The 46633-nt window shown below is 75.5% G+C and carries 34 protein-coding genes (1 of these 34 cut by a window edge); 15 read left to right on the top strand and 19 right to left on the bottom strand.

All coding sequences use genetic code 11. The features are described 5' to 3' along the window. Positions 1-22: 22 nt before the first annotated feature. From LPU61_RS22570 to LPU61_RS22555, 4 genes are all read right to left on the bottom strand, one after another. Complete coding sequence (locus LPU61_RS22570; protein ID WP_229406027.1) at positions 23-1369, bottom strand: MFS transporter; 1347 nt, start codon at positions 1367-1369, stop codon at positions 23-25. Between the two features lie 24 nt (positions 1370-1393). Continuing rightward, positions 1394-3454: a prolyl oligopeptidase family serine peptidase gene (locus LPU61_RS22565; RefSeq protein WP_229406026.1), complete on the bottom strand. Its 2061-nt coding sequence runs from the start codon at positions 3452-3454 to the stop codon at positions 1394-1396. Then, a complete protein-coding gene (locus tag LPU61_RS22560) occupies positions 3451-4359 on the bottom strand; it encodes a VOC family protein (RefSeq protein ID WP_229406025.1) in 909 nt (302 codons plus the stop codon). Before LPU61_RS22560 ends, LPU61_RS22565 begins: the two co-directional genes overlap by 4 nt. Positions 4360-4458: 99 nt before the next feature. After that, the gene (locus tag LPU61_RS22555; RefSeq protein ID WP_229406024.1) at positions 4459-10335 is read right to left on the bottom strand and encodes a non-ribosomal peptide synthetase; all 5877 of its coding nucleotides are present in this window, start codon (positions 10333-10335) and stop codon (positions 4459-4461) included. Between the two features lie 316 nt (positions 10336-10651). Here LPU61_RS22555 and LPU61_RS22550 point away from each other — a divergent pair, with 316 nt between their 5' ends. Next, positions 10652-11497 carry an alpha/beta fold hydrolase gene (locus tag LPU61_RS22550; RefSeq protein ID WP_229406023.1) on the top strand — a complete coding sequence of 282 codons (846 nt, stop codon included), beginning with the start codon at positions 10652-10654 and terminating at the stop codon, positions 11495-11497. A 56-nt stretch (positions 11498-11553) separates the two neighbouring features. Here LPU61_RS22550 and LPU61_RS22545 read toward each other — a convergent pair whose 3' ends face one another. The 6 genes from LPU61_RS22545 to LPU61_RS22520 form a co-directional block, all read right to left on the bottom strand. Further along, positions 11554-12135 carry a peptidase inhibitor family I36 protein gene (locus tag LPU61_RS22545; protein ID WP_229406021.1) on the bottom strand — a complete coding sequence of 194 codons (582 nt, stop codon included), beginning with the start codon at positions 12133-12135 and terminating at the stop codon, positions 11554-11556. Between the two features lie 162 nt (positions 12136-12297). Next, positions 12298-13086 (bottom strand): thioesterase II family protein, encoded by a 789-nt coding sequence (locus LPU61_RS22540; RefSeq protein ID WP_229406072.1) that lies wholly within the window; start codon positions 13084-13086, stop codon positions 12298-12300. A 5-nt stretch (positions 13087-13091) separates the two neighbouring features. After that, the gene (locus LPU61_RS22535; protein ID WP_043968539.1) at positions 13092-13775 is read right to left on the bottom strand and encodes a flavodoxin family protein; all 684 of its coding nucleotides are present in this window, start codon (positions 13773-13775) and stop codon (positions 13092-13094) included. An 82-nt stretch (positions 13776-13857) separates the two neighbouring features. Continuing rightward, positions 13858-15237 carry a serine hydroxymethyltransferase gene (glyA, locus tag LPU61_RS22530; protein WP_229406020.1) on the bottom strand — a complete coding sequence of 460 codons (1380 nt, stop codon included), beginning with the start codon at positions 15235-15237 and terminating at the stop codon, positions 13858-13860. A gap of 2 nt (positions 15238-15239) precedes the next feature. After that, positions 15240-19205 carry a non-ribosomal peptide synthetase gene (locus tag LPU61_RS22525; protein WP_229406018.1) on the bottom strand — a complete coding sequence of 1322 codons (3966 nt, stop codon included), beginning with the start codon at positions 19203-19205 and terminating at the stop codon, positions 15240-15242. Between the two features lie 105 nt (positions 19206-19310). After that, positions 19311-20552, bottom strand: coding sequence for an MFS transporter (locus LPU61_RS22520; protein ID WP_229406017.1), 1242 nt, complete (start codon positions 20550-20552; stop codon positions 19311-19313). 175 nt (positions 20553-20727) lie between these two features. Here LPU61_RS22520 and LPU61_RS22515 point away from each other — a divergent pair, with 175 nt between their 5' ends. The 12 genes from LPU61_RS22515 to LPU61_RS22460 all read left to right on the top strand — a co-directional run bounded on the left by LPU61_RS22515 (position 20728) and on the right by LPU61_RS22460 (position 36566). After that, the gene (locus tag LPU61_RS22515) at positions 20728-22389 is read left to right on the top strand and encodes a trypsin-like peptidase domain-containing protein (protein ID WP_082106720.1); all 1662 of its coding nucleotides are present in this window, start codon (positions 20728-20730) and stop codon (positions 22387-22389) included. Continuing rightward, positions 22389-24605, top strand: coding sequence for a serine/threonine-protein kinase (locus LPU61_RS22510; RefSeq protein ID WP_043968536.1), 2217 nt, complete (start codon positions 22389-22391; stop codon positions 24603-24605). The genes LPU61_RS22515 and LPU61_RS22510 overlap by 1 nt, the downstream gene beginning before the upstream one ends. Positions 24606-24616: 11 nt before the next feature. Continuing rightward, positions 24617-26050 (top strand): VWA domain-containing protein, encoded by a 1434-nt coding sequence (locus LPU61_RS22505; protein WP_229406016.1) that lies wholly within the window; start codon positions 24617-24619, stop codon positions 26048-26050. Then, the gene (locus LPU61_RS22500; protein WP_052503974.1) at positions 26047-27162 is read left to right on the top strand and encodes a hypothetical protein; all 1116 of its coding nucleotides are present in this window, start codon (positions 26047-26049) and stop codon (positions 27160-27162) included. Before LPU61_RS22505 ends, LPU61_RS22500 begins: the two co-directional genes overlap by 4 nt. Continuing rightward, a complete protein-coding gene (locus tag LPU61_RS22495) occupies positions 27159-28529 on the top strand; it encodes an ABC transporter substrate-binding protein (RefSeq protein WP_229406015.1) in 1371 nt (456 codons plus the stop codon). Before LPU61_RS22500 ends, LPU61_RS22495 begins: the two co-directional genes overlap by 4 nt. 20 nt (positions 28530-28549) lie before the next feature. Then, positions 28550-28873 carry a CU044_2847 family protein gene (locus tag LPU61_RS22490; protein ID WP_043968531.1) on the top strand — a complete coding sequence of 108 codons (324 nt, stop codon included), beginning with the start codon at positions 28550-28552 and terminating at the stop codon, positions 28871-28873. A 281-nt stretch (positions 28874-29154) separates the two neighbouring features. Further along, a complete protein-coding gene (locus tag LPU61_RS22485) occupies positions 29155-30186 on the top strand; it encodes a LacI family DNA-binding transcriptional regulator (RefSeq protein ID WP_229406014.1) in 1032 nt (343 codons plus the stop codon). Between the two features lie 106 nt (positions 30187-30292). After that, complete coding sequence (locus LPU61_RS22480; protein ID WP_229406013.1) at positions 30293-31576, top strand: extracellular solute-binding protein; 1284 nt, start codon at positions 30293-30295, stop codon at positions 31574-31576. After that, the gene (locus LPU61_RS22475) at positions 31576-32538 is read left to right on the top strand and encodes a carbohydrate ABC transporter permease (RefSeq protein ID WP_229406012.1); all 963 of its coding nucleotides are present in this window, start codon (positions 31576-31578) and stop codon (positions 32536-32538) included. The genes LPU61_RS22480 and LPU61_RS22475 overlap by 1 nt, the downstream gene beginning before the upstream one ends. Before the next feature lies 1 nt (position 32539). Beyond that, positions 32540-33400, top strand: a complete 861-nt coding sequence (locus LPU61_RS22470; protein ID WP_043968527.1) for a carbohydrate ABC transporter permease — start codon at positions 32540-32542, stop codon at positions 33398-33400. Between the two features lie 2 nt (positions 33401-33402). Next, positions 33403-34473 carry a glycosidase gene (locus LPU61_RS22465; protein ID WP_043968525.1) on the top strand — a complete coding sequence of 357 codons (1071 nt, stop codon included), beginning with the start codon at positions 33403-33405 and terminating at the stop codon, positions 34471-34473. 35 nt (positions 34474-34508) lie between these two features. Continuing rightward, entirely contained in the window at positions 34509-36566 is a 2058-nt protein-coding gene (locus tag LPU61_RS22460; RefSeq protein ID WP_229406011.1) for a hypothetical protein, read from the top strand. A gap of 71 nt (positions 36567-36637) precedes the next feature. Here the strand turns inward: LPU61_RS22460 and LPU61_RS22455 are convergent, their stop codons facing one another. The 5 genes from LPU61_RS22455 to LPU61_RS22435 form a co-directional block, all read right to left on the bottom strand. Beyond that, the gene (locus LPU61_RS22455; RefSeq protein ID WP_043968523.1) at positions 36638-37540 is read right to left on the bottom strand and encodes an ABC transporter substrate-binding protein; all 903 of its coding nucleotides are present in this window, start codon (positions 37538-37540) and stop codon (positions 36638-36640) included. 33 nt (positions 37541-37573) lie between these two features. Then, positions 37574-39061 carry an MFS transporter gene (locus LPU61_RS22450; RefSeq protein WP_229406010.1) on the bottom strand — a complete coding sequence of 496 codons (1488 nt, stop codon included), beginning with the start codon at positions 39059-39061 and terminating at the stop codon, positions 37574-37576. Between the two features lie 7 nt (positions 39062-39068). Further along, complete coding sequence (locus LPU61_RS22445) at positions 39069-40091, bottom strand: ABC transporter substrate-binding protein (RefSeq protein WP_043968521.1); 1023 nt, start codon at positions 40089-40091, stop codon at positions 39069-39071. Positions 40092-40195: 104 nt separating this feature from the next. Continuing rightward, entirely contained in the window at positions 40196-40918 is a 723-nt protein-coding gene (locus LPU61_RS22440; RefSeq protein WP_043968520.1) for an ABC transporter ATP-binding protein, read from the bottom strand. After that, positions 40915-41769: an ABC transporter permease gene (locus LPU61_RS22435; RefSeq protein ID WP_199486162.1), complete on the bottom strand. Its 855-nt coding sequence runs from the start codon at positions 41767-41769 to the stop codon at positions 40915-40917. The genes LPU61_RS22440 and LPU61_RS22435 overlap by 4 nt, the downstream gene beginning before the upstream one ends. Positions 41770-42114: 345 nt before the next feature. On the opposite strand from LPU61_RS22435, the gene LPU61_RS22430 reads away from it, so the two are divergent. Further along, the gene (locus LPU61_RS22430; RefSeq protein ID WP_229406009.1) at positions 42115-42837 is read left to right on the top strand and encodes a hypothetical protein; all 723 of its coding nucleotides are present in this window, start codon (positions 42115-42117) and stop codon (positions 42835-42837) included. 111 nt (positions 42838-42948) lie between these two features. Here LPU61_RS22430 and LPU61_RS22425 read toward each other — a convergent pair whose 3' ends face one another. From LPU61_RS22425 to LPU61_RS22410, 4 genes are all read right to left on the bottom strand, one after another. Beyond that, the gene (locus tag LPU61_RS22425) at positions 42949-43656 is read right to left on the bottom strand and encodes a histidine phosphatase family protein (RefSeq protein ID WP_229406008.1); all 708 of its coding nucleotides are present in this window, start codon (positions 43654-43656) and stop codon (positions 42949-42951) included. A 184-nt stretch (positions 43657-43840) separates the two neighbouring features. Continuing rightward, complete coding sequence (locus LPU61_RS22420; protein ID WP_229406007.1) at positions 43841-44308, bottom strand: Dps family protein; 468 nt, start codon at positions 44306-44308, stop codon at positions 43841-43843. Positions 44309-44383: 75 nt separating this feature from the next. Beyond that, positions 44384-45217 carry an alpha/beta fold hydrolase gene (locus LPU61_RS22415; protein WP_229406071.1) on the bottom strand — a complete coding sequence of 278 codons (834 nt, stop codon included), beginning with the start codon at positions 45215-45217 and terminating at the stop codon, positions 44384-44386. Positions 45218-45348: 131 nt separating this feature from the next. Beyond that, complete coding sequence (locus tag LPU61_RS22410) at positions 45349-45948, bottom strand: DUF5134 domain-containing protein (RefSeq protein ID WP_052503972.1); 600 nt, start codon at positions 45946-45948, stop codon at positions 45349-45351. Between the two features lie 142 nt (positions 45949-46090). On the opposite strand from LPU61_RS22410, the gene LPU61_RS22405 reads away from it, so the two are divergent. Next, positions 46091-46633 carry the beginning of a glycoside hydrolase family 3 N-terminal domain-containing protein gene (locus LPU61_RS22405; protein ID WP_229406005.1) on the top strand. 1782 nt of this gene lie beyond the right edge of the window, so 543 of the gene's 2325 nt are visible here — the first part of the coding sequence; the start codon lies at positions 46091-46093; its stop codon lies off the right edge, out of view.

The following is a 46633-nucleotide window of genomic DNA, read 5'->3' as shown; positions in this document are numbered from 1 at the left end:
ACGCGCCGCGTCCCACGCGGGCTCAGGTGCGGGCCGAGCCGACCAGGACGCGGTCCTGCGGCGCCGGCGGCGCCGGGGTCTGCGGCAGTTCGTCGTCCGGTCGGGCCCGCCGGACCGCCCGGACGCCGGCCGCCCCGGCGAGCAGCGCGGTCACGGTGAGCAGGCCCAGGTACCAGTCGAGCCGACCGGCCCCGGCCAGCCAGGTCGCCAGGGCCGGGGTGAGCCCGCCGGCCAGCGAGCTGGCCACGGCGTGCGGCAGGCCGATGCCGCTGGCCCGCAGGTGGGTGGGGAACATCGACGCCATGATCTTCGGCAGGACCGCGGTCAGGCAGGACATGAAGAACAGCCCCGTGCACAGGCAGAGCACCAACCGCCCGGTGCCGCCGGACGCGGCGTTCAGGGCGAGCGGGCCGGCCACCGCGAAGCCGAGGACGCTGACGCCGAGCATCGGCAGCACGCCCACCCGGTCGGCGAGCAGGCCCAACGGGATCAGCACCACGATGGACAGGGCGATGGCGGCGGTGACCGCCGCGTAGACGGCGTCGGCGGGCATCCCGGCCTGGCTCTGGGCCAGCGCCGGGGCGACGGTGGTCCAGGTGGTCGTCTGCACGGTCACCCCGACCACGAACAGCGCGGCGACCACGACGGCACCCTTGTGGTCGCGCCAGAGCCGGCGCAGGCCGGGCGGCGGGCCGCTGCGCCGGGCCCGGACGAACGCCTCGCTCTCCCCGAGCTGGCGGCGCAGCACCAGCAGCACCGCCGACAGGGCCGCCCCGGCCAGGAACGGCACCCGCCACGCCCAGTCGGCCATGGCCTGCGACCCGACGGTCGCGCTGAGCGCCAGGCCGAGCGCCGACGCCGCGAGGCCGCCGGCGGCGGAGCTGACCGCGAAGATGCTGCCGAACAGGCAGCGCCGGCTGCGCGGGGCCAGCTCCATCAGGTACGACACGGCGGCCGGCCACTCGCCGCCGGCCGACAGCCCCTGGGCGGCCCGCGCGAGGAACAGCAGCACGGGGGCGGCCACCCCGATGGCGGCGTACGTGGGCAGCAGGCCGATGACCAGGCTGCCGCCGCCCATCAGCGTGATCGACAGCAGCAGGGCGAGGCGGCGGCCCCGCCGGTCGGCCAGCGCGCCCATCAGGATGCCGCCGAGCGGGCGGAACAGCATGCCCGTCGCGTACGCGACGAAGACCGCGAGCAGGGCGGTGAGCGGGTCGGCGGAGGGGAAGAAGTGCTGGGCGATCAGCGGCGCGTACAGGCCGAAGATCAGCCAGTCGAAGTACTCGATGAAGTTCCCGGCGACGGTGGTGGCGACGGTGCGCGCCCGCCGTCGGGGCGTGGTGGCGGTCGGTACCGCGTGAGTGGTCATGGTCGTACCTCCGGATGGGTCGGCTCAGCGGGGTCGCAGGGCCGAGGCGTACAGGGCCAGCTCGGCGTCGAGGGCGCGGGTGATCGAGCCGACCTGCCGGAACACGTGCCCCTCCCCGGGGAACCGCAGGTAGGTGTGGGGCGCCCCGGCGTCGGCCAGCGCGGCGACGAACCGTTCGGCCGGCGCGAGCGGGCAGACGGTGTCCTCCTCTCCCTGAAGCAGCAGCAGCGGCCCGGCGAGGCGGGCGGCACGGTGGACGGGCGCGCGGTCGGCGTAGGTGGGCCGGGCGGCCGGCAGCGGCCCGATCAGGCCGTGCAGGTAGTGCGACTCCAGGTCGTGGGTCTCCCCCTCGGCCCACGCCAGCGGGTCCAGCACGGGGAAGTACGCGGCCCCGCAGCGGAACGTGTCGACGCTGGTCAGCGCCGCGCAGGTGGTCCAGCCGCCGGCCGAGCCGCCACGCAGGGCGACCCGGTCGCCGTCGACCGCCCCCTCGGCGGCCAGGGCCCGCGCGACGGCCGCGCAGTCGGCCACGTCGACGACGCCCCAGCCGCCGCGCAGCCGGTCCCGCCAGGCCCGCCCGAAGCCGGTGGAGCCGCCGTAGTCGACCAGCGCGACCGCGTACCCGCGGCTGGTGAACAGGAGCGTCTCGGGGTCGAAGGCGTCGGTGACCCGCCCGGTGGGGCCGCCGTGGGCGACGACGAGCAGCGGCGGCCGGTGTCCCGGGTCGGCGGCGACGGCGGGGTTGCGGGGCGGGTAGACGACGGCGTGCACCTCGCCGCCGGGCACCGGGAACCGGCGGTGCTCCCCGACGGGCAGCCAGCCGGGGCCGGGGGTGTGGTAGCGGTCACCGGTCACCGCGTCGGCCCGCCCGGTCGCCGTGTCGACGCGGACCAGGGCGGGCTGCCGGTCGGGCGAGGCGGCCATCGCGGCCACCGTCGTGCCGGCGGCGCTGACGGGCCCCCACACCGTGTACGGCAGGTCCAGCTCGTCGAGGACGCCCCGGGCCGGGTCGAGCACCGCGAGCCGGGTGCCGTGCCGGGGCCCGTCTGCGCGCGGTCGCGGGGCGGCCGGGTCGGGTCGCCGGGCCCCGTCCCCGTACCAGCCGGTGACGGCCAGGGCGATCCGGCCGTCGGCCAGCGGCGCGGCCCAGGTCTGCCCGGGCCGCCACAGCGCGCCGCCGGCCTCGCGGTCGCCGCGCCACAGCGGCCGGCGGTCGCCGTCCAACCCGATGGCGTACGGGTTCCACCAGCCGTCGGGGTCGGTGAGCGCCAGCAGGGTGCCGGCATCGAGCCACTCGGCCTGGCACACCGCCTCGGCGTCCCCGCCGGCCAGCACCCGGTGCCCGCCGAGCCGCCCGTCGACGATCGGGGCGACCTGCAACCGGGCCGCGTCCCACGGCATGTCGGGGTGGTCCCAGCCGAGCCACGCGGCGTGCCGGCCGTCCGGGGCGACCCGCAGGCCGGCGAGGAACCGGTGGCCGCCGCCGCCCAGCACCCGGGGCTCGGCGTCGCCGTGGCCGGTCAGCGGCACCGCGACGAGGTCGCGGAGCACGTCGGTGGTGCGGGGGCCGGTGCGCCGCTCCCGCACGCACCACACCTCGTCGCCGACGACGGTGCCCTCGGCGTACCGGTGGCGGCCGTCGGAGCACGGGGTGAGCGGGCGCGGCGGCGCCGCGTCGGGGCCGACGGCCACCAGGTACAGCCGCTGGTCGGTGTCGCGGGAGACGACGGCCGCGTCGGCGGAGACGACGGTGAACGGTCGGCCGCCGTACTCCTGGAACCGGCTGCGGGCGCTGAACCCGGCGGGGACGGCGTCGACGACGCCGCTCGCGGCGGTCCACCGGCACAGCACGGCCCGGCCGCCCTCGGCGGGGCGCAGGTCGGTGAACCAGACGGTGTCGCCGTGGGCGACCACCCACTGCTCGATCAGCCAGCGGGGCTCCCCGCCGGCCGCCGCCGCGTCCTGCGGGCGGAACGGCGAGGGCCACGCGCCGGGCGGCGGCGTGCCGGCACCGGCGGGGGCCGAGGTGGTGACAGGCGTGCCGGTGGCGGCGGAGCACGCCTCGGCCGCCGTCGGGGCGGTCACCGGGTCGCCCCGGCGGTCACGACGGGTCGCCGCGACGGGGCGGGGCGGGCGGCGACCAGCCGGATCGGGGCGCACCCCGCCGGGTCGACCACGGGCTCCCCGTCGATGCCGGGCCGCACGGCGACGCCGCGACCGGCCACGGCAGCGGCCACGGCGGCGGGTGAGTTGACGGCGAGGGCGACGGCGCACAGGCCGGGGCCGAGCCGGTCGAGGTGGGCGGCGACCGGGTCGCCGACGCCGGCGGGTCCGGCAGAACCGACGGGGGCGAGCAGCCGCAGCACCCGCCCGTCGGGCAGCGTCCACGTCGCGGACCGGTCGCCGAGGGCGGGCGGGCCGCCGAGCAGGACGGCGTACTCGGCCGCGGCGGCGGGCAGGTCGGTGACGGCGATGTCCACCCCGGCCACGCCGTGCACGCCGCCGCGACGCAGCTCGGCCGGGTCGGGGTCCGCCCCGGGCCACGGGTCGAGGTACTCGATGAGCGACGGCAGCCGGCCGGTGCGGAACTCCTCCCCGTGCGCGCCGACCCGCCAGCGTCGACGCCGGCCGTCGGGGCGCACCGACACGCCGTCCAGGGGCGGGCTGACCGGCACGCCCCGGTCGGCCAGGGCGGCGCAGGTCGCCGGCAGGTCCTCGGCGGCCAGGACGGCGGACACCCAGCCGCCACCGGCGTCGCTCACCCCGGTCATCCGCCGGCTCGCCGGCCGGCCCGCCGCCTCGGCGCGGTCCACGACGGTGATCAGTTCGAGGTAGCTGTCGGCAAACCGGAGGACCGCGTTGGTCGTACCCCAGCCGGGGTGGCGGCTGCCGGGGCGCGACGGGCGGTCGAAGCAGGCGGTGAACGCGGCCCGGGCCGCGTCGAGGTCGGGTACGGCGAGCATGACGTGGTCGACGCCGGTGATGGGCATGGGTGGCTCCAGGCTGGTCGGCCGGCCGTGGGCCGGCAGGGGTGGGTACGACGGACCCGGGGCGGACGCGCCGCCGGCGCGGCGCGCCCGCCCGGGCGGTCACTCCAGGAACTCGGCCAGGTCGTCGGCCTCGCCCAGCTCGGCGAGCAGCCGCGCGGCGGCGGCCACCCCCTCGCCCTGCTCCGGGTCGTCGAGCAGGGTGGCGGCCACCTCGGCCACCGTCGGACCGGTGAACACGGCCCGCAGCGGCAACTCGCCGCCGGTCAGCTCCCGGATCCGGGACACCAGCTGGGTGGCGATGACGGAGTTGCCGCCGAGGGCGAAGAAGTGGTCGTGCCGGCCGACCCGGTCGACGCCGAGCAGCTCGGCCCACACCTCGGCGAGCAGCTGCTCGACCGGCCCCTCGGGGGCGGTGAAGTCCTGCTCGTCGTCGCGGCCGACGGTCGCCTCGGTCAGCGCCCGCCGGTCCACCTTGCCGTTGCCGGTCAGCGGCAGCCGCTCCAGCACGGTCAGGGCGCCCGGCACCAGGTACCGGGGCAGCTTCGCGCCGACGTGGGCCAGCACGTCCGCCGGCTCCGGCGGCGCGTCCGGCCGCGCCGGGGTCACGTACGCGACCAGCCGCAGCGTCTGCGGGGTGGCCCCGGCGGCCACGGCGACCGCCCGGTCCACCGCCGGATGCTCGGCCAGCGCCGCCTCGACCTCGCCCAGCTCGATCCGGTGGCCCTGGATCTTCACCTGGAAGTCGGTGCGGCCGAGGATCTCGATGCTGCCGTCGGGCAGGTAGCGGCCGAGGTCCCCGGAGGCGTACCTGCGTTCCCCGGTGGCCGGGTCCCGGACGAACTGGGCGTCGGTGCGCTCCGGGTCGCGCCAGTAGCCGCGCGCCAGGCCGACCTCGCTGGCGATGTGGATCTCCCCGGGCACCCACACGGGACGGTGGTCGCCGCGGGCGTCCAGCACGTGGTAGCGCTGGTTACTCATCGGCCGCCCGTACGGGATGCTCGGCCAGGCCGGGTCGACCTCGCCGATCGGGTTGATCACCGACCAGACGCAGGTCTCCGTCGGCCCGCCGGAGCCGATCACCCGGATGCCCGGTGCGACGGCGCGCACCCGGTCGGGCAGGGTCAGCGGGATCCAGTCGCCGGCCAGCACGGTCAGCGCCAGCGGGGCCAGGGTCTCCCCGGTGCCCTCGACATGGCTGACCAGGATCTCCAGCAGGGCCGGCACCGAGTTCCAGAAGGTGACCTCGTGCCGGCGGACCAGCTCGGCCCACTGCTGCGGGTCGGGGTTCGGCGTCGGCGTGGGCACGACCACCGTGCCGCCGGCCGCGACGATGCCGAACACGTCGTAGACGGACAGGTCGAAGTGCAGGCCGGACACGGCCAGGCACCGGTCGTCCTGGCCGACGCCGAAGCGGCGGTTGACGTCGCAGATGGTGTTCGCCGCGCCCCGGTGGTCGACCATCACCCCCTTCGGCTTCCCCGTGGAGCCGGAGGTGTAGATGACGTACGCCAGGTCGGTGACCGCCTGGACGGGGGCGAGCGGGGTTGGGTCGACGTCGTCGAAGTCGGCGTCGACGCGCAGCCGGCGCACCCCGTCGGGCCATTCGACGCCCGGGTCGACGGCCGCCTGGGTGAGGACGGTGGACACCTCGCCGTCGCGCAGCAGGTGGTGCAGCCGCTCGGTGGGCACCTGCGCGTCGATCGGCAGGTACGCCGCCCCGGCGGCGAGCACGCCGTGCGCGGCGACGATCTGCTCCCAGCCTTTCTCCATGACCACGGCGACCAGCTCGTTCGGCCGGGCCCCGCCGTCGCGCAGCAGCCGGCCGACCTGGTTGACCCGCCGGTCCAGCTCCCGGTACGTGAGCACGGTGTCGCCGCAGATCACCGCCGGGGCGTCGGGGCGGGCGGCGGCGTGCGCGGCGACCGGTGCGTGCAGCAGCGTGTCCGGCACCGGCGCGTCGGTGCGGTTGACCTCCCGGCGCACGGCGAGCTGGTGCTCGGGCACCAGCGCGAAGCGCTCGCTGCGCCAGCTGCGCGGCTCGGCGACGAGCCGGTCCAGCAGCCCGCAGTACGCGCCGAACATGTCCGCGAGCATCCCGGCGGGGAACACCTCGTCGATGGTGTCCCAGCTGAAGTGCAGCGCCCCGGCCACCTCGGAGACCTGGAAGTCCAGCGTCACCTGCGGGGTCTGGGTGCTGGTGTGGCTGGCCTCGCCGAGGGCGGTGGTGAAGTGCCGGGGCGGCTGCCCCAGCAGGCTGGTCACCACGACCGGGAACGCGGCCCGCACCTGACCGCGCTGGCGTCGGGCCAGCTCCCGCATCACCCGTACGCCGCCGAAGTGGCGGTGTTCCAGGTCCTCGAAGAGCTGCTGCTGCAGGGAGCGGGCCCGGTCGGCGAACGTGCCGTCGACCTTCTCGACGGCCAGCAGGCTGGTGGTGGTGAAGTCGCCGATCAGCTTGTCCACGTCGGGGTGCAGCGGCAGCCGGTTGAACAGCGGGAAGTTGATCGTGAACTGGTCGTTGTCGCTCCACGCCCGCAGCACCTCGGCGAACGCGGCGACGACGACGCCCGACGGGGTGGCCCCGACGGCGTGCGCCCGCTCCTTCAGCGTCGCCCAGGCGGCCGGGTCGAGCCGGTGCTCCCGGCGGGTGAACCGCACGTCGGTCACCTCGGCCGCCCCGGCGGCGCGGGGCAGCTCCGGCGCGGCCGGCAGGCCCCGCTCGATCCGGTCCAGCCAGTACCGCTTCGACCGCTGGTACGCCTCCGACCGCTCCAGCGCCACCTCGGCGGCGAGCACGTAGTCACGGAAGGACAGCCCCGGCTCGGGCAGCTCGGCCGCCGGGTCCTCGTAGCACGTGACCAGGTCGGGCACGAGGATCTGGAAGTAGCTCCAGGCGTCGATGATGAGCAGGTCCAGGCCGAGGTGGATCAGTCCCCGCCCGTCGGGCAGCAGGGTGAGCCGCACGTCCCACAGCGGGAACGTGTCCGCCGGGGCCACGTGGTGGGACAGGTGATCGCGCAGCTCGGCCACCGCCCGGTCGGCGTCGGCCGGGTCACGGTCGCGCAGGTCCAGCACCGGGATCTCGTACGCCGGGGGGTCGGCCAGCACCCGCTGGGTGCCGTCGGGGCGGATCACCGCGCGCAGCATGTCGTGCCGTTGCAGCACCCGCGCCCACGCCGCCCGGAACCGGTCGACGTCCAGGTCCCCGCTGCACCACTCCCAGTAGCCGTGGCAGCCGACGCTGCCCAGCTCGACGGCGTCGCTGCGGCCGATCCAGTACGCCTGCTGCGTGTCGGTGAGCGGGAACGGCTCGTACCGGTCGTCGGGGTGGTGGGCCATCGGCGGCAGGTCGCCGAACGGTTCGTCGTCGCCGTCGTAGCCCTCGTCGCCGTCGTAGCCTTCGTCGTCGGTCGGCTGGTCGACCCGGGCGGCCTCGATCAGCGCCGCCGCGCGGGCCACCGAGGCGACCCGGTCGGGCGCGAGGTCGACGCCGTACCGGCTGGCGGCCAGGGCGGACACCGCCTGGCGGAGCCGCTGCGGCGTGGCCGCGCCGGTCAGGTCGTCCTCGACGCCGATCCGCTCCACGCCGAGCACCTCCGCGCACAGGTCGGCGAGGTCGCGTTCCAGCTCGCTGCGCGGCGCCACGTACGGGGCGTCGCTGACCGGGGCGGGCGGGGCGGGCAGGGCGGCCCGGTCCAGCTTGCCGTTGGGCAGGCAGGGCAGGCCGGCGAGCCGCACGATCGCGCCCGGCAGCAGGTGCGACGGGAGCCGGTTGGCCAGCCCCTCGCGCAACTCCCGGGTGGAGAACGCGGCCTCGTCGGCGGGCACGACGTACGCGACGAGCCGGGGTCGCCCGTCCCGGCCGGGGCGGGCCAGCACGGCCGCCTCCCGGACCGTCCCGTCGGCGGTCAGCGCGGCCTCCACCTCGGTGAGGGTCACCCGGCGGCCGGCGACGCGGACCACGGCGTCGGCCCGGCCGAGGATCTCCACGGTGCCGTCGGGCCGGTAGCGGGCCAGGTCGCCGGTGCGGTACAACACCGGCTCCGGCTCCTCCGGCAGCGGGTTGCGCACGAACGCCTCGGCGTCGCACTCGGGGCGGGCCAGGTAGCCGGCGGCCAGGCCGGCGCCGGCCACGTGCAGCTCGCCGGCCACGCCGGCGGGCACGGGCTCGCGGTGCCGGTCCAGCACGTACAGCCGCATGTTGGCGATGGGGCGGCCGGCGCTGGGCAGCCGGACGGCCCGCTCGTCCTCGGCGACGCCGCGGGAGGTGCACCGCACTCCGGAGCCCCGGTCGTAGCAGCTCGTGGCCGCGCCGACCTCGGTGGCCCCGTAGCAGGCGACCACCTCGAACGGCAGGGCCGGGCTCGGCCAGTGGCGCAGCGGTTCGCCGACCGCGACGAGGAACCGCAGCGCGGACCGGTCCGGCCAGAACAACCCGGCGAGGCGCTCGGCCAGCCGGTTGAGCACCAGGGCGTGGGTGACGCCCCGGGCCACCAGCCAGTCCCGCAGCCGGGTGGGGCTGGCCGTGGTGCGCGCGTCGGCGATGGTGATCTCCGCGCCGCAGGCGAGGAACGGCATCCACTCCAGCAGTCCGATGCCGAAGCCGGGCGCGGAGACCCAGCTGGCCCGGTCCTCGGGGCCCACCCCGTACGCCCGGCACGTCCAGTTGGCCAGGTTGACCAGGGTGCGGTGGCGCTGCCGGACGGCCTTCGGCGCGCCCGTGGAGCCGGAGGTGTAGGCGATCTGGCACACCGCGTCGGGCCCCGGGGCGGCCACCTCCGGGGCGGTCGCCTCCCGGGCGTCGATGTCGGCGGCGTCGCGGTCCAGGCACACGGCCCGCCGGGCCACCTGGCCGGGCAGGTCGTCGAGGAGGCCGTCGAGGGTGACCACGACGTCGGGGCGGGTCTCGGCGAGCATCAGCTCGGTGCGGCTGCCCGGCTGCCCGGGGTCGAGCAGCACCACCGCTGCGGCGGCGCGGTGCACGGCCAGGGTGGCGACCACGGCGGCGGTGCCGCGCTCCAGGTAGAGCCCGACCCGGCCCCCGTCGGGCAGGCCGCCGGCGCGCAGGTGCCGGGCGAGCCGGTTCGCCGCCGCGTCGAGCTGGGCGAAGCTGAGGCGTACGCCCCGGTCGCGCACGGCCGGCGCGTCCGGTCGGCGGGCCGCCAGGTCGGCGACCCGGTCGGCCCAGGGCCGCTCGTCGGTGAAGTCGACGCGGGTGTCGTTCCAGTCGACGAGCATCCGCCGGCGTTCGGCGGCGGGCAGCAGGGTGGCCCGGGACACCGGGCGGTCGGGGGCGGCCACCAGGGAGCCGAGCAGGGTCGCCAGGTGGTCGGCGAGCCGGCCGGCGGTGGCGGCGGTGAACAGCGTCGCGTCGTAGTGCAGGCTCGGCGCGCCGTCCGGGCCGAGCGCCAGGGTCAGGTCCGCGCCCGGCCAGACCGGGACCGGACCGCCCGCGGCGGCGGGGTGGAAGCCGACCGGGAACGGGGCCGCGGCGCCGGGCACGTCGTCGGGCCGGACCAGCCGGCCCACCTCGGCCAGCGGCAGGGGCGGCAGCCGGTTGGCGTTGGCCTCGGCGGACTCGACCTGCCGGATGAGGGCCCGGTAGCTCGCGCCGACCGGGACGCGCACCCGACGGGCCGTCGCCTCCGCGTCGCCAGCGGGCATCCCCACGACCAGGTCGGTCTCGGCGCCGTAGCGGACCAGCAGCGCGACGAGCGCCGCGAGCCAGCCGACCGGCGGTGTGACGTCGAGGTCGGCCAGCGCGGCGAGGGTACGCGGGGCGACCGGCACCGGCACCCGGGCGGGGGTGTACTCCCGCTCGGGTGGGCGTAGCCGGTCCAGCGGCAGCTCCACGGCGGCGGTGGCGCCGGCCAGGTGCTGTCGCCAAAGCTCGCGGGCCGACCCGGCCGCCGTCCCGGGCCGCTCGGTCCCCGGACGACCGGGGGACGTGTCGCCGATGGGCAGCGAAGTCGTCACCGTAACTCCTCTCTCGCCTCGCCGGCCGGGCCGGAAGGCGTGGGTGCACGCACCGGTGCGGATGATCCGGCCACGGTAGGAAGGGGCAGTTAGGCCCCGGTTACGCCCGCGCGGTGTGCGCCCGCCTCCCGCCCCGGGGCCGGTTGACCTGGCCGGCTGCCGGGCCCCGGGCCGGCCGCGTAACCGGTGGCGCACCCGGCGGGGGCACCCTGACGCACCGCGCGGGCAGGTGTCCCGCGCAGCGAACCGCGACCGCCCCGCGCGGCTGAGCGCGACCGCGCGGCGGCCCGGCGGGACCGAGGCGAAGGAGAAACCGATGGCTGACGGGACGAGACACGTGCGCCTGCCCGGCGCGGGCGTACGGCTGCACGCCGCGCGCTGGCCGGGGCCGGAGCACCGGCCACCCCTGGTGGTGCTGCACGGCATCTGGGAGTCGTGGCGCACGTTCGCCGACTGCGCCCGCCGCTGGTCCGCCGACCGCACCGTCTACTGCCTCGACCTGCGGGGACACGGCGACAGCGACCGCCCGTCGACCGGGTACCGGTTCGTCGACTACGCGGCGGACGTACGGGTGGCGCTGGCCGCGATCGGGCCGGAGGTGGACCTGCTGGGGCACTCCCTCGGCGCGGCGGTGGCGCTGCACGTCGCCGCCGGGACGACCGGCGGGGGCGACGCGGGCCGGCCGGCCCGGATCCGGCGGCTGGTGGCCGTGGAGCCGCCGGTGCTGCTCCCCGGCGACTGGCCGCCCGTGCGCGCCGACATGGCCCGGTCCTGGCGGCTGGCCCGCCGGCCGCTGGACGAGATCGTCGCCGCGCTGCCGGCCACCGCGACCCGTACCCCGGGCTGGCGACGGATGATCGCCGAGTCCCTCGCCGGCACCGCCGACGGGGTGTTCCGGGCGATGGTGGACGCCGAGCAGGGCGAGGTCGACTGGGTCGGCCTGCTGCGGCGGATCGCCACCCCCACCCTCGCCGTGGCCGGCGACCCGGACGTCGCGGGCACGCTGCTGGCCGGCGACCGGATGGCGGCGTTCGGCGCGGGCCTGCCGTCGGCGCGGGTGGCGGTGCTGCCCGGCGCCGGACACCACGTCGAGATCGACCGTCCGGCCTGCTTCCACGCCCTCGTCGAGGAGTTCCTGTCCGTTCGCACGCAAACCACGTGAATCAGCCGTCCCCTCGGGGAGGCTGCAGAACCCCTCGGGGGAGGCTCTCAGCGAGGTCAGCAGTATCGGTACACGAACGCTGCCTTGTCGTTCGCCGCGTCCCCGACATAGGCGATCGCCCCGGGGTTGTAGTTGGTGAAAAGGTAGAAGTGGGAGATGTCCTGGTAGTTGATCGGGGTGGTGGTGCTGTTGTCAGCCGAGGACACGCGGTTGTTCCAGCCGTAGTCTCCGAGATACTGCTGGCCGCAGTCCGAGAGCCTGCCTCGCGGGTAGCCGAAATTGATGTTCTCGTAGAAGCAGAACCACCCGGACGGACAGTCGGCGACGCCGAGGGCGACCTGCCCAGGCAAGGCGTAGGTCACCACGAACCTGCCGTTGTCATAGGAGACCTCGTTGCGGGCCACCCGCTTGCCCCCCGGGGCGATCGTCATCTGGAGCGCGATCTGTTCACGCAACTCCGCATCCGAGCGGGCCTGCCGGCTCAGCAGGGACGGCCTGTCCGTTGAGTCGGTCGACGCCGATGGTGCTGCCGGGGCAGGAGAAGGGGCCGCCGATGCCGGCGTCGCGGCGATGGCCGATGCGGCGGTGAGCGCCGCCCCCATGGCCACGACGATACGCACGACCTGTCCGAGGTGCATCCGCCCACTTCCTTCCTCACGTTCGCGGCAGAGTCATTCCCCCTGGAGATCCCCGCACGAGGGCAGGCTGTGTCGCATTTCGCCGCACACCCCATAACACGTAGCAGGAAATGGAAGCCTATCTATATGTCACGAGGTGTTGAGGCAACTGTCGGCCAGCTGTCAGCCGGCAGCCGGTGCGCAGGCGTTAACAGGGGGCCTTCCTTGCAGGCCGATGTCCTCGGCGAGCGCGGCCAGGACCCCGGGGGCGGACCAGGGGAAGAAGTGGCCGCCGGGGAAGCGCCGGTGCCGCGTCGGCCCCCGGGTGTGCCGGGCCCACTCGGCGACCGCGTCCGGCGGCACCCCCTCGTCGGCGTCGCCGGCCCAGCTCGTGATCGCGCAGTCCAGCGGCGGGCCGGGCCGGTGCCGGTACGTCTCGGCGGCGGTGATGTCCGCGCGCAGCGTCGGCAGGCACAGCTCGCGCAGCTCCGGGTGCTCCAGGGCCGCCGAGGGCGCCCCGCCGAGCGACCGCACGGCGGCGACGAAGGCGTCGTCGTCGAGGGTGTGCATGCGCCGCCGGGGCGGATGGTGGGCGGCGGCGCGGCCGGAGAGCACCAGCGCCGCCGGTTCCCGGTCGCCGTGCGCGCGCAGGGCGCGGGCCAGCTCGTACGCCAGCAGCGCCCCGAGGCTGTGCCCGAAGAACGCCACCGGGGCGGGCGGCCCGGCGAGCTGCGGGGCGAGCGCCGCGCGCAGCTCGTCGACGAGGCCGGTCAGGTCGGTGCGGGCGGCCTCGTCGAGGCGGTGTTCCCGCCCCGGCAGGCAGACCGTCCACACCTCGACCGAGTCGGGCAGCCGGGCCGCCCACGGCTGGTACGCGGCCAGCCCGCCCCCGGCGTACGGGAAGCAGTAGAGCCGGACCCGCGCGGTGGGCCGGCGCCGGGCGCAGGACGCCCAGCCCCGGGGCGGCGCCATGGTCCTCACGCCTGCCCCGCGGTGGCGTAGCGGCGGGCGAACCAGCGGTCGTCGCGCTCGTTGGCGTGGTCGGTGGCGAGCGCGTCGCGGCCGGTCAGCTCGCGGTGCTCGGCGAGCAGCCGGGCCATCGCCACCATCCGGTGCAGCATCCGGTCGAGCATCTCCACGCCCTCGGTGTCGGCGAGCGCCTCGCCCCGGTGGTTGCCGTAGAGGATGGCCGGGAAGCCGCTCCCCACCATGACCATCCGGTTGAGCAGCACGTTGGCGACGAGCTGGTTGTAGACCTCGGTGTGGCTGTACCGGCGGCCGATCACCACCACCCCGCCGACCTTGTTGGTCAGGGGGCGCTGGAACCGCAGGTAGCCGACCCCGGCCCGCTCGATGAACGCCTGCATGGTGGTGGCCGGGCCGAAGCCGTGCACGGGCGCGGCCCAGATGATCCCGTCGGCCAGCGCCATCCGGTCGACGATCTCGGGCACGTCGTCGCCGGTGACGACGCACGGCTCGCAGCGGGAGTTGCAGTCGCCGCAGGGGCCGCAGCCGGTCAGCTTCTTCTCGCCGAGGTTGATCACCTCCAGGTCGACGCCGTGGCCGGCCAGCAGCTCGGCGGCGTGGCCCAGCACCTCACGGGTGTTGCCGTCGGTGCGCTCCGAGCCGTTGACGGCCACGAACCTCATCCGCTTGTGCATCTCGACTCTCCTTCCGTAGGGCGTGGGGTGGCGGCGGGCCGGCCTGGGGTCGACGTACGGCCGGCCCGCCGCCGGGGGCCGCTCAGCGGCCGGCGACGGTCAGCTCCCGCTGCGGGGCCGGGATCGGGTAGCCGGGGATGGGGTGGGCGGCGCAGAGCCGCGCCACCCGCTGCCGGGCCAGCTCCCGCACGGCCGCCGGCAGGTGGTACTCGCGGTCGGAGTACGGCTCGACGGCCGACAGCACCAGGTCGATCAGCTCGGCGCAGGCGACGGCCGCGTCGGTGCCCATGCCCCGGGCGGCGATGCTGTTGGTGCCCAGCCGCAGGCCGGCGGTGACCAGCGCCGGGGTGGTGTCCCGGGGCACCCGGTTCTTGTTGACGACGATGTGGCACTCCTCCAGCGCCAGCTCGGCCACCAGGCCGGTCATCGGGCGGGCGGACAGGTCGATCAGGACGATGTGGTTGTCGGTGCCGCCGGAGACCACCGCGTAGCCGAGGTCGGCCAGGGCCGCCGCCATCGCCCGGGCGTCGGCGACGATCCGCCGGGCGGTGGCCCGGAACTCGGGGCCGGTGGCGATGTCCAGGGCGCGGGCCTTCGCCGCGATGGCGTTGAGCACCGGGGCCCCCTGGAAGTACGGGAACACGGTGCGCTGGACGAACTGGGCGAGGGTGCCCTTGCCCCGGGGGGCGGGGGCGTCGGCGTCCCGGCCGGCGAGGATCAGCCCCCCGCGCGGGCCGTAGAGCTGCTTGTGGGTGCAGGTGGTGGTCAGGTGGGCGTGGTCGATCGGGCTGGGGTGCAGGCCGGCGACGACCAGCCCGGCGGTGTGCGAGATGTCGGCCAGCAGGTACGCGCCGACCCGGTCGGCGATGCGGCGGAACCGGGCGAAGTCGATCTGCCGGGGGTACGCGGTCGCCCCGCACACGATCACCTTCGGCCGGTGCTCCCTGGCGAGGCGCTCCACCTCGGCGTAGTCGATGAGGCCGGCGTCGTCGAGGCCGTACCCGACGGCCCGGAAGTACCGGCCCGCGTACGCGGCGGGGCTGCCGTGGGTGAGGTGGCCGCCCTTGTCGAGGGCCATGCCGAGCAGGGTGTCGCCGGGCTCCAGGAGGCTGGACAGCACCGCGTAGTTGGCGGTCGTCGCCGAGTGCGGCTGCACGTTGGCGTAGCGCGCGCCGAAGGCCCGCCGGGCCCGGTCGATGGCGAGCTGCTCGATGCCGTCGATCACCTCGCAGCCGGCGTGGTAGCGGCGGCCCGGGTAGCCCTCGGCGGTGACGTTGACGGCGGCGGACGCCTGGCTGGCCAGCACCGACGGGTCGACCGGGGAGCAGGACGCGACGAGGGACAGGGTGCCGGCCTGGCGCAGCTGCTCGCCGACGAGCACCTCGTGCAGCCGGGGGTCGGTGGTGGCGAGCTGGTGCAGCCCGGCGTCGAGCAGCTCGCCCATCGGGTCGGTGGTGGACATTCTCAGACCTCCTCGGTCCGGCCGGTGGCCGGGTGGTCGCGGTCGATGAGCACGGCGATCTCCGGGGCCCGGTCCCGGACGAAGTAGTGCTCGCCGCCGGGGACGACCGCCACGGAGACGTCGCGCACGAGGCGGCACCAGTCGCGGTGACGCTCGGTGAAGCCCTCGGTGGCGGGGTCGGCGTCGCCGAAGATGGCGACGGTGGGGGCCCGTACCGGGGCGGGGGGCTCGGCCCAGCAGCGGCGCAGGTGGTTCATCGCGCCGACGTGGTCGTGCCGGCCGGCGGTCATCATGTGTTCCACGGCCGCCCAGTCCAGCGCGCCGGAGAACCCGCCGAGGCGGGTCAGGTAGCCGGCCCACTCCTCGTCGGAGGTGGCCCGCTCGGCGGCGAGGGCGGCGTCGGGGTCCTCGGCGGGCAGCGACGCGGCCAGGTACAGCTCGCGCAGGTCCGCCCCGGCGGCCTCCAGGCCCCGGGCCACGGCGGTGGCCATGACCGTGCCGGCGCAGTGGCCGTAGACGACGACGGGACCGTCGACGCGGCGGGTGACCTCGTCGACGCACCGCCGCACCACCTCGTCGAAGTCGAGGAAGTCGGCCGGGTCGCCGCCGGTGTCGTAGCCGGGCTGGTTGAGGGCGAGCAGCCGGAACCGCTCGGGCAGCGCCTGCGCCAGCGGCCGGTACGCGATCGCGTTGCCCCCGCCGTACGGCAGGCAGACCACGGTGGTGGTGGCGGGGCGGCCGGGCGGGGTCAGCTCGTGCAGCAGCTCGCCGGTGCCGCCGCCGGCGCCGGTTCGGATCCGCTCGGCGAGGCCCCGGATCGTCGGGTTCTTGAACAGCTCCACCACGGGCACCGGGTTGTCCAGGGCGACCATGGTGCGCACGGCGGCGAAGGAGTCCCCGCCGAGGGCGAAGAAGCTGTCGTCGATGGTGACGTCGTCGACGCCGAGGACGTCGCGCCACACGGCGGCGATGCGCCGCTCGCAGTCGTCGCGCGGCGCCTCGCCGCCCCCGGCGGCCGGGCCGGCGACGTCCCGGGTGGCGAGGGCCCGGCGGTCGACCTTGCCGTTGGGGGTGGTGGGGAACGCGTCGAGCACGACGATGGCGGCGGGCACCATGTGGGCGGGCAGCCGCTCGCCGAGCGCCGCGCGCAGGGCCTCGGTGTCCACCGGCGCGGCGGCGGTGAGGTACGCGGCGAGGGTGGTGTGGCCGGGGGTGCCCCGGGCCACCACGACCGCCTCGGTGACCTCCGGGCAGCGGCGCAGCGCCGACTCGATCTCGCCGGCCTCGATCCGCAGGCCGTGGATCTTCACCTGGAAGTCCATCCGGCCGAGCAGCTCGATCACCCCGTCGCGGCGGTACCGGGCCAGGTCGCCGGTGCGGTAGAGCCGCTCGCGGCGGCCGCCGGGCAGGTCACGCACGACGAACCGCTCGGCGGTCAGCTCCGGCCGGTCCAGGTAGCCGCGGGCCAGCCCCGCCCCGGCCAGGTGCAGCTCGCCGGGGACGCCGACGGGCTGCGGGTGGCCGAACCGGTCCAGCACGTACGCCCGCTGATTGGCCATGGGCCGGCCGTACGGGATGCTGGCCCACGCCGGGTCGACCTCGTCGACCTCGAAGATGATCGAGTCCATGGACGCCTCGGTGGCCCCGCCGAGGGCGACGAACCGCACGTCGGGGGCGACGGCGCGCAGCCGGGCCGGCTGGCCGACGGGGATCCAGTCGCCGCCGAGCAGGGCCAGCCGCACCGTCGGCACCGTCTCGCCGTGCCGTTCCAGGTGCTCCAGCAGCAGGTCGAGCAGGGCCGGGGCGGAGTGCCACACGGTGACCCGGTGGTCGCGGACCAGCCGCGCCCAGGCCGCCGGTTGGCGGATCTCGTCGGGGGTGGGCAGCACGGTGGTGCCGCCCGCGCCGACGGTGCCGAGCAGGTCGTAGACGGACATGTCGAAGCTGGGCGAGGAGACGGCGAGCAGGGCGTCGCCGGCGCCGACGGCGAAGCGGGTGTTGAAGTCGGTGAAGTTGTTGACCGCGCCCCGGTGCCGCAGGGCGATGCCCTTCGGGTCGCCGGTGGAGCCGGAGGTGTAGATGACGTACGCGAGGTTGTCCGGGGTGACGCGGGTGTCGGGGCGGGTCGCCGGCCAGTCGCCGGAGTCGTCGTGCACGTCGACGAGGCGGGCCGCGTCGAGTTCGGCGGCGGCGAGCCGGTCGGTGAGGTCGGGCTCGGTGACCACGCCCCACAGGCCGGCGTCGCGGCACATGAACTCCAGCCGCCGCGCCGGGTAGTCCGGGTCCAGCGGCACGAACGCCGCGCCGGCCTTGAGCACGGCGAGCACCGCCACCGGCTGGGCCGGGCTGCGGCGCAGGCAGATGCCGACCAGGGTGTCGGGTCCCACACCGGCGGCGACGAGGCGGTGGGCGAGCCGGTTGGCCCGCCGTTCCAGCTCGGCGTAGCTGAGGGTGGTGTCGCCGCAGACGACGGCGGGGTGGTCAGGCTGCCGGCCGGCACGCTCCTCGAACAGGTGGTGCAGGCAGCGGTCGGTGGGCAGGTCGGTGGCGGTGTCGTTCCACCGCCACACGGCGTCGTCGATCTCGGCGTCGGTGAGCATGGTCAGCTCGGTGACCGGCCGGTCGGGCTCGGCGACCGCCGCCGCCCAGAGCCGCACCAGGTGGTCGAGCATCCGGGCGATCGTGTCGTCGTCGAACAGGTCGCTGCGGTAGACGCTGTCGACCTCGGGTTCGGCGCCGCCGCAGCGCAGCACGAAGCCGAGGTCGAACCGGGCGGTGGTGAACTCCGGCTGGATCGCCTCGGCGGTCAGCCCGGCGAACTCCGGCAGCCCCTCGGTGGCGTCGTCGACGTTGACGTACACCCGGAAGAACGGCGCCTGGCCGGCCTCGCGGGCCGGGGCCAGTTCCTGGACGAGCACGTCGAACGGCAGGTCGGCGTGGGCGAACGCGTCGCGGGTGGTCGCGGCGGCCCGGCGTAGCAGGTCGGTGAACGAGGGCGCGCCGGACAGGTCGGCGCGCAGCACCACCGTGTTGGGGAAGAAGCCGATCAGGTCGGCCAGCTCGGCGCGGTCGCGGGGCGAGTGCACGGTGCCGAGGGCGATGTCGTCCTGGCCGCCGTAGCGCTGCATGAGCAGCCCCGCCCCGGCCACCACGGCGTCGAGGAGGGTCGCGCCGCACGCGTCGGCGAGGGCACGGACCCGGCGCAGCAGGGCCGGGTCGACGGCGGCGCGCCGGAAGCCGCCGTCGGTGGAGGAGGCGCCGGCGGCGGGCCGGTCCGTCGGCAGGTCCAGGGCCGGCAGGTCGCGCAGCCGCTCCCGCCAGTACGCGAGCTGCCGTTCGCGCAGCGGGCCGGCCAGCGCCGCCCGTTCCCGCGCGGCGTGGTCGGCGTACTGGACGGCCAGCGGCGGCAGGTCGGCCGGCGCACCGGTCGCGGCGGCCCGGTAGAGGGCCGCGAGGTCGCGGTAGAGCACCGGGGTGGACGGGGCGTCGATGGCGATGTGGTGCACGCTCAGCAGCAGGACGTGCTCGTCGGCGGCGACGCGCAGCAGCCGGGCGCGCAGCACCGGGCCCTCGGCCAGGTCGAAGGGGCGGGTCTCGGCGTCTTCGAAGGCGGCGTCGAGGGCCTCCTCGCGGTCGTCGTCGGTCAGCGCGGACAGGTCGGTCAGCGGCACCGGCACCACCTCGGCGGGGCGGACCACCTGCACCGGCTCGCCGGCCTCGGCCCGGTAGACCGTGCGCAGCACCTCGTGCCGGGCGACCAGCGCGGTGACCGCGTCGGTCAGGGCCGCCGCGTCGAGGTCACCCCGGAACCGCAGCGGCACCAGCACGTTGTACGCGCTGCGCTCCTCCTCCAGTTGGCTGAGCAGCCACAGCCGCCCCTGGGCGAACGAGGTGGGGGCCCGGCGGGACCCGTCCGGGTCGGGGCCGGACCGGGCCGGCTGACGCGTCGGTTCGTACACCTCAGTCATGTCTGTCGCGACCTCCACTCCCTGGATCTCCGCACGGCGGTTGGGCACCATCGGACCGGTCGGATGTGAGTGGGGCGACGGTAGGAAGCGCCGGTTCGCGTCGGGTTACGCGCCGGCCCGGCGCACGGCGGTGCACAGGGCGGAGACGGCCACCGCGACCCCGCCGGCCCCGGCCACGACGAAGGTCACCGGCGCGCCGTGGCGCTGGGCCAGCCAGGTGAACGCCGCCGCGCCGACGCCGCCGAGGGAGAAGTGGATCGTCCAGAACGCGGCGGTGACCCGGCCGAGCAGGTGCTCCGGCGTCACCTCCTGGCGCAGCGACAGCGAGCAGATGCCGCCGACGCTGAGGCAGCCGAAGTAGACGGCCACGAGCGCGCCGACCTCGGCGGGCCGGCGGGTCGACGCGAGGGCCGCGACCGCGCCGCCGGTGGCCGCGGTCGCGCCGATCCAGCACGCCCCGAAGCCGAACCGCCGGCGCAGCCGCGCGACGCCCAGCGACCCGGTGACCGTGCCCGCGGCGCCGGCGGCGAGCACCAGGCCGACCGTGCCGTCGGGCTGGTGCAGGCCGTGCTTGAGGTGGTAGACGACCACGTCGTCCATGCCGTAGGTGAGCAGGAGGAAGACGGTCAGCAGCGCGGTCAGCGGGCGCAGCACCCGGTGACGCCACAGGAACCGCGCCCCGGCGAGGAACTCCGCCCACGGCCCGGCGCGGCCCGCCGCGTCGGCGGTCGCGGCGCAACGGGCGGGAAGGCGTACCAGCGTCAGCAGCGCCCCGGAGACGCCGAAGCTGGCGGCGTCGACGGCGAGCGCGCCGGCCGGGCCCCACCAGCCGGACACGGCACCGGCCAGCGCGGGCCCCACGACCGCCGCGAGGGCGGTGCCGGCGTGCAGCCGGCCGTTCGCCCGGGTCAGCTCCGCGCCGTCGACCAGGCCGCGCACCGCCGTGACGGCGGCGACCTGGAACACCATCCCGATCGCCGCGGCCAGCGGCAGCAGCACGAACAGCGGCCAGACCGGTGGGGTCGGGGCCAGCCACCACACCAGCGGGACCACCGCGAACAGCAGCATCCGCGCCGCGTCCGCGCCGACCAGCAGCGCCCGCCGGTCGACGCGGTCCACGACGACGCCGGCGAACAGGCCGGCGACCACCGCGGCCGCGCCGGACGCGCCGGTGAGCAGGCCGGCGGTGGCGATCGAACCGGTCGCGTCGAGCACCAGCAGCGGCACGGCGAGCTGGGAGAAGGAGTCGCCGAGCACGGAGAGGACCTGCGCCGCCCAGAGCGCGCGGAAGCCCCGGCCTCCCCCCGGCGGCGCGGGCGCGACCGGCACCCCCGTGCTCACCGTCACCGGGCAGAGGGTAGCCCACCGGGAGGCGTCCGCGCGAGCCCTGGGAATCGCGGTGGCGGCAATTCCCGAATAGTGCCGGCCGCCGTCGCTTTCGCGTTTCGCGGCCGAGTCGTCTTTCTTACAACGGTCAATTCCGCGCCCCACCCCCGAAAGGATCTGCGAATACCATGCACAGGTGAAGGAGAATCACGGCCGTCAGCCATGGGTGGTGCGCATCCGTGGCGTCGGCGGCCTGATCCTCGGCAGTGGGACGCTGCTGGGCGACCGGCACGTCCTCACCTGCGCCCACGTCGTCGACCGTGCGGTCGGCCGCGCGACGGCGGGGGCCACTCCGCCCGCCGACCGGGTCCAGGTCGAGCTGGTCCGCCTGCCCCGGCTGCCCGCCCGGTCCGCCGGGGTCGTGGCCGGCGGCTGGGTGCCGGCGGGCAGGGAGGGCCAGGGCGACATCGCCCTGCTCGAACTCTCCGATCCGGTCCCCGGCCGCCCCGGGGCCGAGCTGCGGCGGCTGCCGCTGTGGGAGAAGCACGTCTACGCCTTCGGGTTCCCGAAGGAGTTCCGCGACGGCGAGACCGTCCACGCCGTCCTGCACGGGGGCACGGGCCCGGCCAACGAGTGGATGCAGATGGATCCGAGCCCGGCGAGCCCCGGGCTCCGGGTGCGCAGCGGGTTCAGCGGCGCGGCGGCGGTCGACAACGAGACCGGCTACGTGGTGGGCATGGTGGTCTCCTACTACAGCGGCCCCGCCTCCGGCCGTTCGTTCATGATCCCCGTGGAGACGCTGCTCCACCATCTGCCCCTGCTCCAGGCGTGGGTGGTCGGCGACTCCTCCGTCGACCAGGAGTTGACGTCGGTGGGCGGCGGCCGGGAGGACGGCGAGGTCGCCCGGCGCACGGCCGACTTCTTCGCCCGCCGCTCACCGCAGAACGTCCTGGTGGTCGTCACCGGTCCGCCCACGTCGACGGCCTCGGCCACCGTGCGCCGGGCCGTGGTGCTGTCCAACCGGCAGCTCCGGCCGTCGTCGGTCGATCCGGCCGCCGCCGAACGGGACCCGTCGCTGCCGCCGCTGGGCAGCATCGACCTGGCGCTGGACGCCGCCGGCAAGCCACCCCGGGAGCTGGCCGCCCGGATCCTGGGATTCGTCGGCTCCACCGGGCCCCCGGCGGAGGCCGCGGCGGGCGACCTGCTCGGCGACGCGTCGCCCCGGTCGCTGCTGATCGACGGCGTGGACGAGTCGAGCGACCCCAAGGCGCTGGTCGACGATGTCGTCGGCCCGATCGTCGACCGCGCCGCCGAACGCGACCTGCGGATCCTGGTGGGCTTCCGCAGTCCCGCGGTCGGTCTGCGGCTCGCGCTGCTGGCCCGCCGGATCGCCGGGTTGCGCGAGGCCGAGCACCTGGCCCGCGAGCACCGCCGCCGGCTCGAGGCACGCGTGCGCGGGCTGCCACCGGCGAAGCCGCGGGCCAGCCTGCTGCGGATCCGGCTCACCGCGCTGCTGGCCGCGGCCCGGGAGCCCGACCCCGGCCCGTTGCTGGAGCACCTGGCCGCCATGGAGCAGGGCACCGACCGGGCCCTGCACGAGGTGACAGTGCTGCGGCGCGAGCTGACCGCGCGGGCCACCGAGCACCAGCAGCTGCGGGGGCTGCTGGACGCGCACCGGGCCCGCGCCGTCGCCGGCGGGCTGACCGAGCACCGGGGCACCGGGCGGTCCTACCGGCGGGCCCACGACCTGCTCTGGGCCGGCCCCTGCGACCTCACCGACGCCACCGACGCCGTGCACGCCTACGCCGAGGCGGTCCGCCGTGCCCTCGACGACCGGCGGGAAGGGGCGCCGTCCTGATGCGCTGTGCGCGTACCCCTGACTGTCCGGGCGTCGTCGACGCCGACGGCTTCTGCGAGGTCTGCGGCCTCGCGCCCTGGCCGGCGCGGCCGGCGCGCGCCGCGACGCCGACGGCCGGGGCGCCGGTCGGGCACGAGACCTGGCCGGTGGCGGGGCTGGTGTCCCTGCCGGTGCGCGACTTCACCGGCCACCGGCGCACGACGGCCGGCCTGACGGTGCCCGAGCACGAGCGGTTCTGCGCCAACCCCGCCTGCCGGCGGGAGGTCGGCCGGGGCGGGGCCGAGCGGCTCGACCACGGCTACTGCCCGCACTGTGGCACGCCCTTCGCGTTCGTCTCCGCCCTCGCACCCGGCGACGTGGTGGCCGGGCAGTACGAAGTGGTCGGCTACCTGGCCCGGGGCGGCCTGGGGCAGGTCTACCTCGCCGAGGACGTCCACCTCGACCGAAAGCCCATGGCCCTGAAGCGGCTGATCAACAAGACCGAGCCCAACGCCCTGGCGATCGAGGTCTCCGAGCGGCAGTTCCTGACCACCCTGGACCACCCGAACATCGTCCGGATCTTCAACTTCGTCAGCGCGGAGGACCGCCTCTTCGGTGGGCAGACCAGCTACATCGTGATGGAATACCTGGAGGGGATGCCGCTGCACGAGCTGTGGCAGGCGGCGGTCGACCCGGCCCGGCCGGCGGTCACGCTGCCCCTGGTGGAGGTGCTGGCGTACGGCCACGAGATCCTGACCGCGCTGGACCACCTGCACGGCAAGGGGCTGCTCTACACCGACCTGCACCCGGGCAACGTCATCCGCACCGCCGACCGGGTCAAGCTGATCGACCTCGGCGGGGTGCGCCGGGCCGACGACCGGCACAGCCCGAAGGTGCGCACCGAGACCTACGGGGTGAGCCCGACGGAGCTGGCCGCGCACGGGTTCACGGTGCGCTCGGACCTCTACGCGGTCGGGGTCATGCTGCGGGAGCTGAGCCGTCCCCCGCTCGACTCCCCTGGCCGCGAGACCGACCTCGGGGCGGAGTCCTTCGGGCGGCTGGTCACCCGGGCCGCCCACCCCGAGTGGCGTCGCCGCTTCGCGTCCGCCTCCGAGATGTCCGAGCAGCTCAAGGGCGTGCTGCGGGAGCTGTTGCCGGCTCCCCCGGCCGACCGTGGCCAGGAGCCGTCCACCGTGTTCGCCCCCACGGCGGCGCTGCTCGACGCCGGGCTCGGCGCGGTGCCGGGGCTGGCCGCGTGGACGGACCCGGCCGCCGCCGACCTGCCGCACCACGGCCGCCCGGTGCCGCCCTCGGTGGCCACCGGCCTGCCGGTGCCCCGCCCCGCGGCCGGCGACCCCGCCACCCCCGCCCTGCACCTGATCGGCGCGCTCGACCCCCGCAGCCTGCTGGCCCGGCTCGCGGCGTTCGAGACGGCCTCGGTCGAGGTCCAGCTGTCGCGCTGCCGGGCGCACCTGGAGCTGGCCGGGGCGGGCCCGGCCGAGGAGGCCCTGGCCGTCGCGGCCGGGCTGCTCGCCGAGGACGCGGCGGCCGACTGGCGGCTGGTCTGGCACCACGGCCTGCTGGCGCTCGCCCGTTCCGCCGTGGCCGAGGCCACCGAGCGGTTCGACCGGGCGTACGCGGAGCTGCCGGGCGAGGTGGCCCCGAAGCTGGCGCTCGGCTACTGCGCGGAGCAGCGGGGCGACGCCGGCGAGGCGACCCGCTACTACCGGGCGGTGTGGCGTCGGGACCGGTCGGCCGCCAGCGCCGCGTTCGGGCTGGCCCGGCTGCGGCTGGCCGACGGCGACCGGGCGGCGGCGGTGCGGTTCCTCGACGGCGTCCCCCGCGTGTCCCGGCACTACGACGCCGCCCAGGTCGCGGCCGTGCGGGTGCTGGCCACCCGGCTCGGCGACGACCCGCCCGGCGCGGAGCACCTCAACGAGGCGGTGCGCCGCCTCGGCCGGCTGCGGCTGGACGGGGGCGCCCGCCACGGGGAGGCCCGCGACCGGATGACGGCGGTGCTCCGGCAGGCCGCCCTGGGCCGGGTCCTCGTGCACGGCGCCGCCGGCCTGGCCGGCGGCGAGACGATGGGCGACGCGCCGTCGGAGCGGTCGCTGCGGCGGCTGCTGGAGAGCTCCCTGCGGGACCTGGCCCGGCAGGCGCGCACGGCCAACGACCACGGTGTCCTCGTCGACCGGGCGAACGCGGTCCGGCCGCTGACCTTCCTGCGATCACGGTGAGGAGCGACCCGGTGTCCAGCGCGCTCGACTTCGACCTGCGGATCGACCACGACCGGTTCCTGTCCACGAGAGACCGCCAGTTGCACGCGATCCTCACCGTCACCGCCTCCGCCGGGGCGTGCGACGCCCCGGCGGAGGCCGACGGGGCCCGCTACGCGGAGGTGATCGTCGTCGACTGCTCCGGGTCCATGGCGCACCCGCCGACGAAGCTCGGCGCGGCCCGGCGGGCCACCGCCGCGGCCGTCGAGATGCTGCCGGACGGGGTCCGCTTCGCCGTGGTGGAGGGCACCCACGAGGCCCGGATGGTCTACCCGGCCCACCGGGGCCTGGCCGCCGCCGCACCGGCCACCCGGGACGCGGCCCGGCGCGAGCTGGGCCGGCTCGCCGCAGCCGGCGGCACGGCGATCGGCAGCTGGCTGGAGCTGGCCCGGGAGCTGCTGGCGGAGCACCCCGAGGCGATCCGGCACGCCCTGCTGCTCACCGACGGCCGCAACGAGCACGAGACGCCGCAGCGGCTGGCGGAGGTGCTGGCGGCCTGCGCGGGGCAGTTCGTCTGTGACGCCCGGGGCGTCGGCGACGCCTGGGAGCCCCGCGAGCTGACGCGCGTCGCCGAGGCGCTGCACGGCACCGCCGACGCGGTCCGCCGGCCCGAGGAGTTGGAGGCCGACTTCCGGGCGACCATGCGGTCCACGATGGCCAAGCGGGTGGCGCGGGCGGGCCTGCGGATCGCCGTGGTGCCGCCGACGCGGGTGCTGTCCTGCCGGCAGGTGCATCCCACGATCATGGAGCTGCCCGTGATGCCGCTCGACGACCGGTCCGTGGCCTGCGCGACCGGCTCCTGGGGGGCGGAGAGCCGGGAATACCACCTGTGCCTCGAGGTGGACCCGGCGGGCCGGCCGACGGGCGAGGACCTGCGGGTCGCCCGCGTCGACCTGCTGGTGGACGACGCCCCGGCCGCCCGGCCGGTGAACGTCCTGGCGCACTGGACGGAGGACCTGGCCCTGTCCAGCCGGATCGACCCGCGGGTGGCCCACTACACGGGGCAGGAGGAGCTGAGCCGGCTCATCGCCGACGGCTGCGACGCGTACGACACGGGCGACCGGGCGACCGCCGCGCAGCTGCTCGGCCGCGCGGTGGAGCTGGCCACCGCCGCCGGCGACGCGTTCCACCTGGAGCAGCTTCGGCTGCTCGTCGAGGACGTCGACGCCACCTCGGTACGCCTGCGCGACGACCTGCCCCGGCTCGACGTGATCAGCGTGGCCGTGCGGTCGTCGGTCACGGTGCGCGACCAGGGACCGCGGGCGGCGTCGGGGCCCGTGCCGGCCGTGGACGCCCCGCCCCGGGTCTGCCCGGCCGGCCACCGCTCGCCGCCGGACGCCCGGTTCTGCCAGCGGTGCCGCCACGAGTTCACCGACCCCGCCGACGCCGGCCCGGTGCCGACGTGAGCGGCACGGCGCTGACCAGCACCACCCGGCGGACGCTGCTGCGGCTGCTGTGGGCGCTGCTCGCCGCGAACGCGGTCGCGCTGGCCGGCTGCCTCGCGGTCTTCCTCGGGGTGCAGCGCACCACGGAGGCCGCGTACGACCGTTCCGTGCCGGCGATCCTGGCCGTGTACGACACCCAGGTCGCCCTGCGGGAGGCCCACGGCGCGGCGGTGGCCAGCTTCGCCGCCGGCACCCGGCTGCTCGCCGGCCCGGGCGAGGACTACCAGAACCAGATCGCCCGCGCGGGCCAGCACCTGGCCGAGGTCGCGGAGGACAACGCCGCCGGCGACGAGGGCAGCCGCGACATCCAGGTCGTCGAGGCGTCGCTGGTCACCTACACCGGCCTGATCGAGCGGGCCCACGCGCACTTCGCCCAGCCCGGCGGCGGGGCGCTGGGCGCCGCCGCGCTGCGCGACGCGTCGGGCCTGCTGGAGGAGATCCTGGTGCGCCTCGACGGGCTGGTGGGGAAGCAGGACGCGGCGCTGGACCGGCAGGTCGACGGGGCTTGGACGGGCCGGGCGACGATCCTGCTCTGGCTGCTGCCGGTGCTCGCCCTCGGCGCGCTGCTGGTCGCCGCCCAACTGTTCCTGCGCCGCCGGTTCCGGCGGGTGCTGAACGCGCCGCTGCTGCTGGCGACGCTCGCGGTGCTGACGCTGGGCGGCACGACGGCGACGAGCCTGCACTCGACGGGCCAGCTCGGCGACGCCAGGGCCGCGACGGACCGGGCGGCCGACGCCCGGGGGCTCCAGCTGGCGGCGCTGGCCGACCGCAACGCCACGCAGTTGGCCGGCCTGCTCACCACCGCCTGCACCCCGACGCCGTGCGCGGACACGATCGAGCAGGTCCTCGCCCAGCGCGACGGCGATCGGGGGCCGGCCGAGGCGGCGGACCAGGTCGGGGCCGCCGGCCGCACGGCGTGGCGGCACGGCCAGGACGCCACCGGGCTCGCGGCGCGGGCCGCGAACAGTCGCGGCGGCGAGGTCGTCCTGCCGGCGGCGGCCCTGCTCGCCGCCGCGCTGGTGGTCGTCGGTTTCCTGCCCCGACTAGAGGAATACAGGTATCGGCAGCGATGAGACGCGGCGCGCTCGCCCTGATCCCGGTCCTGCTCGTCGGCGCCGGCCCGGCCGCCTGCGCCGATCCTCCACGGCCGCGCGCCCTGAGCGTCGTCGCGTCCTGGTCGGAGGACGGCGTCGGCGACACCGCGCAGGAGCGCAGGCGGCGCAGCGAGGCCTGGCCCTTCCTGGCGGTGCTGGACGCCTTCACGGCGGAGACCGGGATCGAGGTCAGCTACCAGGGCACCCGGGACGTCAGCCAGGTGCTGCGGTCCGGGGTCGACCGGGGCCGGCCGCCCGACGTGGCGGTGCTGCCCCGGCTCAACGACCTGAAGGCGTACGTGCGCAGCGGCGACCTGTTCCCGCTCGACGACGTCGTCCCGGCCGACGAGGCGGGTCTCGCCCCGCAGCTGGTCCGGCTGCCACCCCCGGGGGCCACGGATGCCCGGGTGTACGGGCTGTCCGTCGCCGTGCACGCCAAGAGCCTGATCTGGTACCGCACGAACCCACCGGGCGGTCCCACCGTGACGTCACCGCCGGCGACGTGGGCGGAGCTGGTGGCGCTGACCCGCGCCCTCGACACCCGTGGGGGCGCGCCGTGGTGCCTCGGGATGGGGTCGCAGCCGCAGTCCGGGTGGCCGGGCACCGACTGGATCGAGGACATCCTGCTGCACCGCTCCGGGCAGACCGTCTACCAGCGGTGGGCGGCCGGGCAGCAGGCGTGGACGTCGCCGGAGGTGCGGGGCGCCTGGCAGGAGTGGGGCGCGCTGGTGGGGGCGGGGCGGGGCAGCCCCAACCCGTTGCTGACCAACTTCGACGTGGCGGGGCCGGGGATGCTCGTCTCGCCCCCGACGTGCTTCCTCGACCATCAGGCCTCGTTCATCGTCGGGTCCTACCGGAAGTTCCTGGCCGAGCACCCCGAGAGGTCCGAGCCGGGCCGGTCGCCGGAGTTCGACTTCTTCCCCTCACCGGCGTTCGGTGCGACGGACGCGCCGGTGCGGGAGGTCTCCGAGGACGTGGTGGGCATGTTCGCCGACTCGCCGCAGGCCCGGGCGCTGATCCGTTTCCTGGCCGGCGAGCCGGCCCGCCGGGTGTGGCGGGAGGCGAGCGGCCACCTGGCGTTCACCCTGAACGCGGCCACCGACGCGGCGGCGTACCCGGACGGTCTGCCGCGCCGCATCGCGCGGACCCTCGCCACCGGCACGCTGTGCCGGGACGCCTCGGACATGATGCCGGCGGCGATGACCGCCGCGTTCCACTCGGCCGTCCTGCAGTACCTGGCCGATCCCACGCTGCTCGGCAGCCTGTTGAAGGAGTTGGATAGCGTGCGGAAGCGGACGCCGCCGCAGGAGTGGCTGGGGCTGCCGTGCCTCAGCCCGCCGGGGTAGCCATCGAGAAGGGACAGTGGATGAGCGAGGTGGTCGAGTTCGCCCTCGACGGCGGGGGGACCGTGCTCGTGGCCGTGGACGAGACGCCGGGGATCGCCCCGGCGTCCGTCGCCGACGACGTGCTCCGCCGGGCCGGGGTGAGCTTCAACAAGGCGATCGGCCAGGCGCGGGACGCCGCGTCGGCCGCGCTGACCGAGTTCCGGTCCATGGTGGACCGGCCGGACGAGGTGGAGATCAGCTTCGGGATCCAGCTGACGGCCGACGCGGGCGCGCTGATCGCCCGCACCGGCGTGCAGGGGCAACTCCAGGTGACCGTGCGCTGGCACCGGGAGCCGATCGCCTGACCGGCGCCGTCGGGGTGACGTCGCCCGCCTGCGCTCACACCCCGTCCTGACCTGCGCGTACGCGGCGACATCGGGCCGCCCGGCGATCCGCCGGGCGGCCCTTCGCGTGCCCGGAGTCCATCCCGGGCACGCTGCGTGAGCGCGTCGGGACCGGGCGAACGGGATCGGCGCTGGGCTTGCGCGGGCTACTAAACCGGTCTAGCGTCCCTCTCCAACGGGGGGCGTTTGTTGCAGCGGTGTGAACCGAGCATTGCCGGACTATGGCCGAGAGGATGCCGCGCGTGGGACCGAGCCGACCGACCATCACCGACGTCGCTAAGGCGGCCGGAGTGTCCAAGGGCGCGGTGTCCTTCGCCCTCAACGGGCGTCCCGGGGTGGCCGAGGAGACCCGCGCCCGCATCCTGGCCGTGGCCGCGTCGCTGGGCTGGACCCCGAGCCACCGGGCCCGGGCCCTGTCCGCGTCGCGGGCGTTCAGCGTCGGCATGGTGATCGCGCGGCCGCCCGAGCTGCTCGGGGCCGACCCGTTCTACCCGTCGTTCATCGCCGGCGTGGAGCGGACCCTGTCCGACCGGGGGCAGTCGCTGGTGCTCCAGGTGGTGCCGGACCTGTCGGTGGAGGAGGCCAGCTACCGCCGGCTCGCCACGGCCGAGCGGGTCGACGGGGTGTTCGTGCTCGACCTGCGGCTCGGCGACCCGCGGATCGCCCTGCTGGCCGAGCTGGGGCTGCCGGCGGTCACCATCGGCCGGCCGGACGTGCCCAGCAACCATCCCGCGCTGCTGGTCGACGACCGGCCCGGGGTCACGGCGGCCGTGGCCCACCTGGCGGGGCTCGGGCACCGCCGCATCGCCCACGTCTCGGGGCCGCTGCACTTCCTGCACGGCTCCGTGCGCCGCCAGGCATGGGAGCAGGCCCTCGCCGACGCCGGCCTGACCGCCGGCCCGTGCGTCGAGTCGGACTTCTCGGCGGCCGGCGGCGCGCAGGCCACCCGCGCGCTGCTGGACACCGGCGACCCGCCCACCGCGATCGTCTACGGCAACGACCTGATGGCGATCGCCGGCCTCTCGGTCGCCGTCCAGCTCGGCATCCGGGTGCCCGACGAGCTGTCGATCACCGGCTTCGACGACACGGAGCTCGCCGGCTACGTCACCCCCACCCTCACCACCGTCCGCACCGACCCCTTCGGCTGGGGCCGGGCCGCCGCGGACGCCCTGCTCGACCTCATCGACGGCCGGCCGGGCGCGGACATCCCCACCCCACCCGCGCCGCTGGTCGTGCGCGGATCGACGGCACCACCGCCCACCCGACACCCCTGAACCGAGCCCGCCACACCCCCGACCCCAGCACCGCCTCACCCGCACCGCCGACGGCCACCGGCCCGGCGGGCGGACGAACCTGACCCCGTCCCGGATCGGAGAAGACATGAGACGGACCCTTCCCGCCGCCCTGCTGACCGTCGCCCTGGCCGCCGCCGCCGGCTGCGGCGACTCCGGCGGCGGCGACGCCGGCAAGGCCAACGCCGCCCGCGGCCCGATCACGATCTGGCTGTCCAACAACGCCGAGGAGGTCGCCTGGGGCAAGGCGATGGTGCAGGCGTGGAACGCCCAGCACGCCGACCAGACGATCACCGCCCAGGAGATCCCGGCCGGCACCAGCTCCGAGGAGGTCATCGGGGCGGCCATCACCGCCGGCAACGCCCCGTGCCTGATCTTCAACACCGCCCCCGCCGCCGTGCCACAGTTCCAGAAGCAGGGCGGCCTCGTCGCGCTCGACTCCTTCGCCGGCGCCACCGACTACATCACCGAACGCACGGGCGAGACGGCCGGGCAGTACAAGTCGCCGGACGGCAAGTTCTACCAGCTGCCGTGGAAGTCGAACCCGGTGATGATCTTCTATAACAAGAAGGTCTTCGCGAAGGCGGGCCTCGACCCGGAGAAGCCGCAGCTGGCCACGTACGACCAGTTCCTCGCCGCCGCCCGCAAGATCAAGTCCTCCGGTGCCGCCCCGGCCGCCATCTACCCCGCGCCGACCAGCGAGTTCTTCCAGTCCTGGTTCGACTTCTACCCGCTGTTCGCCGCCGAGACCGGCGGCAAGCAGCTCCTCGACGGCGGCAAGCCGCAGTTCGCCTCCCCCGAGGGGCAGCGGGTGGCGGAGTTCTGGAAGACCCTCTACGCCGAGGGGCTCGCCCCCAAGGAGAAGTACAACGGGGACTCCTTCGCCGACGGCAAGGCCGCCATGGCCATCGTCGGCCCGTGGGCCATCTCGGTCTACCGGGACAAGGTCTCCTGGGGCGCCGTGCCGGTGCCCACCTCCACCGGCATCCCCGCCGACCAGGTGCGGACGTTCAGCGACGCCAAGAACGTCGCCATGTACTCGGCCTGCCAGAACCGCGCCACCGCCTGGGACGTGCTGACGTTCGCCACCAGCAAGGAGCAGGACGGCGCGCTGCTCACCGCCACCGGCCAGATGCCGCTGCGGGCCGACCTGCCGGCCGCCTACCCCGACTACTTCGCGAAGAACCCGGCCTACCAGGGCTTCGCCCAGCAGGCCGCGCGCACCGTCGAGGTGCCCAACGTGCCGAACTCGGTGGCGATCTGGCAGGCGTTCCGCGACGCGTACACCGAGTCGGTGATCTTCGGTAAGAAGCCGGTGCCCGACGCCCTCTCCGCCGCCGCGGAGAAGGCCGAGCAGCTCGCGGCCTCCTGATGGCCGCCGCCCACGCCGCAGCCGCCGCCAAGGCCGGGCCGGTGGCCGGCGGCGACGGCGCCGGACGCCGCGCGCCGCGCGGCCGGGTGGCGGCGGTGCTCGGCCGCCACCCGGTGGGCCTGCTCCTGGCCGCGCCGTACGCCGTGTTCGTCGCCGCGGTCTTCGCCTACCCGCTCGGGTTCGCGGTCTGGATGAGCTTCCACGACTACTTCTTCGCCGCCCCCGGCGCGGTGGTGGACCGGCCCTTCGTCGGGCTCGACAACTACCGCGCGGTGCTGACCGACCCGCAGGTGCGGCAGGCGTTCGGCAACATCGGCGTCTTCCTCGTCATCAACGTGCCGCTCACCGCCGGGCTGGCGCTGCTGCTGGCGGTGGCGCTCAACAAGGTGGTGCGGGCGCGGGCGTTCCTGCGGGTCGCCTTCTACGTCCCGTACGTCACCGCGAGCGTCGCGGTCGTCGGGGTGTGGCTGTTCCTGCTCAACACCGACGGGCTGGTCAACCGGGTGCTCGGTCCGCTGGCGCCCGACCCGTCCTGGCTGGTCAACGAGGGCCTCGCGATGCCGGTCATCGCCGTGTTCGTGGCCTGGAAGCAGCTCGGCTTCTTCATCCTGCTCTACCTCGCCGCGCTGCAGAACGTGCCGAAGGAGCTCTACGAGTCGGCGGCCGTCGACGGCGCGTCCGCGTGGGCCCGGTTCCGGTCGGTGACCGTGCCGGCGGTGCGCCCGGCGACCGCCCTGGTGGTCATCCTGGCCACCATCACCGGCGCGAACCTGTTCACCGAGCCGTACCTGCTCACCGGCGGCGGGGGGCCGAACGGGTCGTCGGCGTCGCCGGTGCTGGTCATGTACCAGCGCGGCATCCAGCAGGGCCAGCCCGACGTGGCCGCCGCCATCGGCGTGCTGCTGGTGATCGGCGTGCTGGTGGTCTCGGCGATCAACCGGCGGCTGCTGGAGAGGGACTGACATGCCACGCACCCCCGCGAAGCCCACCACCGGCGGCCGGCTGGCCACGGCGCTGCGCGCCGTCGCGCTGTTCGGCGGCGCGCTGGTCTTCCTGTTCCCCTTCTACTACATGTTCGTCGGCTCGTTGCAGGCCGAGCCGGACACCTCCCCGGCCGGGGCGTTCCCCACCTCGGGGCTGACCCTGGACAACTACCGGGACATCAACGCCCGGGTCGACCTGCTCGGCTCCCTGGTCAACTCGGGGATCTTCACCGGCGGGGTGATCGCCTGCACGGTCGTCTTCGGCGTCCTCGCCGGCTACGCGCTGGCCCGGCTGCGCTTCCGCGGCCGGGGCACGCTGTTCGCGCTCGTGCTGCTGGTGCAGGTGATCCCGTTCCAGCTCCTGCTGATCCCGCTGTACGTGCTGATCGTGCGCGGCTACGGGCTGGCCGACTCGTACCTCGGGATGATCCTGCCGTTCGCGATCAACACCACGGCCGTGTTCGTGTTCCGGCAGTTCTTCCTGCAGCTGCCCGACGAGCTGTTCGCCGCCGCCCGCGTCGACGGCGCGGGCGAGCTGCGGGTGCTCTGGTCGGTGGCGCTGCCGCTGGTGCGCCCGGCGCTGCTGACCGTCGTCCTACTGACGTTCATCGGCCCGTGGAACGAGTTCCTGTGGCCGTTCCTGGTGACCAAGCAGGCGGACATGCAGCCGCTGGCGGTCTCGCTGGCCAACTACATCAGCAATGTGGCGGCCCGCGCCGCCAACCCGTACGGGGCGGTGCTGGCCGGGGCGTGCGTCCTGGCCGCCCCGGCGGTCGGGCTGTTCCTGGCCTTCCAGAAGCACTTCGTCTCCACCGACATCGGTTCCGGCGTGAAAGGTTGACGATGACCGTCTCCACCACCGTCCCCTACACCCTGACCAGGGTCGGCGTCGTGATGACGCCCGAGCCCGGCCAGCCCCTGGAGGCCGAGGGGGTGTTGAACCCGGCCAGCGGCCGCACCCCCGACGGGCGGCTGCACCTGCTGCCCCGCCTCGTGGCCGAGGGCAACGTGTCCCGGGTCGGCCTCGCCGAGGTCGAGCTGCGCGACGGCGTACCGGCCGGGGTCCGCCGCGAGGGCGTCGTCCTGGCCCCCGACGAGGGCTGGGAGCGGGGCAAGAACAACGCCGGGGTTGAGGACCCCCGCACGACCTGGGTGCCGGACCTCGGCAGGCACCTGATGACGTACGTCGCGTACGGGCCGCTGGGCCCGCGCCTGGCCCTGGCGGTGTCGGAGGACCTGCGGCACTGGCGGCGGCTCGGGCCGGTGCAGTTCGGCTACCAGCCCGACCTGGACACCGACCTGAACATGTTCCCCAACAAGGACGCCGTGTTCTTCCCCGAGCCGGTGCCCGGCCCGGACGGGCGGGACTGCTTCGCGATGCTGCACCGGCCGATGTGGGACCTGGGCTGGTTCCGCCCCGGCGAGGGGGTGCACCTGCCGGCCGGCGTCACCGACGAGCGGCCCGGCATCTGGATCTCCTACGTGCCGGTTGACGAGGTGCGCGCCGACGTCGGGGCGCTCGTGCGGCTGCGCGGGCACCGCTGCGTGGCGCTGTCGGAGTTCCCGTACGAGGAGCTGAAGATCGGCGCGGGCCCGCCGCCGCTGCGGGTGCCCGAGGGCTGGCTCCTGATCCACCACGGGGTCACCGGCGAGATCCCCGAGGGCTTCGACCCCACCACCCAGCGCGTCGAGTACGCCGCCGGGGCGATGCTGCTCGACCCCGCCGACCCGTCGCGGGTGCTGGCCCGCACCGCCGAGCCGATCCTCGTGCCGGAGCTGGCCGAGGAGCGCAGCGGCACCGTGCCGAACGTGGTCTTCCCGACCGCCATCGAGGAGGTCGACGGCGTCCACTACGTCTTCTACGGCATGGCCGACTCCCGCATCGGCGTGGCCCGGCTGGACCGGCTGCCGTGACGACACCCCTGTCCCGACCGCACCGAGGAGCCACCGTGAAGCGCCGCACCCTGATGCTGGGCGGGCTCGCCCTGACCACTCCCCTGCTCGCCGGCTCCCCCGCCGGGGCCGCCCCCGCCGCCGCGCCGTCCACCGCCACGGGCCCGGCCGGCGGGCCGCTGACGAACCTGGCGCACCTGGACTTCCTGCGCCAGGCCGTCGCCCCGCCCGCCCAGGACGGGCACACCACCTACCGGCTCGCCGAGTCCCCCGAGGTCGGCATGCTGTGGACGTACGCGGAGCCGGGGCCGGACGGGAACCTGCGCCGCGTCGGCGGCGGCGCGTACGACGCGGCCACCGACACCTGGGGGCAGGGCGCGTACAACGCCGACGACGTGTCCCGGGCCGCCGTGGTCTACCTGCGGCACTGGGCGCAGACCGGGGCGGCGGGCAGCCGGGACGCCTCCCGGGAGCTGCTGCGCGGCCTGACCTACCTGCAGACGACGACCGGGCCGCACGCCGGCAACGTGGTGCTGTGGGCGCAGCCCGACGGCACGCTCAACCCGAGCGCCGAGCCGGTGGAGCTGCCGGACCCGTCCGACAGCGGCCCGTCGTACTGGCTGGCCCGCACCGTGTGGGCGCTCGGCGAGGGGTACGCGGCCTGGCGCACCGCCGACGCCGGGTTCGCCGGTTTCCTGCGCCAGCGGCTCGACCTGGCCGTCGGGGCGCTGGAGCGGCAGGTGCTGTCCCGGTACGGCACGTTCCAGACCGTCGACGGCGAGCGCACCCCCGCGTGGCTGATCGCCGACGGGGCCGACGCCACCGCCGAGGCGGTCCTCGGGCTGGCCGCGTACGTGCGGGCCGGCGGCGGGTCGGCGGCCCGCCGGGCCCTGCGCCGCTTCGCCGAGGGCGTCGCCGCCCTGGCCGGCGGCGACGCCCGGCACTGGCCGTTCGGGGCGGTGCGCCCGTGGGCGCTGTCGCGGTCGATGTGGCACGGCTGGGGCTCGCAGATGCCGGCGGCGCTGGCCGCCGCCGCGCGGGTGCTGGGCGACCGGCGGCTGCTCGACCCGGCGGTCGCCGACTCCGCCACGTTCACGCCGTGGCTGCTGACCTCCGGCGGCCCGGACAACGGGCGGATCCCCACGCCGGTGGACCGCAGCCAGATCGCCTACGGCGTGGACTCCCGCCTGCAGTCGCTGCTCGCCGTCGCCGACGCCACCGGGCGCGGCGGCTTCGACCAGCTCGCCGGGGTCGTCGCCGCCTGGTACTTCGGCGCGAACGCGGCCGGCGTGCCGGCGTACGACCCGGCGACCGGGCGCACGATCGACGGCATCTCCGGCGACGGGGCCGTCAACCGCAACTCCGGGGCCGAGTCGACCATCCACGGCCTGCTCAGCATGCTCGCCCTGGACGCCCGGCCGCAGGTGGCGGAGGCGGCCCGGCAGGGCCGGATCGTGGAGCGGGTCGGCACCCGCGTCGTCGAGGCGGAGCAGGGCACCCGCGACGGCGGGGCCGCCGTGGTGACCCCGCCGTCCTCGTGGACCGGGGAGTCGTCGATCAGCGGCGGCAGCCTCGTGCGGATGCCCGCCGGGTCGACCGTGCGCTGGCAGCTGCCGCCGTCGACCCAGCCGGAGCTGGTGCTGCCGGTGGTCGACCTGACCCCCGGCGCGTCGGCGGTCACCCGCTGGGCGGGCGTCGCCGGCGACGGCCGGGAGCTGACGCTGGGCCAGGTGCGGCACGGGCAGGCCGGCGCGCAGGGCACCTCCCCCGCGCCGGGGGTGCTGCTGCCGGTTACCCCGTCCGGGCCGGGCGAGCTGCCGGCGGGGGCCACCGCGCTGGTGGCCACGGCCGCCGGGGACGGCGCGGTGGTCGACGCGGTGATGCTGGAGCCGCTGCTGTCCCGGGTCGTGGTCGCCGGGGACGGCCACGCCACGGCGGTGCTGCGCAGCGCCGCCCGCACGCCGCGCACCGCCACGGTCACCCTGCCGGGCGCGGGGCGGGCGGTCGTCGAGGCGTACGACTCGGCGGGGGTGCGCCGGTCGCGGACGGTGGTGTCCGGCACGGCCGTGCCGGCGGCGGTGCTGCCCGGCGGCTTCACCGTCGTGCGCCGCTGACCCTCGGCGGCGCTGACCGTGGCGCGGGGCCGGCCCGGACGTCGTCGGCCGGGCCGGCCCCCGCACGCGGGTCAGACCGTGACGACGCGGTTGTCCACGATGGAGCTGAACGTCGACTCGGGCGCGATGAGGCCCCACTTCACCATCCACCGGTAGGTGCGCTCGAACTCGGCCTCCGGGTAGGGCTCGGGGTCGATGTAGCGCAGCCGGCCGAGCCGGAAGTCCGCCGGCTCCAGCTTGACCAGGTCCTCGGGGACCTCGGCGACGAAGTGGTGCAGGTACGGCCGGATGTCCTCGTTGATCTTCTTGACGGCCCGGCGGACGGCCCGGTCGACGGCGGCGAAGGTCTCCGGGTCGACGTCGGCGCTGGCGATCTCCGAGCCGACGTAGAACGCCTCGGTGACCAGCACGTAGCCGAGCTTCTCGGCGGCGGTCGTCCACGGTTCCATCAGGGCCACGGCGTCGACCTCGCCGTCGCGCAGCTTGCGGAACCGCTCGGCCGGCCCGCCGGCGTGCACCACCTTGATCTCGTCCTGCTCGAGGAAGCCTTCGAGGGACTGGATGGCCAGGTAGTGCGAGCCGTGGTGGAAGTTGACGCCGACGGTCCGGTTGGCCAGGCCCTGCGGGTGCTTGATGTCGGAGTCGGGCCGCACGAAGATCGCCTGGCTGGCCACGGAGGCCCGCTTGGCGATGATCTGCCCGCCGCGCTCGCTGTCGTGGGAGCGGCGGATCTGCCCCCACTCGCAGGCCCGGTAGAGGGAGACGTCGCCGCTCTCGAACGGCTTGGAGATGCCGCCGAACGAGCTGACCAGCTCGTGCTCCTCGATCGGCTTGAGCACCGCGTCGTACGAGCCGGGGGCGACCAGCTCCAGGTCGATGCCCTCCTCGGCGAAGTAGCCGTGTTCCAGGCCGACGAGGTACGGCAGGGTGAAGATGGCGCCGCTGCGGACGCTCTTGACCTTCTTGAGTGTCACCGGGGTGGTCCCTTCTGTGCTGTGCTGTGTGCGTTATCTGGCGGGGGTAGCGGTCGGTGGTGCCGTCGGCGCGTCCTCGATCCCCACCACCTCCTCTCCCACCGGCCGGTCAGGCGGCGGCCGGAACAGCCGCCACGTCGCGTACGCGCAGTACGCGGCGGTCGCCGCCACCAGCGCGTACGCGACGCGCAAGGCGGTGGTGAAGTCGCCGCCGGCCTCGGCGGCGACCCGGGCGATGTCGTCGGTCGGCTGGCCGGTCAGGGCCAGCACCGACACCACCACCGCGCCGAGGACGGCGACGCCGAGGTTGGTGCCGATCTGCCGGGAGGCGCTGGTGATGGCGCTGGCCACCCCGGCCCGCGCGCGGGGCAGGCTGTTCACGGCCGTGTTGGTGGCCGGCGGGTTGACCAGGCCCATGCCGGCGCCGAGCAGGAGGTAGCCGACGAGCAGCGGGGCCAGGCCCGCGTCGGCGGTGACGGTCAGGGCGAGCAGGGTCATCGACGCCACGAACGACAGGTGCCCGACGGTGGCGGGCAGCCGGCCGCCGTGCCGGCCGACGATCCGGCCGGAGACGTTGGCGAGCACGAGCGTGCCGAGGGTGGTGGGCAGGGTGAGCAGGCCGGTGGCCAGCGGGCTGAACCCGCGGACCTGTTGCAGGTAGAACGTGTTGACGAAGGTGAACCCGCCCAGCGCCAGGTAGGCCACGACCGCGGTGAGCACCGCGCCGCGCAGCGCGGGGATCGCCAGGTGGCGCGGGTCGAGCACCGGGTCGGGGCGGCTGCGGGCGGCCGGCACGTAGCCGACGGCGGCGGCCACCGCCACGGCCACGGCGACCAGGACGGGCCCGCTCAGCCAGCCCCGGCTCGGGCCGTCGATCAGCGCGAACGTGAAGCCGACCAGCACCAGGGCGGCCAGGGTGTTGCCCAGCCCGTCGAGGCGGCGGGGCGGGCCGTCGACGACGCCCGGCGGCAGCAGCCGGGTGCCCGCGTAGAGCACCGCCGCGCCGGCCACGCTGACGGCGAAGAGGCTGCGCCAGCCAGCGGCCTGCACCAGCACCCCGCCGACGAGGGGCCCGCAGGCGGCGGAGACCCCGGCCGTCGCGCTCCAGGTGCCCAGCGCCCGGCCGCGCCGCAGCGCGTCGGGGAACAGGTTGGCGATGAGGGCGAGGGCGGGCGGGGCCATCAGCGCGCCCCCGACGCCCTGCACGCCCCGGGCGGCGACCAGGGCGGCGGCGTGCGGGGCCACCCCGCACAGCAGCGACCCCGCGACGAACACCAGCAGCCCGACCCGGAACATCCGCCGCCGCCCGTACCGGTCGGCGACCGCGCCGCACAGCAGGGTGAGGCTGGCCCGCACCAGCGCGTTGCTGGTCGCCACCCACTGCAGCTCGACCGTGCTCAGGCGCAGGTCGCGCTGCACCGAGGGCAGGGCCAGGTTCAGCGCCGCGCCGTCGAGGACGCCGAGGAACAGCGTCCCGCAGCACACCAGCAGGGCGGCGCGGCTGCGCCAGGTGAGGGTCATCGCCGGCTCAGAGCTTCTCGTACACCGGCTTGTCGGCCCGCTTCTTCAGCACGCCGACCTCGATGGCCAGGTCGATCTGCTTCTCCAGGTTGGCGAAGACGGTGTCGTCCCACACGTCGGCGTAGACGGGGGCGAGCCGCTCCGGCAGCAGCTCGATCGCCTTCTTCTCCTCGGCGGGGACGCCGTAGTCGGCGTGGTACTTGGCGATCAGGGTCGGGTCCTGCTTGATCAGCCGCCAGGCCTCCAGGGTGAAGTCGACGTACGCCTTCGCGGTCTCCCGGTTGGCGGCCAGCCAGTCGCGGCGTACGGCGGTGCCGTTGAGGAACAGCGGGCTGCTGTCGCCGGTGCCCTTCTGCCACAGCTCGCCGACGGAGGCGAGCTGCCGGTTGCCGGAGCCGACCAGGCGGGTGGCGTTGGGCTCGATCGCGATGATCGCGTCGAGGTCGCCGCGCTCGTACAGCGCGAGGTTGGCGATGGGCTGCCCGGTGAACAGCTTGAACTCCCGGTCGAAGCGGATGCCGTTGACCGCCGAGGCGAGCGCCGCCGCCCGGTAGGTGTCGCTGCTGGGCGGCTGCACGCCGACCTTCTTGCCCTTGAGGTCGGCGATGCTCTGGTACGGGCTGTCGGCCGGGACGATCCAGCGGCCGTGGTTCCACAGCGACGGCCCGACGATGACCACGTCGTGGCCGCTGGTGTTCACCTCGGTCGCGCCCAGCGGGCCGAACGCGTAGATGTCGAGCACGCCGGTGAGCAGCTGCTCCTGCCCCGCGCCGGGGCCGCCGCCGGCCTTGCGGTCGAGGCGGAGCCCGTGCTTGGCCTCCAGGCCGAACTGCTCGGCGACGGAGTCGCGGATCGCCCCCGCCGTGCCGGGGCTGCGGGGCTGCACCTTGGCGCTGCGGGTGCCCCCGCCACCGGCGGCGGCCGGCTCGTCGGCGCCGCAGGCGGTCAGCAGGGTGGCCGCGCCGGCGCCGCCGGCGAGGAGCCCGGCGGCGCGCAGCAGGGATCGTCGGGTGAGGGGTGTCGTGGACACGGGGGTTCCTTCCGGGTGAATCAGGTGGGTGGCCCGCTCGCGGGATGACGGCGGCGGGCCTTTGGCCGCGCCGTGCGGGTGGGGCCGATGCAGGTCAGGGCGGCTCAGGTGAGGGCGGCGACGATGCGGCGGTGCACGTCGAACAGTTCGGGGTCCTCGGGGCTGCGGGGGCGCGGGCGGTCGATGCGGTACTCCCGCACCACCTCGGCGGGGCGTCCACCGAGGACCACCACCCGGTCGGCGAGGAAGGCCGCCTCCAGCGCGTTGTGGGTGACCAGCAGGCCGGTGCGCGGGGTGCGCAGCCAGAGCTGTTGCAGCAGCAGCCGCAGGCGGCGGGCGGTCAGCTCGTCCAGCGCGCTGAACGGCTCGTCGAGCAGCAGCACCTCGGGGCGTACGACGAACGCGCGGGCCACGGCGACGCGCTGGCGCTGCCCGCCGGAGAGCACCGACGGGTACGACCGGGCGTACTCGGTCAGGCCGACGGCGTCGAGGATCGGGGCGACCTCGGCGGCGTCGACGCCGGCTGCGGTCGCGGCGAGCCGCACGTTGGTCTCGACGGAGGTCCAGTCCAGCAGGCGGGGCTGCTGGAACACCATGCCGAGGCGGGGCCGCCCGCCGCCGGTGGAGACGGTGCCCGCATCGGGGCGTTCCAGGCCGGCGATCAGGTGCATCAGGGTCGTCTTGCCGGTGCCGGAGCCGCCGACGACGGCGACCAGCTCGTCGGGCGCGAGGGTGAGGGAGAAGTCGCGGAAGATCTGCTGCCGCTCGCCGGTGCGCCGGTTGGTGAACGCCTTGTCGACGCCGTCGAGGCTGATCCGCACGCTCATCGCAGCGCCACCCGCCGCCAGCGCACCGCGCGGCGCTCCAGGGTCTGCAGCAGCCCGTACTCGATGGCGGCCATGACCAGGGCGAAGGCGACGGTCCAGGCGAGCACGCCGGCCACGTTGTGCTGGGAGAACTCCAGGTTGAGCTGGTAGCCGACGCCGTCGGCGAGGCCGAAGATCTCCACCAGCACGATGACCTTCCAGGCCATCGCGATGCCCAGCCGCGCCCCGGTGAACAGGTCGGGGACGATGGCGGGCAGCCACACGTACCGCAGCCGGGTCCACGCGTCGAGGCGGTAGACGTGCGCCATCTCGCCCAGCGCCGGGTCGACCGAGCGGACGCCCTGCGCGACGTTGATGGTCAGCGCGGGGGCCGCCGCGAGCGCCACGGTGAGGATCGGGTTGAGCAGGCTCACCCCGAACCAGATCACGCATAGCAGGGCCTTGACCAGGCCGGGGGTGGCCAGTCCGATGAGGACGGCGGGCTCCAGGAAGCGGCGCAGCCACTCGCTGCGGCCCATCGCGATGCCGGCGGCGACGGAGACGACGAACGCCGCCGCGAAGCCCAGCGCGACGCGGGTGAGGGTGACCCGGACGTTGTCCCACAGCGCGCCGCTGGCGGCGATGTCGACCAGGTTGCGGGCGACGTCGCCGAGGCCGGGGATCAGCGCGCTGCCGGAGGCGTCGGCCATGAGCTGCCAGCCGGCCGCGAGCAGGCCGACGAGCAGCAGCGCGGGCAGCGGCCGGGTGAGGCGTCCTACGACGTCGGTGGCGGGCGGGCGGCCCGGCGGGGCGGGCGACCGCCCGCCGCCGAGCGCGACCTCCTCGGCGACGACAGGGTGCGTGACGGTCATCGACATCCCATCTTTCGGTACGCGGGCCGCGTCGTCCTCGACTGCGGCAGATCGTTGACCAGTGCGTACGCGCCGATCTTCGATTCCCTATCCTGCCGGTAGGATTAGTAGGGTAGCAAGACGCGTCTCACCCATCGGGACATCGGGTGTCGGGTAGCCGACAGCGCGTGATCCGTGACCGTCCGTCGACCGCGCGCCCCGGCCGCGACGGCTCGCCCGCGCCCGGAGCTGCGCTCCCACCCGGCGTCCGTAGGGGGTCCCCTGAGGAGGGTCCGGGGCGGCCGGCCCGCCGGTCCCGGGTTTTCTCCCCTGGCCGGGTGGGCGGCCCGCTGCGAGCGTGGGCCCATGGCTTCACTCTCCGTACGGCGCTGGCGTCAGCTCGCGCTGTGGCTGCACGTCACGACGTCAGTGGGCTGGATGGCGCAGGCCCTCGCCCTCTGCGTGCTGCTCACCACCAGCCTCACCACGCCCGACCGGGACGTGGCCGTCGCCGCCACGTCCATGGCGCAGGTGCTCGACGGACGCCTGCTCGCGCCGCTGGCCAACGCCTCGGCGTTCACCGGGTTCATGCTCGCCGCCGCCACCCCGTGGGGCTTCTTCCGCTACCGCTGGGTGCTGGTGAAGTTCGTGATCACCCTGGTCCAGCTCCACCTCGGGATCTTCGTCCTCGGCTCGGCGCTGGCCGACTCGGCGGCGGCGGCCACCACGGGCGGGCGGGGTCCCGCCGTGCCGCTGGCCGTCGGCTCGGCGCTGATGGCCGGTGCCATCGCCTTCCAGGCCTGGGTGTCCGTGGCCAAGCCCTGGTCGACGACCCGCTGGATGCCGGCGGACCGGCGGCAGGTCGCCGGGACCGCGCCGCGCTGGGTCTTCGTGGCCACCGTCGTCGGCGTGGCCGCCGACCTCGCCGTCGCCGCGCTGCTCGGCCACCCGGCGCCGCTGATCTCCCTGATCGTCCTCGGCACGTGGCTGGTGCTGCGGCGACGCCAGGCCCGCGCGGCCCGTACCGGCGCGACCGCGCAGCCCGACGCCGTGCCGGCGGCGGCCAGGGCGGGCGCCGGTCGCCGGTGACGCCCGGCGACCGGCCACCGGAGTATCAGCGCCTGCCTCCCGTGGGAGGTCGTCCGGTGGTGGCGTAAGCAGCGCCGGCGCGGCGAACCACAGGGGCGATCCTGGCGGCGGTTACGTTCCCATGTGGGTCAGGTGGGCGGTGGCGGCGAACTCGACCAGGTTGAGCCGGCCCTCGGCTCGGATGTAACGGGTCAGGGATGTGTTGGCGATCGGGGTGGTGGCGAGGACCGCGTCGAGGTCGACGAACGGCAGTCCTTCGAGGACGTGGCGGGCGGCGACGACCACGGCATCATGGGCCACGACCCACACCAGCCGGCCGGCGTGACGGGAGTTCAGGTCGGCCAGGGCCGCGCGGACGCGGGCGGCGACGTCGTCGAACGTCTCGCCGCCGGGTGGCTGGTAGGCGTAGAGGCCGTCGGCGGTGAGCCGGGCCGCCTCGGCGGGGAACCGCTCGGCGATCATGAGGGGGGTCAACAGTTCCAGGTCGCCCATGAGCCGGTCCACCAGCCGGTCGTCGACGTCGGCTGACGGCACGGTGGCGCCGAGGGAGGCGGCGGTGGCGGCGGCCCGGGTCCAGGTCTGTCGGGCCCGCAGGTAGGGGGAGCAGACGACGTGCTCGGGGCGCTCATCGGCGGGCTGGGCGGCGAGCCAACGGCCGAGTTGGGTGGCTTGTTGCCAGCCCAGCGGGGACAGCTCGACGTCAGCGTCGCGGCCGGTGAGGCCGTGCGCGGCGACACCACGTGCGTGGGCGTCGGCGAAGGCGACGTTGGCGGCACTCTGCCCGTGGCGGACGAGGGTCAACTGCGCGACGGTGTCCATGGCTCCAGAGCCCGTGTCGAAGTGCGGGAGGTGTCGGCCGAAGACGTGCTCGATCAGGGAAAGTGCGGCATCCAGCTGGGAGTGATACCACTCTATCCCTGATCGAGCGCGATCTTGTCCCGCTGCCTGCCTGCAGGGCGCGCGCCCGCCTCCGAGACAGCGGAGGCGGGCGCGGCGGGTGGGGTCAGCGCTGGGCGCGGAACAGCCAGTGCTGCTGCTCCACGGCGGCGGTGACCCCGGTGAGCAGGTCCTGCGAGATCGGGTCGCTGGTCGCGGTGTCCGCGACCGCCTGACGCAGCGTGCGGATCAGGGCGAACAGCGCGTCGACCACGACCTCGACGGCCGTGCCCTCCTCGACGTCACCGTGGTCGAGGGTCGGCAGCGCCGACTGGGCGGCGACCGTCGCGGCCCGCCCGTCGGGGTTGAACCCGACGGCGGCGGCCCGCTCGGCCACCTCGTCGGCGTGCCGGCGGGCGAGGTCGGCCAGCTCGTCGAGTTGCAGGTGCAGGCTGCGGAAGTGCGGGCCGACCAGGTTCCAGTGCGCCTGCTTGGCCAGCATCCCCAGGTTGATCAGGTCGGCCAGCGCCTGCTGCAGCGCCTCGCCGGTGGTCTTGCGGTCCGTGGAGTCGAGGATGCCGTCGACAACGGCCATGGTTGTTCTCCGTTCAGGTAAGCGGGACGGCGAACGCGCCGTGCGCCGGCACCACCGCGGGCGTGACCGGACCGTTCACGCGGCGATGAAGTCGAGCAGGTAGCGGTTGACCAGCTCCGGGTGGGTCCAGGCGATGTTGTGCGGGCCGCCCGGGATCACCTCGTAGCGCAGGTCGGCGATCAGCTCCGGCAGCCGGTTGGCGGTGGCGTCGATCGGCAGGATCCGGTCGGCGTCGCCGTGCAGCAGCAGCGTCGGCACGTCGATCTTGCCGAGGTCGGCGCGGAAGTCGGTCAGCCAGGTGTCGACGCAGGCGTACGCGGCGTACGCCGACGCGCCGACCGCGGTGATGAAGCTGTTCTGCCACGCCTCGTCGCTGATCCGGGTGCCGCCCAGCACGTCGACGTTGTAGAAGTTGTCGAGGAAGCTCTTGAAGTACGCGGGCCGGTCGGCCACCACCGCCGCCTTGATGTCGGCGAAGACCTGCGCGTCGACGCCCTCGGGGTTGTCGTCGGTCTTGAGCAGGAACGGCGGCACCGCGCCCATCAGCACCGCCTTGCGCACCCGGCCCGAGCCGTGGGTGCCGAGGTAGCGGGTCACCTCGCCGGTGCCCATCGAGAAGCCGACCAGCACGACGTCGCGCAGGTCCAGGTGCTCCAGCAGGGTGTGCAGGTCGGCGGTGAAGGTGTCGTAGTCGTAGCCGACGGCCGGCTGGCTCGACTTGCCGAAGCCGCGCCGGTCGTACGTGATCACCCGGTAGCCGGCCGCGAGCAGCTCCCGCGACTGCTTCTCCCAGGACGCCCCGTCGAGCGGGTAGCCGTGGATGAGCACGACGGGCGCGCCGGCGCCGTGGTCCTCGTAGTAGATGTCGATGTCGCCGCTGTTCTCTTCGCCGACCGTGACGTAGGGCATGTGCCGCTCCTGGTGCTGAGTGGGGGACCGCAGGCCCGTCGACGCCCCCGTCGCGCCGTGCGTGACCTGCCGTCGAGTCAACCGGCGCGGCGCGGCCCACACCACGAAGAAGACACGCAGAAACTGCACGCCTACACCGTCGCCAGCAGCATGAGGCCCATCACCACGCCCATCGTGGCGTGGCAGAGGCCCTCGGCCCGCGCCCCGGCCACCCCCGGTCGGCCGGCGGGCACGTGGTCGCGCCAGGCCGGGGTCAGGCGTACGCCCCGGGCCGCCCACCAGCCCGCGGCGAGCAGCAGGTACCCGCCCAGGGCCAGGCTGACCAGCGGCGGCCACCAGCCCGCCGACGTGGCCGCGCCGTGCTGGCCGTGCGGCCCGGCGTGGCCGCCCGGCAGGCCGGTCATCCACACCATCGCCGCCGACGAGAGGGCGAAGTATCCGGTGGCCGCCCGCGAACCGGGCGCCGACGGGCGGCGTGCGGTCAGCGCCGCGAACCAGACCCCGGCCGGCACGAACAGGACGAGCCACACCGCCTGCGGCACCCCGAGCGCCCACACCATCGCGGTCATCGCCACGCCCATGAGCAGGTGCACGCCCTCGGCGATCCGGCACCGGGCGGCCCGACCCGACCCCGCCCGCGCGGACGCCGGGCCCAGGAACCGGAACCCGTGGTAGGACGTCACGGCCATCAGGGCCAGCGTCATCGGCCATTGCAGCGCCGGGAACACCATGGGCTTGCTCCCCTCGTCCGACCGGTCCGGGCCCGTGGGCAGGCGGTCAGGGCCGACGGTAGTCGGCGCGGGAGCCGGCGTCTGTGCGCGAAGTTGCCCTCTGCGTCCACACGGGACCGGCCGAGGTGTGTACGGTCGGGCGGTGACCGCGTCCCGGAGCATCGCAGACCCGATCAGCGACGACCTGCCCCACCTGGACCCGACCCGGCCGACCGCGCAGCGGGTGGCCCACCTGCTCGGGCGGATGAGCCTGGCGGAGAAGGTCGGCCAGATGATGCAGCTCGACTCCCACGGCGACCTGGCCGACCACATCCTGGGCAGGCACGTCGGGTCCATCCTGCACACCTCCCCCGCGCGGGTGGTCGAGGCGCACGAGCTGACCGCGCGCACCCGGCTGCGCATTCCGCTGCTGGTCGGCGAGGACTGCATCCACGGGCACTCGTTCTTCCCCGGCGCGACGATCTTCCCCACCCAGCTCGGCATGGCCGCCACCTGGTCGCCGGAGCTCGTCGAGCGGGTCGGGCGCGTCACCGCCGTCGAGGTGGCCCCGACCGGCGTGCACTGGACCTTCTCCCCCGTGCTGTGCATCGCCCGGGACCTGCGTTGGGGCCGGGTCGACGAGACGTTCGGCGAGGACCCGTTCCTGATCGGTGAGCTGGCCGCCGCGATGGTGCGCGGCTACCAG

It is taken from the genome of Micromonospora sp. NBRC 110038 (assembly GCF_020884815.1).
Taxonomy (GTDB): Bacteria; Actinomycetota; Actinomycetes; order Mycobacteriales; family Micromonosporaceae; genus Micromonospora; species Micromonospora haikouensis.
This window is presented reverse-complemented; position numbering and strand designations above follow the sequence as displayed.

Coding starts and splice junctions, on each gene's coding strand:
- LPU61_RS22495 (WP_229406015.1), top strand. CDS start 27,159: ATGAGACGCGGCGCGCTCGCCCTGATCCCGGTCCTGCTCGTCGGCGCC.
- LPU61_RS22540 (WP_229406072.1), bottom strand. CDS start 13,086: ATGGCGCCGCCCCGGGGCTGGGCGTCCTGCGCCCGGCGCCGGCCCACC.
- LPU61_RS22560 (WP_229406025.1), bottom strand. CDS start 4,359: ATGCCCATCACCGGCGTCGACCACGTCATGCTCGCCGTACCCGACCTC.
- LPU61_RS22415 (WP_229406071.1), bottom strand. CDS start 45,217: ATGCCCTACGTCACGGTCGGCGAAGAGAACAGCGGCGACATCGACATC.
- LPU61_RS22570 (WP_229406027.1), bottom strand. CDS start 1,369: ATGACCACTCACGCGGTACCGACCGCCACCACGCCCCGACGGCGGGCG.
- LPU61_RS22490 (WP_043968531.1), top strand. CDS start 28,550: ATGAGCGAGGTGGTCGAGTTCGCCCTCGACGGCGGGGGGACCGTGCTC.
- LPU61_RS22510 (WP_043968536.1), top strand. CDS start 22,389: ATGCGCTGTGCGCGTACCCCTGACTGTCCGGGCGTCGTCGACGCCGAC.
- LPU61_RS22475 (WP_229406012.1), top strand. CDS start 31,576: ATGGCCGCCGCCCACGCCGCAGCCGCCGCCAAGGCCGGGCCGGTGGCC.
- LPU61_RS22440 (WP_043968520.1), bottom strand. CDS start 40,918: ATGAGCGTGCGGATCAGCCTCGACGGCGTCGACAAGGCGTTCACCAAC.
- LPU61_RS22450 (WP_229406010.1), bottom strand. CDS start 39,061: ATGACCCTCACCTGGCGCAGCCGCGCCGCCCTGCTGGTGTGCTGCGGG.
- LPU61_RS22465 (WP_043968525.1), top strand. CDS start 33,403: ATGACCGTCTCCACCACCGTCCCCTACACCCTGACCAGGGTCGGCGTC.
- LPU61_RS22420 (WP_229406007.1), bottom strand. CDS start 44,308: ATGGCCGTTGTCGACGGCATCCTCGACTCCACGGACCGCAAGACCACC.
- LPU61_RS22425 (WP_229406008.1), bottom strand. CDS start 43,656: ATGGACACCGTCGCGCAGTTGACCCTCGTCCGCCACGGGCAGAGTGCC.
- LPU61_RS22470 (WP_043968527.1), top strand. CDS start 32,540: ATGCCACGCACCCCCGCGAAGCCCACCACCGGCGGCCGGCTGGCCACG.
- LPU61_RS22545 (WP_229406021.1), bottom strand. CDS start 12,135: ATGCACCTCGGACAGGTCGTGCGTATCGTCGTGGCCATGGGGGCGGCG.
- LPU61_RS22535 (WP_043968539.1), bottom strand. CDS start 13,775: ATGCACAAGCGGATGAGGTTCGTGGCCGTCAACGGCTCGGAGCGCACC.
- LPU61_RS22550 (WP_229406023.1), top strand. CDS start 10,652: ATGGCTGACGGGACGAGACACGTGCGCCTGCCCGGCGCGGGCGTACGG.
- LPU61_RS22435 (WP_199486162.1), bottom strand. CDS start 41,769: ATGACCGTCACGCACCCTGTCGTCGCCGAGGAGGTCGCGCTCGGCGGC.
- LPU61_RS22480 (WP_229406013.1), top strand. CDS start 30,293: ATGAGACGGACCCTTCCCGCCGCCCTGCTGACCGTCGCCCTGGCCGCC.
- LPU61_RS22430 (WP_229406009.1), top strand. CDS start 42,115: ATGGCTTCACTCTCCGTACGGCGCTGGCGTCAGCTCGCGCTGTGGCTG.
- glyA (WP_229406020.1), bottom strand. CDS start 15,237: ATGTCCACCACCGACCCGATGGGCGAGCTGCTCGACGCCGGGCTGCAC.
- LPU61_RS22525 (WP_229406018.1), bottom strand. CDS start 19,205: ATGACTGAGGTGTACGAACCGACGCGTCAGCCGGCCCGGTCCGGCCCC.
- LPU61_RS22410 (WP_052503972.1), bottom strand. CDS start 45,948: ATGGTGTTCCCGGCGCTGCAATGGCCGATGACGCTGGCCCTGATGGCC.